The 56,229-nt window shown below is 72.0% G+C and carries 50 protein-coding genes, 1 tRNA gene and 1 riboswitch (2 of these 52 only partly in view); of the genes, 19 read left to right on the plus strand and 32 right to left on the minus strand.

What is annotated here, in order from left to right; translation table 11 throughout:
• The 6 genes from IE267_RS14500 to IE267_RS14525 all read right to left on the minus strand — a co-directional run.
• On the minus strand, positions 1-123 hold the 5' portion of the coding sequence (locus tag IE267_RS14500) for a hypothetical protein (protein WP_189763746.1). The gene continues 1,278 nt to the left of window position 1, outside the view; the window shows 123 of its 1,401 coding nt (coding positions 1-123); it begins with the start codon at positions 121-123; its stop codon lies beyond the left edge, outside the window.
• A 41-nt stretch (positions 124-164) separates the two neighbouring features.
• On the minus strand, positions 165-1,265 hold the full coding sequence (locus tag IE267_RS14505; protein ID WP_189763523.1) for a hypothetical protein: 1,101 nt from the start codon (positions 1,263-1,265) through the stop codon (positions 165-167).
• Positions 1,262-2,200, minus strand: coding sequence for a COG1470 family protein (locus IE267_RS14510; protein ID WP_189763524.1), 939 nt, complete (start codon positions 2,198-2,200; stop codon positions 1,262-1,264). The genes IE267_RS14505 and IE267_RS14510 overlap by 4 nt, the downstream gene beginning before the upstream one ends.
• 86 nt (positions 2,201-2,286) lie before the next feature.
• Positions 2,287-2,988, minus strand: coding sequence for a peptidase (locus IE267_RS14515; protein WP_189763525.1), 702 nt, complete (start codon positions 2,986-2,988; stop codon positions 2,287-2,289).
• A gap of 449 nt (positions 2,989-3,437) precedes the next feature.
• Positions 3,438-3,947, minus strand: coding sequence for an ATP-binding protein (locus IE267_RS14520; RefSeq protein ID WP_189763526.1), 510 nt, complete (start codon positions 3,945-3,947; stop codon positions 3,438-3,440).
• Positions 3,948-4,011: 64 nt separating this feature from the next.
• Positions 4,012-4,380, minus strand: coding sequence for an STAS domain-containing protein (locus IE267_RS14525; RefSeq protein ID WP_167156135.1), 369 nt, complete (start codon positions 4,378-4,380; stop codon positions 4,012-4,014).
• Between the two features lie 245 nt (positions 4,381-4,625).
• Between IE267_RS14525 and IE267_RS14530 the strand changes: the two genes are divergently transcribed.
• The 3 genes from IE267_RS14530 to IE267_RS14540 all read left to right on the plus strand — a co-directional run bounded on the left by IE267_RS14530 (position 4,626) and on the right by IE267_RS14540 (position 8,981).
• The gene (locus IE267_RS14530; RefSeq protein ID WP_229861174.1) at positions 4,626-5,528 is read left to right on the plus strand and encodes an RNA polymerase sigma factor SigF; all 903 of its coding nucleotides are present in this window, start codon (positions 4,626-4,628) and stop codon (positions 5,526-5,528) included.
• 143 nt (positions 5,529-5,671) lie between these two features.
• Positions 5,672-6,817: a DegT/DnrJ/EryC1/StrS family aminotransferase gene (locus tag IE267_RS14535; protein WP_189763747.1), complete on the plus strand. Its 1,146-nt coding sequence runs from the start codon at positions 5,672-5,674 to the stop codon at positions 6,815-6,817.
• Positions 6,810-8,981, plus strand: a complete 2,172-nt coding sequence (locus tag IE267_RS14540) for a lipopolysaccharide biosynthesis protein (protein ID WP_189763527.1) — start codon at positions 6,810-6,812, stop codon at positions 8,979-8,981. The genes IE267_RS14535 and IE267_RS14540 overlap by 8 nt, the downstream gene beginning before the upstream one ends.
• On the opposite strand, the gene IE267_RS14545 is transcribed toward IE267_RS14540, so the two are convergent.
• From IE267_RS14545 to IE267_RS14565, 5 genes are all read right to left on the minus strand, one after another.
• Complete coding sequence (locus IE267_RS14545) at positions 8,962-9,360, minus strand: hypothetical protein (protein WP_167152901.1); 399 nt, start codon at positions 9,358-9,360, stop codon at positions 8,962-8,964. The two genes, IE267_RS14540 and IE267_RS14545, sit on opposite strands and share 20 nt — an antisense overlap.
• Positions 9,361-9,524: 164 nt before the next feature.
• Positions 9,525-11,438, minus strand: coding sequence for a hypothetical protein (locus tag IE267_RS14550; RefSeq protein ID WP_229861176.1), 1,914 nt, complete (start codon positions 11,436-11,438; stop codon positions 9,525-9,527).
• 174 nt (positions 11,439-11,612) lie between these two features.
• Entirely contained in the window at positions 11,613-12,389 is a 777-nt protein-coding gene (locus IE267_RS14555) for a polysaccharide deacetylase family protein (protein ID WP_229861243.1), read from the minus strand.
• A gap of 23 nt (positions 12,390-12,412) precedes the next feature.
• The gene (locus IE267_RS14560; protein ID WP_229861245.1) at positions 12,413-13,666 is read right to left on the minus strand and encodes a glycosyltransferase family 2 protein; all 1,254 of its coding nucleotides are present in this window, start codon (positions 13,664-13,666) and stop codon (positions 12,413-12,415) included.
• Positions 13,667-13,805: 139 nt separating this feature from the next.
• Positions 13,806-14,927 (minus strand): GNAT family N-acetyltransferase, encoded by a 1,122-nt coding sequence (locus tag IE267_RS14565; RefSeq protein WP_229861177.1) that lies wholly within the window; start codon positions 14,925-14,927, stop codon positions 13,806-13,808.
• A gap of 209 nt (positions 14,928-15,136) precedes the next feature.
• On the opposite strand from IE267_RS14565, the gene IE267_RS14570 reads away from it, so the two are divergent.
• The gene (locus IE267_RS14570; protein ID WP_190027078.1) at positions 15,137-15,448 is read left to right on the plus strand and encodes a hypothetical protein; all 312 of its coding nucleotides are present in this window, start codon (positions 15,137-15,139) and stop codon (positions 15,446-15,448) included.
• Positions 15,449-15,910: 462 nt separating this feature from the next.
• Here the strand turns inward: IE267_RS14570 and hutI are convergent, their stop codons facing one another.
• The 4 genes from hutI to hutU all read right to left on the minus strand — a co-directional run bounded on the left by hutI (position 15,911) and on the right by hutU (position 21,786).
• Positions 15,911-17,077 carry an imidazolonepropionase gene (gene hutI / locus IE267_RS14575; RefSeq protein WP_167152900.1) on the minus strand — a complete coding sequence of 389 codons (1,167 nt, stop codon included), beginning with the start codon at positions 17,075-17,077 and terminating at the stop codon, positions 15,911-15,913.
• Positions 17,078-17,306: 229 nt separating this feature from the next.
• Entirely contained in the window at positions 17,307-18,647 is a 1,341-nt protein-coding gene (locus tag IE267_RS14580) for a formimidoylglutamate deiminase (protein WP_189763528.1), read from the minus strand.
• Positions 18,638-19,828: an allantoate amidohydrolase gene (locus tag IE267_RS14585; protein ID WP_189763751.1), complete on the minus strand. Its 1,191-nt coding sequence runs from the start codon at positions 19,826-19,828 to the stop codon at positions 18,638-18,640. The genes IE267_RS14580 and IE267_RS14585 overlap by 10 nt, the downstream gene beginning before the upstream one ends.
• A gap of 293 nt (positions 19,829-20,121) precedes the next feature.
• The gene (gene hutU / locus IE267_RS14590) at positions 20,122-21,786 is read right to left on the minus strand and encodes a urocanate hydratase (RefSeq protein WP_189763529.1); all 1,665 of its coding nucleotides are present in this window, start codon (positions 21,784-21,786) and stop codon (positions 20,122-20,124) included.
• Between the two features lie 115 nt (positions 21,787-21,901).
• On the opposite strand from hutU, the gene IE267_RS14595 reads away from it, so the two are divergent.
• The 5 genes from IE267_RS14595 (at position 21,902) to IE267_RS14615 (ending at position 25,543) form a co-directional block, all read left to right on the plus strand.
• Positions 21,902-23,248, plus strand: coding sequence for a type III PLP-dependent enzyme domain-containing protein (locus IE267_RS14595; protein ID WP_189763530.1), 1,347 nt, complete (start codon positions 21,902-21,904; stop codon positions 23,246-23,248).
• Positions 23,249-23,470: 222 nt separating this feature from the next.
• Positions 23,471-23,872 (plus strand): hypothetical protein, encoded by a 402-nt coding sequence (locus tag IE267_RS14600; protein WP_167159467.1) that lies wholly within the window; start codon positions 23,471-23,473, stop codon positions 23,870-23,872.
• Complete coding sequence (locus IE267_RS14605) at positions 23,872-24,672, plus strand: transcriptional regulator (protein WP_189763531.1); 801 nt, start codon at positions 23,872-23,874, stop codon at positions 24,670-24,672. The genes IE267_RS14600 and IE267_RS14605 overlap by 1 nt, the downstream gene beginning before the upstream one ends.
• A gap of 38 nt (positions 24,673-24,710) precedes the next feature.
• Positions 24,711-25,112, plus strand: coding sequence for a roadblock/LC7 domain-containing protein (locus IE267_RS14610; protein WP_189763532.1), 402 nt, complete (start codon positions 24,711-24,713; stop codon positions 25,110-25,112).
• A gap of 56 nt (positions 25,113-25,168) precedes the next feature.
• Positions 25,169-25,543, plus strand: coding sequence for a hypothetical protein (locus IE267_RS14615; RefSeq protein ID WP_167159464.1), 375 nt, complete (start codon positions 25,169-25,171; stop codon positions 25,541-25,543).
• A 55-nt stretch (positions 25,544-25,598) separates the two neighbouring features.
• Here IE267_RS14615 and IE267_RS14620 read toward each other — a convergent pair whose 3' ends face one another.
• The 3 genes from IE267_RS14620 to IE267_RS14630 all read right to left on the minus strand — a co-directional run bounded on the left by IE267_RS14620 (position 25,599) and on the right by IE267_RS14630 (position 28,849).
• Positions 25,599-26,165, minus strand: a complete 567-nt coding sequence (locus IE267_RS14620; RefSeq protein ID WP_189763533.1) for a hypothetical protein — start codon at positions 26,163-26,165, stop codon at positions 25,599-25,601.
• Positions 26,166-26,481: 316 nt separating this feature from the next.
• The gene (locus tag IE267_RS14625) at positions 26,482-27,321 is read right to left on the minus strand and encodes a MurR/RpiR family transcriptional regulator (RefSeq protein ID WP_161248381.1); all 840 of its coding nucleotides are present in this window, start codon (positions 27,319-27,321) and stop codon (positions 26,482-26,484) included.
• Positions 27,322-27,349: 28 nt separating this feature from the next.
• Positions 27,350-28,849 (minus strand): aromatic amino acid ammonia-lyase, encoded by a 1,500-nt coding sequence (locus IE267_RS14630; RefSeq protein ID WP_189763534.1) that lies wholly within the window; start codon positions 28,847-28,849, stop codon positions 27,350-27,352.
• A gap of 146 nt (positions 28,850-28,995) precedes the next feature.
• On the opposite strand from IE267_RS14630, the gene IE267_RS14635 reads away from it, so the two are divergent.
• Positions 28,996-30,441, plus strand: coding sequence for a purine-cytosine permease family protein (locus IE267_RS14635; RefSeq protein ID WP_189763535.1), 1,446 nt, complete (start codon positions 28,996-28,998; stop codon positions 30,439-30,441).
• The gene (locus IE267_RS14640) at positions 30,428-30,871 is read left to right on the plus strand and encodes a hypothetical protein (protein WP_167159454.1); all 444 of its coding nucleotides are present in this window, start codon (positions 30,428-30,430) and stop codon (positions 30,869-30,871) included. The genes IE267_RS14635 and IE267_RS14640 overlap by 14 nt, the downstream gene beginning before the upstream one ends.
• Positions 30,872-31,323: 452 nt before the next feature.
• Here IE267_RS14640 and IE267_RS14645 read toward each other — a convergent pair whose 3' ends face one another.
• On the minus strand, positions 31,324-32,721 hold the full coding sequence (locus IE267_RS14645) for a cystathionine beta-synthase (RefSeq protein ID WP_167159452.1): 1,398 nt from the start codon (positions 32,719-32,721) through the stop codon (positions 31,324-31,326).
• Between the two features lie 164 nt (positions 32,722-32,885).
• Here IE267_RS14645 and IE267_RS14650 point away from each other — a divergent pair, with 164 nt between their 5' ends.
• From IE267_RS14650 to IE267_RS14660, 3 genes are all read left to right on the plus strand, one after another.
• Positions 32,886-33,872, plus strand: coding sequence for an SGNH/GDSL hydrolase family protein (locus IE267_RS14650; protein WP_167159450.1), 987 nt, complete (start codon positions 32,886-32,888; stop codon positions 33,870-33,872).
• 153 nt (positions 33,873-34,025) lie between these two features.
• Complete coding sequence (locus tag IE267_RS14655; protein WP_189763536.1) at positions 34,026-35,246, plus strand: acetyl-CoA C-acetyltransferase; 1,221 nt, start codon at positions 34,026-34,028, stop codon at positions 35,244-35,246.
• Between the two features lie 362 nt (positions 35,247-35,608).
• Positions 35,609-36,427: a hypothetical protein gene (locus IE267_RS14660; protein WP_189763752.1), complete on the plus strand. Its 819-nt coding sequence runs from the start codon at positions 35,609-35,611 to the stop codon at positions 36,425-36,427.
• Between the two features lie 79 nt (positions 36,428-36,506).
• Here IE267_RS14660 and IE267_RS14665 read toward each other — a convergent pair whose 3' ends face one another.
• A complete protein-coding gene (locus IE267_RS14665; RefSeq protein ID WP_167159446.1) occupies positions 36,507-36,833 on the minus strand; it encodes a hypothetical protein in 327 nt (108 codons plus the stop codon).
• Positions 36,834-36,933: 100 nt separating this feature from the next.
• Between IE267_RS14665 and IE267_RS14670 the strand changes: the two genes are divergently transcribed.
• The 3 genes from IE267_RS14670 to IE267_RS14680 all read left to right on the plus strand — a co-directional run bounded on the left by IE267_RS14670 (position 36,934) and on the right by IE267_RS14680 (position 40,141).
• Entirely contained in the window at positions 36,934-37,164 is a 231-nt protein-coding gene (locus IE267_RS14670) for a DUF4287 domain-containing protein (RefSeq protein ID WP_053725101.1), read from the plus strand.
• A gap of 347 nt (positions 37,165-37,511) precedes the next feature.
• The gene (locus IE267_RS14675; protein ID WP_189763537.1) at positions 37,512-38,912 is read left to right on the plus strand and encodes a glycoside hydrolase family 16 protein; all 1,401 of its coding nucleotides are present in this window, start codon (positions 37,512-37,514) and stop codon (positions 38,910-38,912) included.
• Positions 38,913-38,926: 14 nt separating this feature from the next.
• Positions 38,927-40,141, plus strand: coding sequence for a glycoside hydrolase family 64 protein (locus tag IE267_RS14680; protein WP_189763538.1), 1,215 nt, complete (start codon positions 38,927-38,929; stop codon positions 40,139-40,141).
• A 76-nt stretch (positions 40,142-40,217) separates the two neighbouring features.
• Here the strand turns inward: IE267_RS14680 and IE267_RS14685 are convergent, their stop codons facing one another.
• Together IE267_RS14685 and IE267_RS14690 are read right to left on the minus strand one after the other, a co-directional pair.
• A complete protein-coding gene (locus IE267_RS14685; RefSeq protein WP_161244691.1) occupies positions 40,218-41,093 on the minus strand; it encodes a Bax inhibitor-1/YccA family protein in 876 nt (291 codons plus the stop codon).
• Positions 41,094-41,244: 151 nt separating this feature from the next.
• Positions 41,245-41,329, minus strand: a tRNA-Leu gene (locus IE267_RS14690).
• 444 nt (positions 41,330-41,773) lie between these two features.
• On the opposite strand from IE267_RS14690, the gene IE267_RS14695 reads away from it, so the two are divergent.
• Positions 41,774-42,544, plus strand: a complete 771-nt coding sequence (locus IE267_RS14695) for an ABC transporter ATP-binding protein (protein ID WP_167159440.1) — start codon at positions 41,774-41,776, stop codon at positions 42,542-42,544.
• A 154-nt stretch (positions 42,545-42,698) separates the two neighbouring features.
• The gene (locus IE267_RS14700) at positions 42,699-45,230 is read left to right on the plus strand and encodes an ABC transporter permease (RefSeq protein ID WP_167159438.1); all 2,532 of its coding nucleotides are present in this window, start codon (positions 42,699-42,701) and stop codon (positions 45,228-45,230) included.
• Between the two features lie 92 nt (positions 45,231-45,322).
• Here IE267_RS14700 and IE267_RS14705 read toward each other — a convergent pair whose 3' ends face one another.
• From IE267_RS14705 to IE267_RS14750, 10 genes are all read right to left on the minus strand, one after another.
• Entirely contained in the window at positions 45,323-46,615 is a 1,293-nt protein-coding gene (locus IE267_RS14705; protein WP_189763539.1) for a class I SAM-dependent methyltransferase, read from the minus strand.
• Between the two features lie 295 nt (positions 46,616-46,910).
• Positions 46,911-48,302, minus strand: a complete 1,392-nt coding sequence (locus IE267_RS14710; RefSeq protein WP_189763540.1) for an NAD(P)/FAD-dependent oxidoreductase — start codon at positions 48,300-48,302, stop codon at positions 46,911-46,913.
• A 391-nt stretch (positions 48,303-48,693) separates the two neighbouring features.
• Positions 48,694-49,608, minus strand: a complete 915-nt coding sequence (locus IE267_RS14715) for a Ppx/GppA phosphatase family protein (protein ID WP_189763541.1) — start codon at positions 49,606-49,608, stop codon at positions 48,694-48,696.
• Complete coding sequence (locus tag IE267_RS14720) at positions 49,605-50,138, minus strand: DUF501 domain-containing protein (protein ID WP_167159430.1); 534 nt, start codon at positions 50,136-50,138, stop codon at positions 49,605-49,607. Before IE267_RS14720 ends, IE267_RS14715 begins: the two co-directional genes overlap by 4 nt.
• 30 nt (positions 50,139-50,168) lie before the next feature.
• Positions 50,169-50,657 carry an FtsB family cell division protein gene (locus IE267_RS14725; protein ID WP_167159428.1) on the minus strand — a complete coding sequence of 163 codons (489 nt, stop codon included), beginning with the start codon at positions 50,655-50,657 and terminating at the stop codon, positions 50,169-50,171.
• A 120-nt stretch (positions 50,658-50,777) separates the two neighbouring features.
• On the minus strand, positions 50,778-52,073 hold the full coding sequence (gene eno, locus IE267_RS14730) for a phosphopyruvate hydratase (RefSeq protein WP_167159426.1): 1,296 nt from the start codon (positions 52,071-52,073) through the stop codon (positions 50,778-50,780).
• Positions 52,074-52,350: 277 nt separating this feature from the next.
• A complete protein-coding gene (locus IE267_RS14735) occupies positions 52,351-53,055 on the minus strand; it encodes a LysM peptidoglycan-binding domain-containing protein (protein WP_161245556.1) in 705 nt (234 codons plus the stop codon).
• A 3-nt stretch (positions 53,056-53,058) separates the two neighbouring features.
• Positions 53,059-53,228, minus strand: a riboswitch (cyclic di-AMP (ydaO/yuaA leader).
• A 257-nt stretch (positions 53,229-53,485) separates the two neighbouring features.
• Positions 53,486-54,511: a LysM peptidoglycan-binding domain-containing protein gene (locus IE267_RS14740; RefSeq protein ID WP_189763542.1), complete on the minus strand. Its 1,026-nt coding sequence runs from the start codon at positions 54,509-54,511 to the stop codon at positions 53,486-53,488.
• Positions 54,512-54,654: 143 nt separating this feature from the next.
• On the minus strand, positions 54,655-55,950 hold the full coding sequence (locus tag IE267_RS14745; protein WP_189763543.1) for a cytochrome P450 family protein: 1,296 nt from the start codon (positions 55,948-55,950) through the stop codon (positions 54,655-54,657).
• Positions 55,951-56,028: 78 nt separating this feature from the next.
• Positions 56,029-56,229 carry the 3' portion of a hypothetical protein gene (locus tag IE267_RS14750; protein ID WP_189763544.1) on the minus strand. 84 nt of this gene lie beyond the right edge of the window, so 201 of the gene's 285 nt are visible here — the last part of the coding sequence; its start codon lies off the right edge, out of view; it ends in the stop codon at positions 56,029-56,031.

Here is a 56,229-nt window from a genome sequence, read left to right on the forward strand (position 1 = left end):
CAGACCGGAGATGGACGGCGGTATGCACTCGGTGGCGTACGAGACTTCGGCTGCTTGTGCGGGACCTGCGGTCAGCATGATCCCCGCGCCGCCGAGCATCAGCGCGAGACCGGCCGCGCTCATCCTCCGTTGCGTGGTCACGGATTTCCCTTCGTCGTGGAACGTTACGGACGGTTGGGGTGGTTCTCGGACGGTGCGGAGTCGGGGGTGAACCACGGCAGCGCGGCCGTGGTTCCGTGCGGGGCGGTGCCCGGACCGGGCTCCGGCGCGGCGGGCGGCGGCCCTTCGGCGGGCGCCCGGCGCACCTTCGGCAGCCGTACGGTCACGTCGGGCAGCCGTACGCCCCGGTGCCGGGCCTGGTCGGACCGTCGGGGGGCGCGCGGGCGGAGCCGGTCGACGACGACCATGCCGATGCGGAAGACCGCGGCGGGCACCACCAGGCAGAGCAGAATCCAGAAGAGGGTGACGCCCCAGGGCCGGTCCACCCCCCACGGCTCGGTCGCGAGCAGCTTCTTCGCGTACTGGAGCGAGACCTGGTAGTCGCCGTGGGCGCCGGGCGACAGCTCGAAGTCGAGCTTGATCTCGGCCTTCTGGCCGGGCCCGATGGTGCCCTTCCACTGCCGGTCCTCCCACTGCGGGGCGAACACGCCGTGGGCGGTGCCGAGTTGGAATACGGGGTCCTTGACGGGGCCGGAGCCCAGGTTGCCCACGGTGAAGACCAGGGTGCGGGCGGGCGGCGCGCCGAACCACGTGAGCAGGGAGCCGCTGCCGTCCAGGCGCGGCTCGGTGAGCACCGCGAGCCTGCCGTCCCCGCTCTCGGTGGGCAGCGGCGCCACTGGATGCCCAGTGATCGTCAACTCGGTGTCCACGACGGCCTGTTCACCCTGCACCGTCGCCACGTGGACGACGCACGGACACGGTTTGGGCGGCGGCGCGGCCGGCAGGACCTTGCTGAAGGAGCCCTCGCCATCGGTGGTGACGGCCTGACCGTCGGCGTTGGAGCAGGAGTTGGTGCCGCCGATGACGCCGAGTTCGGGGGTGGACTGCCCGCACACGAGCAGCATCAGCAGCGCCCCGGGCCGCCACCCCTTGCCGGTGACGGTGACGTCCGCCCCCTTGGCCGCCTCGCTCCGGGAGAGCGCGACGCTGCGCGCCGGCTTCTCCGGGGCCGCGTACGAGGGGCCGGCCGTCAGCACGACGAGCAGACCGGACAGCAGGCCGGACAGCAGCGGGGCGAGGGCCGCGCCCCCGGGACGTGACTTCACTGGAGGGCTCCTGTCTGTGCCAACTCGCGTTCCGCAAATGGCACTTCGACCGGCTCGGCGGAGCGCCGCCGACGGCGCCGGACCAGCCGGAGGGCGGCAGCAGCGCCACCGAGGACCACCAGGGCCGCCCCCGCCACCGCTGCCCACGGCACGAAGGTGGCGCTCGCCCCGGCGGTGGCGTGGGCGCCGCCGTCCGCGGTCACGTCGAGGTGGACGGTGACCCGGTCGAGGGCGGGCGGGTGCGCCCAGGGTTCGCTCAGCTCGACGCGCCGGCCGGGCAGCAGCTCGACGGGCAGCGCCTTGGCCGGGCGGTCGAGGGCGCGCCCGAAGACCCCGTCAGCGCGCAGCGCCAGACGCGGGGTCAGGGCGGTGTTGCCGCGATTGACCAGGGCGTAACGAATCAGCCCGTGGGCCTTGTCGACGCGTACGGACTCCACGGTGAGGGCGCTCAACGTCGGTCCCGACACGCGGAGTTGGAGGCGTACGCCCACTTCGCGCCCGCCCGCGTCCGCCACGAGGGCGGCGGGGTGGTCACCGGGCTGCGCACCGGAGGGGACGGTGACGGCGAAGGGCACGTCGGCGCGGGTGCGCGGCGGAATCCTGACCTCGGGTGCCGCGAGGGCGATCCACGGGTCGGGGGTGCGCCGCACGGCGAAGTCCCCGTTGGTGGCGTTGTAGGCGGCGGCGCCGCGCAGTTTCACGGTGAGCGGGGCGTCGGAGGGGTTGCTCAGGGAGAGGGTGTCCTGAAGGACCGTGCCGGGCGGTCCCTCCAGGTAGAAGTAGGGCCGCCCGTCGGAGGTGGGGCGGGTACCGCCGCCGGATGCGGGCGCGGCGGTCCAGTCCCCGCTCGCTGTCGGCGCGGCCCCGGCGGCGGGCACCGCGAGGGCGCACAGCAGCAGGGCCATGGCCGGCAGGGCCAGGCGGATCGGACGCATCGGCGGCTCCTCGGACGCGAGGCGGTTCCTTGCGGGGTGCTTCCTTGCGGGGTTGTCGTGCGGGCCGTGCCGGCGTACGAGCGGGCTCAGGCGCGCTGGTTGCGGCGGGTCAGCCAGAGCACCCCGGCCGCGCCGACCAGGACGACCGTGCCGCCGAGCGTGCCGAGCGCCACGGCCGAGTCGAGCGGGCCGGTCTTGGGCAGGGCCGCCGGGGCGCCGCCGCCGGTGCTGCCACCGCTGCTTCCGCTACCACTGCTGCCACCACTGCCGCCCGAACCGGCCGCCCCGGTGACGTCCAGCTCCAGGGAGGGTCCAGGGCTGTTGCTGGCGGTGCAGGTCGTGACGGTGCCGAGCGCCTTGATGGTGAGCACGCCGGCGGTGAGGGTGACCTTGCCGTTCGCCTTCGGTACGTAGGTTCCCGACAAGTCACTGATCTTGATCGGGGAGTTGGCGGGTATCTCCGCGGTGTTGGCGGGCCCCTTGACCGCGATGGTGCCCTTGTCGGCGCCGCCCAGGTTGATCAGCGCGCTCGGGTTCATCGCGCCCGCGCCGAGCGCGACCGGGCTGGAGGAGACGCCCTTCTGGAAGGACATGGTCACGTTGTAGGAACTGCCGCTCTTGACCGCCTTGATGTCGATCGGCGACACGGCGCTCTTCGCCCCGATGGGGGTCTTGCAGTTGTAGTTCACGTCCACGACGGACGCCTGGGCCGCCGGGGCGGTGATCAGCACCACCGAGCCCGCCACCGCCGTCGCCAGCGCGAGAGCTGTCCTCTTCCGGTACGACACCTCTGGTTCCCCTTATGCCGGTTGAGCCGGAGGCCGCCAAGTTACTGACGGCACATCAGATTGGGCGCTCAAGGTACGCCGGGGAGGTTGTCGAGGGAAGACAAAGAACAGGGTCGGATCGACGCCCGGCCGACGTCCGGACATGCCCGTGGCCCGACGGTACGAACCGCCGGTAACCATGAACAGGAGTTACGCGGGTGCCGAGGGTTGCGCCCGGCCGGGGACGGCACGGACGCCGAAGTCCGAGTACGGCCGAGGTGCGCGCGCCGGGGGCCGAGCCAAGCCGCGAGTTGCGCGCCGAAGGCCGAGCCCAGCCGGCCGCGGCCGGGCGATCGCCGGGGATCGGCCCCGCCCGGAGGTGCGCGGTCGCCGAGGACCGGCCCGGCCGGAGCCGTGCGGGCGCCGCGCGTTCCACCCGGCGGGGTGTGCGCGCGTCCGCCCGACCGCGGTTACGCCGGGGCCGCGAGTTCCGCCCAGACCGTCTTGCCGGGCACCCCCGGTGTGCGCACCACGCCCCAGTCGAGGCACAGCCGCTGCACGATGAACATGCCGTGTCCGCCGGGCCGCCCCGCGCGGTGCGGGGTGCGCGGCGCGGGCTGGCCCGAGCCGAGGTCGCTGACCTCCAGGCGCAACACCTTCGCGGTGTGCGAGACGCGCAGCCCCTCGGGCCCCTCGGCGTGCAGGCACGCGTTGGTGACCAGCTCGGAGACGACGAGCAGCACGTCCTCACAGGCGGCGCGGCCCTCGGCCGTAGCCGCCGGGAGCCAGTCCCAGTCGTAGAGGGCCTGCCTGGTGAAGTCACGGGCCATCGGAACGATGCCGCTCGCCCCCGACAGTGCCAGGACGCGTTCGGATACTACGGGGGCCGGGCTGTCGTTTTCCGACAGCCCGGCGTCGGGCCCGGCACCTTGGGATTCGGGCCCACGGTCGCCCGGAGCCTGCTCCCGGGTGGTGCTCATCAGCGCTTCACCTCACCGATTCGCCAATGTCTTCAGTCTGGTCTCCTGCCCGGACGAATCCGGGTCAGTCACTCAGAGCGGTATCGAGCGAATCATGCACGGTGAAGACTGCCTCCGCCCCCGTGATCTCGAATACCCGAGCCACCACGGGCTGCATGGCCACCAGGTGCACCGCGCCGCCCAGCTCCTCCGCCTTGAGGCGGGCGCCGAGCAGTACGTTCAACCCGGTGGAGTCGCAGAACTCCAGCTGCGAACAGTCCACGACGAGCCGGATGCGCCCCTGTTCGAGGGCTTCCTCCAGCGGCTCCCTGAGCAGATCCGCGGTGTGGTGATCGAGCTCACCCGCGGGTGTCAGAACCTCGCTGTGACCTACGGTGCGGACTCCGACCCGGAGCCGGCCCCGATTCGTGCTGCCGACCGTGCCGCGGTCCATGCCGTCCCTCTTCGCCGATTCGTCGTAACTTCCCAGGAACACTACGCCTTCCCTACGCCATCTGGAACCCGAACATCCCACCAAAACGGACATATACCAACAAAGAAGCCTTGCAAGAGCCTACTTAAAGCGGGTAGGGGTAGTAGAGACAGCTATTCAACACGACCGGCCACGGAGGCGCCGCACACCGCGGACAACACGTATGGGCATCGGCAGCCATATGCCGAGAACGATGGAGGAGACCCATGTCACCCCGGCTCGACGAATCGATTGCGGATACGTCGATCAAGCAGGAACCGCAGGACATCCGCCCCCCACATGCACGATCGCACGAAACCGAGGGACTTGAGGGACTTCCCGATATCCCGCCCTACGCCGAGGTCGGCCCCGTCGACGCGCGGGCACTGTCGAAGACGCTCTTCGCCCGCCTGCACGCACTCGAAGAGGGCACCCCCGAGCACGCCTACGTGCGCAACACCCTGGTCGAACTGAACCTCGCCCTGGTGAAGTTCGCCGCATCGCGCTTCCGCACCCGCAGCGAGCCGATGGAAGACATCGTCCAGGTCGGCACGATCGGCCTGATCAAGGCGATCGACCGGTTCGAGTTCGACCGCGGAGTGGAGTTCCCCACCTTCGCGATGCCGACCATCGTCGGCGAGATCAAGCGCTTCTTCCGCGACACCTCCTGGTCGGTGCGGGTCCCGCGCAGGCTCCAGGAGCTCCGTCTGGACCTCGCCAAGGCGGGCGACGAACTCGCCCAGCAGCTTGACCGCTCGGCCACGGTGGGCGAGCTCGCCGAACGCCTCGGCATCACCAAGGAAGAAGTCGTCGAAGGCATGGCGGCGAGCAACGCGTACACCGCGAGCTCGCTGGACGCCCAGCCCGAGGAGGACGACGCCGAGGGCGCGCTGAGCGACCGCATCGGCTACGAGGACCACGACCTCGAAGGCGTCGAGTACATCGAGTCGCTGAAGCCGTTGATCGCCGAACTGCCCGCGCGGGACCGGAAGATCCTGTCGCTGCGCTTCGTCGCCAACATGACGCAGTCCGAGATCGGCGAGGAGCTCGGCATCTCCCAGATGCACGTCTCCCGGCTGCTCTCGCGCACCCTGCGCAAGCTCCGCAAGGGGCTGACCGTCGAGGAGTGAGCACAGCTGTCCGAAGGGCCCGCACCGTCAAGGTGCGGGCCCTTCCGCGTTGTTGACGAAGCGGTGCGCACTGGGTCACATTGAGCGCTGGGCCTGCGGGGGTCTGGGGGGACTTCATGGCGTACGAAGAGGTCGAGGCGCCGATGCGCGAACGGCTGGGGCGCGAGTGCCTCTACGTGCCGTCCTGCCGGCTCGGGCTCTATCTGGCACTCAGGCACTGGTGCCCGCCGGGCGGCCGGGTGCTGATGTCCCCGGTCAACGACGACGTCATCTTCTTCGTGGTCCTCGCGGCCGGGCTGCGGCCCGTACAGGCGCCGCTCGACCCCCTGGACGGCTCCCTCGACCTGGCGGCCGTGCCGGACGCACTCTGGTCCGGGCTGTCCGCCGTCCTGACCACCAACCTGTACGGCAACCCCGACCCCGCGCCCGAACTGGCCGCCCGCTGCGCCCGGTCGGGCATCCCGCTCATCGAAGACGCGGCCCACGCCATCGGCAGCGAGCGAGACGGCCGCAAGGTCGGCACCTTCGGGCAGGCCGCCGTCTTCAGCCTCTCCAAGCACACCGCGGCCAAGGCGGGCGGCTTCCTCGCGCTCGCCGACCCCGGCCTGCGCGAAACACTCGCCAAGTCGCGCGACGCGCTCCTCACCCCCCGCCGCTCACGCGCCGAACTCGCCTACTGGGCAAGGCCGTACGCCGAGTCGGCCGTACGCGGGCTCCGCCTGGCGCCCGCCGCCCGGTCGGTGCTCAGGATGCTCGGGCAGCAGGAGCGCGAGGACATCCGGATGGAGCTGCGCCCCGAGGAGCTGGCCCGCGCCCTCGCCGCCGCGCCCGGTCTCGGCGCCTTCCACTCCTGGGCCCGGGTCGACATGCACGACTACCGGGCGACCCCGGGAAGGGGCCGGCTCGCCAGGATCGGGCGGAAGCTGGCGAGGCTCGACGGCGTGCTCGACGCCCACCGCCGGGGTGCCGAGCTACTGCTCGCCACCGAGTGGGCGCGGCCCAAGCCGGGGCCCGTCCAGCCGCTGTTCCGCGTTCCGCTGCTCGTCGAGGACCGCGACGCGGCCCGCGCGGCGCTCGCCGGGCAGCGGATCACGGTGGGCTATCTGTACGACCCGCCGCTCGACGACTACGCGGGCGAGGCCTTCACCGATCCGTCGCCCGCGCCCGAGGCCGGCCGCTGGTTCGCCCAACACGCCCTGCCCGTCGACCCGTTGAAGGCCGACCGCACCATCGAGGTGCTGCGCGCGGCGGGCGTCCGGCCCGCGAGGGGCGGCCCCGCCGGTGTCTGACACGGCAAGAACCGGGATCGAGGACGGCATCGCCGGGCCGGCCGACCAGGCCGTCCCGGACGGCGGCGAGCCCACCGGCGGCGACTCGATGTTCCGCAACGCCTACGCCCTCATGCTGTCCACCGCCGTCTCGGCGGCGCTCGGCCTCGGTTTCTGGCTGGTCGCGGCCCGCTACTACAGCGAGGAGGCGGTCGGGCAGGGCTCGGCGGCCATCGCCGCGATGAAGCTCCTCGCCTCGATCACCGCCACCACCATGATCGGCGCGGTGGTCCGCTACGTGCCGCGCGCCGGGCGCTCCACCTCGATGCTGGTGCGCCGCGCCTACCTCGCCAGCACGGTCGTGGTCACGGTGGCCTGCGTCGCCTTCCTCTTCTCGCTGCCCCTGTGGGGCCCCTCGTACGAGCCGCTCGCCGGGCTCACCGCCGGGGCGGTCTTCACGGTGTCGTCGGTGGCCTGGGCGATCCTGACCCTCCAGGACGGCGTGCTCACCGGGCTGCGCAAGGCGATCTGGGTGCCGGTCGGCAACGCGGTGTTCTCGCTCGGCAAGCTGCTCCTGCTCGCCGTGTTCTCGGCGCTCGCCCTCGGCGTCTTCGTGTCGTGGGCCGCGTCGACGGCGCTGTCGATCCTGCCGCTCGGCTGGCTGATCTTCCGTCGGCTGATCCCGGCGCAGGCCGCCGCCGACCGCGACCGCCCGGTCCCCGAACTCCGCGAGATCGGCCGCTTCCTGGCCGGCGACTCGGTCGGGGCGCTGTTCTCGCTCGCCATGATCAACCTGCTGCCGGTGATGGTCGCGGTGCGTTTTCCCGCAGCCCAGAACGGCTTCTTCTTCATCGCCTACACGGTCGGCGGGACCATGGAGTTCATGGCCATCAACATGGCCTCCTCGCTGACCGCGCACTCCTCGCACAGCCCCGACAAGCTCGCCGACGGAGTGCGCGGCGCCCTGCGCCGCATGGCGCTGCTGCTCATCCCGGTGGTCCTCTTCCTGGTCCTGTTCGCCCGCCGCATCCTCGGCCCCTTCGGCGACGACTACGCCCAACACGGCACGCTGGTCCTCCAGTTGCTCGCCGCCGCCGCGATCCCCCGGGTCGCCGTCGAGCTGTACATCGGGGTGCTGCGCGTCCAGGGCCGCACCGGGATGCTGGCGATCCTCCAGGGCGCGATGTGCACCCTGGTCCTCGGCAGCGCCGCGGTGCTGCTCGGCGTGTTCGGCATCTCCGGCGCGGGCTGGGCCCAGCTGTGCGCGATGACCGTGATGGCCCTGTGCTGCGTGCCCGGGCTGCGCGGCGCCCTCGCGGGCCGCGCCGCCATCCGCACCCCGAACGCCGCCAAGTCACCAGAATTCGGAACGAGTTGGGCACTGAAGGCGCAGGCGGCCAGGACCGAGGAGGCCCAGGCGTACGGCACGCGCTGGGCCACCCAGACCGCGTATCTGCGCGGCGGCATGGACACGGCGACGCCCGCGCTCGGCATCCCCGTGTACGTTCCCGGGGCGCACCCGGAGCAGGGCTCGGCGACGACCCTGCATCTGCGCCTGCCGCCCGACCCGGCGGCCCGCGAGAGCGACGAATCGCGTCTCACCACCGCCCTGTGGCTGCTGCTCGGCCTGGCCGCGGGCCTGTTCTGGGTCCCGCTCTCGCGCGCCGCGGACACGGCGGGACCGCGGCTCAACGGCACCGGCCTGCTGCACGCGCTGCCGCCGGTGAGCCTGACCGCGGGGGTGCTGCTCATCGTGGTGTGCAGCGCGGCGGTGTCCCTCTACCGGCCGCGCCCCGGGCTCCTCGTGGCCGGGCTGTGGGTGACGGTGGCGGCCCTGCACACCGCCCCGGTCATCCTCGGCGTACCGCCCGAGCGCCTGTCGGGCCCCTGGCACACCCCGCTCGCCCGCTTCCTGTCCGAGACGGCGGGCCTGAGCGGCCCGTCCGGCGTGGAGCGCTGGGCCCCGATGGTCCTGCAACTGCTCTGCCTGGCCCTGGCGACGGTGGCGCTGCGCGCCCTGCGGGTGCACTGGCGGATCACGGCGGTCGTGGTGTGGGTGCTCGCGGTCGCGGGCTGGGCGGCACAGCGGACGTTCGCCGGGGTGGCGCTGCCGGTGTTCGCCGGCCTGTGCGCGGTGACGGCGGCGGCGCTGGTACACCGCCACTTCAGCCCCCCTCGTGCTTGACCCGCTTCGTACGCTCCACGGCGCCCCGGGTCGCGGCCGGCAGCGGCAGCCCCGGGAAGGCGCAGGCCACGGTGGTGAAGGCGGCGAGGGAAACGAGGAAGGCGGTGGCCGAGAAGCCGTGCACGAGGAAGAGGCAGGTGGACACGAGCGCGCCGAACGAGAGGCTGAGCGGGGCGGCGAGGGCGAGCGCCTCCAGTCTCGCCCCGGGGCGCAGCTCCCGCGGCTGCGGGTAGAGCAGGGCCAGGCCGGGGCCGAGGCTCACGTACAGCAGGACGGGCAGCCAGCGGGCCGGGGTCGCGGCGGGCAGCGCGGTCGCGGCGAGTGCGGCCCAGCCGGACAGGGCGAGGATGGCTCTGAGCTGGTTCTGCCTGACCGTCATGGCGACCTCCGAATCGTGGATGGGTGGACCCTCAAGTCCCGCGTCCTGCGCGGCGGGACCCTCCCGGGGAGGGTGCGCCGGCTGCGGACCGCGGGTGGCCGGTCGCACGGTTCCCCCGCACCCCTGGCCGTGCTGGGTGCTGGGCACCTTCCGCCCGGCAGGGGCTAGGTGGGGCGTGGGGGGACGTATTGGAGGACCACTCCGTAGGCGCTCCGCTCGATCACCCGGAACCTCGGCGAAGCCTCCAGCTTGGAGCGCAGCTCCGCGAAGCCGCCGGGGGGGAGCAAACCCTCCCCCGCCGTGTAGACGTCCTGCGTCCGCGTGAGGATGAAGTACACCGGCCGCCCGTCCCGCGGGAGTTGCGGCTCCAGATACCCCACCGGGTCCCGCAGCATGATCGCGTTCTGCGGCTCCTCCTGCTCGGCCACGTACCAGTGCTCCAACTGGTCGTAGCGGTGCAGCGCCTGGGGGAAGGAGCCGGTGACCGCGAGGATCATCGAGCCCTTGGGCGCGCTGTCGAGGACCCGGGTCACCATCGCCGTCTCGGCGGGCGGCGTGTAGTACATCCGCTCCTTGCCGTAGTACGCGGGAACGAACCCGGCCACGAGCAGCACGAGCACCACCGGCAGTGCGACGGCCGCGACCCGTCGGCGCACCAGGGGGCTGATCCGCCCGTCCCCCTGCCCGGCCGCCGCCGGCACGAGGGCCGCCGCCGCGAAGAACGCCGCGCCGGGCAGCCCGAACAGATAGACCCGGAACAGCATTTCGCCGCCGTAGTCGTTGACGGCGAACAGCGGCACCGGCGCCACCGACACCAGGAGCAGCGGCAGCGCGCTCTTCACCAGCTTGCGCCGCAGGACGACCGCGATCGCCGCGAGGACCGCCACCACCAGAACCATCACGATGTCGGCCCGGCCCTGCAACACCGGCCCGGAACCGGTGAGTTCACCCGCGTATCCGGCCCGTGAGTTGTTGAGGAGGTTGCCTACGGACTCCTTGAGGGAGGACAGGGTCTCCACGAACAGCGGGCGCCCCATCGTGACGTCCCAGATCAGCATGATCACGGCGGTGACGGCGAGCAGCCCGGGGTTGCGGTAGCGCCGGGTCAGGTTGAGCGCGAACAGGGCGACGCACAGCATCACCGGGGTGAGCTGGTGGGTGAAGTTGATGGCGGCGATCAGCGGGGCCAGGATCGCGACGCAGACCGCGCGCTGGCGCCCGGTGGTGGGCGGCGGGACGCTCGCCGCCGCCGGGTCGAGATGGGCCCGTGAGCGCAGTTCGCCCGCGGCGCCGGGCCGTACGAAGTGGCGGAAGACCACGGCCAGTACCGCCAGGTCCAGGATCAGCGCCATGCCCTGGGGCGAGAAGTAGTCCTGGCCGACCCAGTTGGCCACCTCGAAGATCCACACCCCGGTCCACACCAGACGCCAGTCCTCGGCGAAGGTGCGGTAGATCAGGACGAGCACCGGGATGAGGACGACGCCGTAGAACAGCGGGGCCCAGTTGAGGTACGACGCCGCGGTGTCCACGCCGAAGGCGCGCACCAGGCCCGCGTTGAGCGTGAAGAAGCCCGGCCACTGGTCGTACGCGGCCATGTTCCCGGACAGCGGCACGCCCGGCCGCAGTTCCTGGTTGGCCAGGAGGTGGTTGACCACCGCGTCGTGCTTGGACGCCCACGGGTAGCGCACCGAGTCGTACAGGATCGAGGTGGGCGCCTTGAGGGCGAAGAGCAGGGCGACGCTGTAGAGACCGGGCCACCAGGGCGCGGTGCCGGCCCGCCGCAGGCTGACCACGAAGCCGCCGGTCAGGACGGCGAGCGAGAGGTAGAACGCGGCGGGCAGCCGATCGATCAGGCCCCAGTCGTCCATGTGCCGGAAGTCGATGCCCGCGAGCGAGTACGCCCACAGGGCGGTCGCGAGCACCAACGGCAGCCAGGTGAACAGGATCTGAGGATGTATCAGGTCCGGCAGGGAACGGCGCTGGGCGCCCTTCGCCGGACCGTCCGCCCGTTCGCCGACCGCGTCACCGGGGGGTGGCTGCGCGCTCCCCTGCACCAGCGCGGGCACACGATGCTGCACAGTGCGACTCCCCCCACGAATGTGGTCACGGCCGTCACGCCGCGGTCCCCTGACTGTCACCTTCGAGCGGAGCACTCCGGGAAGTACTCCGGGCGAAGCGCTGCGAGCGAAGTAGAAGTATAGGAACACTCTTCGCTTCGGTGTGGCTACACCGCGGACGCCTTCCGGACCCGCTCACCCGGCGAAGACCGGGCCCTTCACGAGGGCTCTGGTCCGGCGGTAGCACCGCCAGCCCACCGTCATCGGCGAGTCGTTGTACGGGGCGGCCCGCGCCCCCTCCCCGCGCATCCACGCCGTCACGTCGGCGGGCGTGTGGCTCCGCCGCACGATGAGCCGGGCGATGCGGTACGCCTCGTCGCGCTCCGAGCTGAGCGCGTGCCGCACCGCGACGGCCGTCGTGTAGCCCGCGGCGCGCGCGGCCCGGCGCACGGCACGGCTGTTGTAGCCGTGCGGGTAGGCCAGGTGGTCGATGCGGTGCCCGAGCGCGTCCTCCAACTCGGCCTTGCAGTCGCCGAGTTCCCTGCGCAGCGCCCGCGGCCCGAGGGTGTCGAGCTGCGGGTGCGAGACGGTGTGGGCGCCGACTTCCATCCCGTACTCCTCCAGGAGCCCGGCCCGGTCGAGGGTCATCATCGGCGCGGGCGGCAGCAGACAGCGCCGCCCGGGCGTGAGCGCGCCGGTGGTGAGGTAGGCGGTGGCGGGCATGCCCCGAACGGCGAGCGCCTCGGCGGTGCGGCCCGGCAGGTCGGCGAAGCCGTCGTCGAAGGTGAGCACGACCGGCCGGGGCGGCAGCGGGGCCCGCCCGGCGAAGTGGGCGGCCAGCGTCCCGATGGTCACCGGTGTGCGTCCGCTGTCGCGGATCGCGTCGAGGTGGGCCGCGAACTGCCGTGGCACGACGGTGAATTCGGCGATCCACGCGGGCGGGTCGTCCATCACCGCGTGATACAGGAGCACCGGGATGCGCGGTGCTGCCGCGCTCACCGCGCCACCTCCCACGGCAGCCGGTGGCCGCGCACCCGGCGCCGGGCCCGGAGGTAGCCGAGCGGCCCGTACAGCATGCCCCGGCGCTCCAGGCGGGACAGCGAGCGCGGCCAGGGGTGACTGTGCGAGCCGTGCTCGCCGGGGACGGCCTGTTCCCCCGCGTCGCGATGGGCGCTGATGGCGAGCGCGTGCGCGAGGCCGCGCGGCACCCGGGCGAGCAGTGCGGGCAGCAGCGCCGGGCGGCGGGCGATGATCGCGGTGAGGTAGGCGGTGAGCCCGGCACCGTAGCCGTACGCCTGGTTCTCCAGGTCCTGCCAGGTCTCGCGGTGGTGGTGCCAGACCAGGGCCTCGGGCGTGTAGCTGAGCCGGTGGCCCGCGACGACGACCCGGGCGAAGGCGTAGAGGTCGTCGCCGCCCCTGGCCGGGGTGCCGGTGCCGGTGGCCGGGTCGAAGCCGCCGACCGCGCGGATGACGTCCGCGCGGAAGGCCATGTTGGCGCCGGAGCCGAACCGGCCCGCCGTGAAGGGGAACAGCGGCTCGTCGGGCGGGGGTGTGCGCGGGTCGAAGTGGCGGGGTGCGAAGCCCTTGGTGAAGCCGCCGTGGCTCTCCAGGAGGATCTGCGCGGGCGTGGTGAGGCGGGCGGGCAGGATCAGACCGGTCGCGCAGCCGAGCCGGGGGTCCGCCGCGAAGGGCGCGGCGAGCGAGGAGAGCCAGCGCCGGTCGGCGATCACGTCGTCGTCGGTGAACGCGAGGATCTCGCCGCGGGCGGCGGCGACGCCCCGGTTGTGGGCGGCGGCGAGACCCGGCACGGGCTCGACCTCGTAGCGGACGCCGAGCCGGGCGTAGCGCCGCTCGATCAGCTCGCGCGTCCGGTCGGTCGCCGGGTTGTTGTCGACGACGACGATCTCGTGGTCGGGGTGGTCCTGGGCGAGCAACGAGTCCAGGGCGCGGGCGAGTTGACCGGAGCGCTCCCGGGTCGCGACGATCACGCTGGCACGGGCCGGCGTCGGCGCGGGCGCGGCCCGCTCCTCGGGCACGAACCCGGTGAGCTGCTTACGGGCCGCCGCCGCCAGCACCCCGGCCGCGTCCTCCCCGTGGTGCACCCGCCCGAGGACCGTCCCGACCGGCCGCCCCCGCAGCCGGACCAGGACGTAGACCTCGCCGGAGCCGATGGGCGGCCCGCCCGGCGCGGGTGTCAGGGACAGCACGTCCCCGTCGAGCCCGTCGAGGTCCAGTTCACCGACGCCGATCCCCTGTCCGGCGCCGCGCTGTCTCTCCAGGTCCTGGGCCCGTGGCCGCTGCGATGCCTGCGACGGTCTGTCCGACACTGTGCTTTCCCCCCGTGCTCCGGGTCTTCCGATGGCCTCGACGGCCGCGCCCCGACTTGGGCTAGCTTCCGGCGCCGCGCAACCGTGCGGCCCGCTTGAGGCTGCGCTGCGCGAACTCGGCGAGCCTCGGCCGTTCCCGTACGAACCCGTGGGCCCGGCGGGAGGGCTCCCGGCCGATCCAGTGCAGCAGCGCGCCCGTGCCGGGCCGGGTGGCGGCCCCCTCGTACACCGGTATCTCGCCGGTCTTCAGGGCCTCCTTGTACTCGGCGGCCCCCCGCCCGAGGTCCAGCATCCCGATGCCCTCGGCGGCGGCGGCCTGCGCCATCCGCAGATGGAGCACGAGGCCGGGCGAGTACTTGGCGTACTCCGGGTCGTACGCCGGGAACCAGCAGGCGAGGACGGTGCGCGAGCGCAGCCCGAAGTGGGCGGCGACCGGCGCGTCCCCGGCGTACAGCACCGAGAGCACCCCCGAGCAGCCGGGCGCACGGGTGTGGGCGAGCTGGTGCACCAGGGTGCTGATCCACTCCTGGGCGAACCGGTCGCGCCGCCCGGTGCGGCGGTACTGCGCGGACTTCCACTCCATGAGCCGGGCCAGCGCCGCCGGGTCCCGCTCGTCGAAGACGAACCGGACCTCGCCCGCCTGCCGCCCGAGCCTGCGTTCCTTGGCCGTGGTGGTCCTGAAGAACTTCGGCGACCGCTCCCGGAGGACCGTTTCGTACGCCGCGTATCCGGCTCCCACGTCGATCACGAAGGAGGCGTACTCGGCGGCGGCCTCCGCCACGAACAGGGACTGGCCGTCCTCCAGATTGTCGAACTCCCAGGAGGAGAGCCCACAGGAGCGCAGCAACTCGCCGACACTGAGAGCCAGTTGGGGTCGCGCGACGATCCCCTGACAGTCCGAGACACCCGACCCGATGGCGCGCCCCTGCCCCAACCTGCCCCGCATGTAGGGGAAGAAGGCCGCCGGCTCCCCACCCTCGTACACCACGGCCACCCGCGCCGAGGAGCGCACCCGGCCGACCGCCAGGGTGAACTCCGGTTCCATGAAAGGATTCTGCGGCGCCTGCGACTTGGCCCGCAGTTCACGCCAGATCTCCAGCTCCGCGGCGCTCAGATCGCCGGGCCTGGCCACTCTCGTGCTCCCGGCCCCCTCGGCGGCGCCGCTCCCGCGCAGACTGCTCACTTCGACCCCCCGGTCTCCCCCGAGCCACGCTGACCCAGGACGGTACCGGTCGATTTCACCCGACGGTAGGTACCCTCCCGCAGTTTGTGACCATACGGAGACGCTTGGTACGCCGTCGTCGTTTTGGCCGCTTCATGACCGGCGCGAGGGGACGGTACGGGCGGGGGCCGCCCTACGGATGGGGCGCCCGGCGTGAGCTAATGCACCGTATGAGCTACTTCATGACCGACCTGTCGGGCACCTCCGTCGAAGAGCCCGACGAGGCGACGATGCGCACGATCCTCGACGGCCTGGCCGACGCCGACGACGAGCACCCCGATGTCTCCCTGACCCATGAGAACGGCTGGTCCCTGAGCGCCTTCCCGAGCGGCGAGCTGCTCTGGCTCCTCTGGGAGAACCTCGACGAGCCGGACGCGCAGCCGCGGCAGATCTCGGGGGTGGCCAAGGACGAGGTGCTGCGGCTCTTCGGGCTGCTCGCGAAGGGTGAGACGACGGAGATCGAACGCCTGGCCGCGTCCTGAGCCCATGGGCCCGGTCCTGAGCGCCCGAGGCGGGTGTCCTGAGCCCCACAGGCGGGTCCTGAGCTCCACAGGTCGTCCGCGCTCCGGAGGCCGAGGGGCGTGCGGCGCATATTCACTGGGCAATCGCGCTCCCGTGCGCCCTCTCGGCCGGGGAACCGGCACCCCGGGTTCCGGGCGTCTTCCCGTACGTAACCGGAGGCGCAGCGGTCCGGGGAGGGCCGCGCGGGCGAAGGAGGCACAGCCGGTGGAGGAAAGGCTGTGGCAGCGGAGTTCAGTGCGGGGCGGCGGGTACGGCGGCAGTGCTGCCGTACCCGCCGCCCGGGAGCCGGATCCGGCGGTTCCCGAACGCAGGACGACCGGGCCGGCGACGGCCGCCCCGGTCGGCTCCGCCCCTCCCTCGTCCACGCCGGGGCCCGGCCCTTCCACGCCACCGGCCGGGCCCCATCAAGCCGAAGACCGTGCTCAGACCCGGTGGCCCGCCCGCCAGACCTCGCCGACCAGCGGCACGCCCGGGCGGTAGGCGAGGTGGACGTGCGAGGGCGCGTCCAGGAACGCCAGGTCCGCGCGGGCGCCGGGAGTCAGGCGTCCGATGTCGGTGCGGCGCAGTGCGGCGGCGCCGCCCGCGGTCGCCGACCAGAGCGCCTCGTCCGGCGTCATCCCCATGTCGCGTACGGCGAGCGCGATGCAGAACGGCATCGAGGACGTGAAGGACGAGCCCGGGTTGCAGTCGGTGGACAGCGCGACGGTCGCACCCGCGTCCAACAGCCGCCGCGCGTCCGGCCATTGCGCCCGGGTGGAGAACTCGGCGCCGGGCAGCAGGGTCGCGACCGTCGTGCTGTTGGCGAGCGCGTCGACGTCCGCGTCCGTGAGGTGGGTGCAGTGGTCGGCGGAGGCGGCGTCCAGCTCCACGGCGAGCTGTACGCCGGGCCCGTGGGTGAGCTGGTTGGCGTGGACGCGCGCCAGCAGCCCCTTGGCCCGGCCCGCGGTGAGGACGGCCCGCGCCTGGTCTCCGTCGAAGGCGCCCTTCTCGCAGAACACGTCGATCCAACGGGCGTACGGGGCGCAGGCGTCGAGCATCTCGCCGGTGACCAGGGCGACATAGGCCGCCGGGTCGTCGGCGTACTCGGGGGCCACGATGTGGGCGCCGAGATAGGTGACCTCGTCGGTGTGCTCGGCCGCGATGCGCAGTGCGCGGGCCTCGTCCTCGACGGTCAGCCCGTACCCGGACTTGGTCTCCTGGGTGGTCGTGCCCTGCCGCAGTGCCTCCGCGAGGTAGCGGGCGACGTTGGCGCCCAGCGCTTCGTCGCTCGCGCCGCGGGTGGCGGTGACGGTGGTGCGGATGCCGCCTGCCTGGTAGGGCCGGCCGCTCATGCGGGCGTTGAACTCCTGGGTCCGGTCGCCCGCGAAGACGAGGTGGGAGTGGGAGTCGACGAAGCCGGGGATGACGGCCCGGCCCCGCGCGTCGACGACGTCGTCGGCGTCGGGGGCCTCGGCCGTGCGGCCGGCCCAGGCGATCCGCTCGCCCTCGATGACGAGGGCGGCGTCCTCGACCAGGCCGAGGGGCCCGTCCCCCCTCTCGGGGTCGTTGGTGACGAGGCTGGCGATGTTCCGCACGAGGGTGGTGCGCATGGGTTCCTTTTCTCGTTCGTCTCCGGGTCGGCCGCTGGGGCTCCGCCCCGAACGCCGGACGGGCAGAGGTTGCCTGTGCGGGCCGGCATCGAGGCTTTTGGGGGCGCGGGGAACTGCGCGAACGGCCCCCACGGTCCGCACCCGACGAACTCTCCCCCGGAGGGTTGCGGGAAGGGGCGGGGTGGGGGATCCATCGGGGTCCGGGGCGGAGCCCCGGGGCGGTCGGGGGCTACTGCGTTCTCAGGGCGGCTACGGCCGTGGACAGGGCCGAGGCCGCATCCGGTATCAGGGCGTGGACCCCGTCCCGCACCACGACCCGGCCGCCGACCACCACGTGCCGCACGTCGGACGCCGTCGCCGCGAACACCGCGGTCTCCGCGGCGAGCCGCGGCACCGCCCCCGCCGTCCGGACGGAGTCCAGCGCGATCGTGGCGAGGTCGGCCGGGGCGCCGGGCTCGATGCGGCCGGCCTCCGGCCAGCCGAGCGCGGCGTGACCGTCGGCCGTCGCCGCCCGCAGCAGCGCGGCCGCCGTCCAGTGCCCCCGCCGCCGCGTACGGAGGCGCTCGTCGAGCTCCATCGCGCGCGCCTCTTCGAGGAGGTCGATGACGGCGTGGCTGTCGCTGCCGAGCGAGAGCGGGGAGCCCGCGCGCTGGAGGGCGACCGCGGGGCCGATGCCGTCGGCGAGGTCGCGCTCGGTCGTGGGGCACATGCAGGTGCCCGTCGCGGTGGACCCGATGAGCGCGATGTCCCCGTCCGTGAGGTGGGTGTTGTGCACGCCCGTGGTCCGGTCGCCGAGCACCCCGTGCTCGGCGAGCAGCTGCGTGGGGGTCATCCCGTGCGCGTCGAGGCAGCCCTCGTTCTCCGCGGTCTGCTCGGAGAGGTGGACGTGGAGCGGGGCCCGCCGGGCCTCGGCCCATGCGGCGACGGTGCCCAACTCCCTTGCGGGGACGGCCCGTACGGAGTGCACGGCCGCGCCGATCCGCGCGTGCCCCCGCTCCTTGAGCGCCGAGCAGCGCTCGGCCCACGCCTCGGCGGTGCCGTCCGAGAAGCGCAGCTGGTGGCGGTCGGGGGCGGCCCCGAAGCCGGAGGAGAGGTAGGCGGTGTCGAGCAGGGTGATGCGGATGCCCGCCTCGGCGGCCGCGGCGATCAGGGCCTCGCCCATCGCGTTGGGGTCGTCGTAGGGGGTGCCGTCCGGAGCGTGGTGCAGATAGTGGAACTCGCCGACGGCGGTGATCCCGGCGAGCGCCATCTCCGCGTACACCGCGCGGGCGAGCGCGTGGTAGGAGTCCGGGGTGAGCCGGGACGCAACCTGGTACATGATCTCGCGCCAGGTCCAGAACGTTCCCGAGCCGACCTGCACGGTGGAGCGCAGGGCCCGGTGGAAGGCGTGCGAGTGGGCGTTGGCGAGCCCGGGCACGGTGAACCCGCGCAGCACCACCGCGCCGGGCGGCGGTGCCTCGACTCCCGTGCGCACGGCGGAGATCCGGCCGTCGTCGGCGACCTCCACGGCCACGCCCGGCTCGACCACGGGGTCGAGCCAGGCGTGTTCGAGCCAGTACGTCACCTGCACGCCAGACCCTCCAGTACATCGGCGAGCGCGAGCACCCCGGCGACGCAGTCGTCCTCGCCGGCGAACTCGGCCGGGGAGTGCGAGACGCCGGTGGGATTGCGTACGAACAGCATGGCGGTCGGGATCGAGCCGGACAGGATTCCGGCGTCGTGTCCCGCGCCGGTGCCGAGCACCGGGGTGTGACCGCCGAGGATCTTGGCGATCTCGTCCCGCAGGGCGTGCTCGAACTCCACGACGGGCGTGAACGACTCCCGTACGACGTCGAGATCCACGCCGTCGCGCTCGGCGCGCTCCTTGGCGGCCCGCTCGATCGCGGCGACGACCGTGTCCAGGGTGGACTGGTCGGCGGCCCGCGAGTCGAGCCAGCCGCGCACCATCGAGGGGATGGCGTTGACGCCGTTGGGCTCGCAGGAGATCTTGCCGAACGTGGCGACCGCGCCCGCGAGTTCGGCCTCGCGGCGGGCGGCCAGGACCGTCTCGGCGTACGTCAGCATCGGGTCGCGGCGGTCGACCAGGCGGGTGGTGCCCGCGTGGTTGGCCTCGCCCGCGAAGTCGAACCGCCAGCGGCCGTGCGGCCAGATGGCGGAGGCGATGCCCACGGCGTCGCCGCTCAGGTCGAGCGCGCGGCCCTGTTCGACGTGCAGTTCCACGAACGCGCCGATGCGGGCGAGGCGTTCGGGGTCGGCGCCGATGGCGTCCGGGTCGTATCCGGCCCGCTCCATGGCCTGCGCGAGGCTGATCCCGTCCTGGTCGCGCAGGCGGTGCGCAGCCTCGGCGGTGAGCTGTCCCGCAGCGAGCCGGGAGCCGACGCAGGCGAGTCCGAAGCGGGCGCCCTCCTCGTCGCCGAAGTTGGTGATGGCGAGGGGTCGGGTCAACTCCGTTCCCCTGCGCCGCAGTTCATCGAGTGCGGCGAAGGAGGACACCACACCGAGGGGGCCGTCGAAGGCGCCGCCGTCCGGGACGGAGTCCAGGTGCGAGCCGGTGACGACGGCGTCGCCCGCCGCCGGGTCACCGGCCCAGGCCCACTGGTTGCCGTTCCGGTCCAGTTCGTAGGTGAGCCCACGGGACTCGGCCTGCGCCCGGAACCAGTCCCGGCAGTCGGCGTCGGCCCCGGTCCAGGCGTGCCGGCGGTAGCCGCGGGTTTGGCTGTCGCGGCCGATGGGTTGGAGCTCGCGCCACATCTCCTGAAAGGAGGCCCCCGTCGCGGGCTGCGATCCGGCCGCGGACCGTACGCGGCCGGTCGCGCCGTTCCCCGCGCCCCTGGCGGCATTGGAAGCAGACGCCCCCGCGGCCCCGGCCGGGTCGAGGGCGTTGCCTTCGGCTGCGGACCGTACGTCGCCGGTCGCGCCGTTCCCCGCGCCCCCAAGGGGCATTTCAGCCTGTCCGGCGTTTGAGGACGAGCGCCCTTCAGGCGCGAACGGGGTCCGGGGCGGAGCCCCGGGGCGCCGTCCGGCCGGGGTCGGAGAGGGAGAGGTCACTCGCTCTCACCCTCCCGCATGGGAACGCGCACGCCCTTCTCCGCCGACACCCGCTCCGCGATGTCGTACCCGGCATCGACATGCCGGATGACACCCATCGCGGGGTCGTTCGTGAGGACGCGCCGGATCTTCTCGCCCGCCAGCTTCGTGCCGTCCGCCACCGAGACCTGGCCCGCGTGGATGGAGCGGCCCATGCCCACACCGCCACCGTGGTGGATGGACACCCAGGACGCGCCGGAGGCCACGTTGACCATGGCGTTCAGGAGCGGCCAGTCGGCGATCGCGTCGGAGCCGTCGAGCATCGCCTCGGTCTCACGGTACGGGGAGGCCACCGAACCGCAGTCGAGGTGGTCGCGGCCGATCGCGAGCGGGGCCGCGAGCGTGCCGTTGCCGACCATGTCGTTGAACATGTCGCCCGCCTTGTCGCGCTCGCCCTGGCCGAGCCAGCAGATCCGCGCGGGCAGACCCTGGAAGTGGACCCGCTCACCCGCCATCTTGATCCAGCGGTGCAGCGACTCGTTCTCCGGGAACAGGTCCAGGAGCGCCTTGTCCGTCTTGTGGATGTCGGACGCCTCGCCCGACAGGGCCGCCCAGCGGAAGGGGCCCTTGCCCTCGCAGAACAGCGGGCGGATGTAGGCCGGCACGAAGCCGGGGAAGTCGAACGCCCGCGCGTAGCCCGCCAGTTGGGCCTCGCCCCGGATCGAGTTGCCGTAGTCGAAGACCTCGGCGCCGGCGTCCATGAAGCCGACCATCGCCTCGACGTGCTGCGCCATGGACTCGCGCGCGCGAGTGGTGAAGCCCGCCGGGTCCTTCGCCGCGTACGAGGCCATGTCGTCGAAGTCGACGCCGACGGGGAGGTACGCGAGCGGGTCGTGGGCCGAGGTCTGGTCGGTCACGATGTCGATCGGGGCGCCCTCGGCGAGCATCCGCGGGAGGAGTTCCGCCGCGTTGCCGAGCAGGCCGATGGAGAGCGGGCGGCGGGCGTTGCGAGCCTCGACGGCGAGCTGGAGGGCGTGTTCGAGGGAGTCGGCCTTCACATCCAGGTAGCGGTGCTCGATGCGGCGCTCGATGGCGCGCGGGTCGACGTCGATACAGATCGCGACGCCGTCGTTCATCGTCACGGCGAGCGGCTGGGCGCCGCCCATGCCGCCGAGCCCGGCGGTCAGGGTGATCGTCCCCGCCAGCGTGCCGTGGAACTTCTTCGCGGCGACCGCGGCGAACGTCTCGTAGGTGCCCTGGAGGATGCCCTGGGTGCCGATGTAGATCCAGGAGCCGGCCGTCATCTGGCCGTACATCGTCAGGCCGAGGGCCTCCAGACGGCGGAACTCCTCCCAGTTGGCCCAGTCGCCGACGAGGTTGGAGTTGGCGATCAGGACGCGGGGCGCCCACTCGTGCGTCTGCATGACGCCGACGGGCCGGCCCGACTGGACCAGCATCGTCTCGTCCTGCTTGAGGGTGCGCAGCGTACGCACCATCGCGTCGAAGGAGCGCCAGTCGCGGGCGGCCTTGCCGGTGCCGCCGTAGACGACGAGCTTGTCGGGGTGTTCGGCCACCTCGGGGTCGAGGTTGTTCTGGAGCATGCGCAGCGCGGCTTCCTGCTGCCATCCCAGGGCGCTCAGTTCCGTACCGCGCGGTGCCCGTACGGGGCGGGGTCCTGACATGGCGATGCCTCCTCGTGACCTGATCCAGTTATTCACATCCTGGGATACTGAATAGAACTAGTCAATAGCGGCGTAGGCTCTGCGGGCGGCCCGCCCCGGTGATTGGCTTGATCGCATGACTTCCCAGGCAACGCCCTCCGCGGCCAAGGGCGCCGCGGCCGAGCGCCGCGATCAGGCCGTGCGGGCCGCGGTGGAGCAGGGTCTGGCCGGGCCGGACGCCCCCATCGTCGCCCTCCTCGACGCCACCGGCATCCGCACCGGCGCCGCAGCCCTGCGGGACGCCTTCGCCGCCGTCACCGACGCCCCCGTGCTGCACGCGTTCGCCGTGAAGGCGTGCCCCCTCGTGCCGGTACTCCGGCTGCTGCGCGCGGAAGGCCTCGGCGCCGAGGTCGCCAGCCCCGGCGAGCTCGCGCTGGCCCGGGCCGCGGGAATGACCGCCGCCGACACCGTGCTCGACTCCCCCGCCAAGACCCCCGCCGAGCTGCGCGAGGCGCTCGCCCTCGGCATCGCCGTGAACGCGGACAACCCGCAGGAGCTGGCCCGCATCGACGCGTTCATGACGTCGGCGCCCAGCGCCTCGCCCGTGGGCCTGCGGGTCAACCCCCAGCTCGGCGCCGGGTCCATCGACGCACTGTCCACGGCGACGGCCACGTCCAAGTTCGGCGTCGCGCTGCTCGACGACGGCGCGCGTGACCGGGTGGTCCGGGCCTACCGCGAGCGCCCCTGGCTGACCCGGCTGCACACGCACTCGGGCTCGCAGGGCGTGGCGCTCCCCCTCATGGCGCAGGGCGTCAAGGTCGCGTACGAGCTCGCCGAGGAGATCAACGCGGCGGTGGGACGCCGACAGGTCGACACCATCGACATCGGCGGAGGACTTCCGGTCAACTTCGGCTCCGACGAGGAGACACCGACGTACGCCTCCTACGCCCGTCTCCTCAAGGAGGAGGTGCCGGGTCTGTTCGACGGCCGGTACGGCCTGGTGACCGAATTCGGCCGCTCGCTGCTCGCCAAACACGGCACGGTGCTCGCCCGGGTCGAGTACGCGAAGAGCTCGGGCGGCCGCCCCATCGCGGTCACCCACGCCGGGGTGCAGATCGCCGCCCGCACCGTGTACGCGCCGGCCTCCTGGCCGCTGCGGATCGCGGCGTACGACGCGAAGGGCCGGCCCAAGACGGGCCCGTCCGTCGCCCAGGACATCGCGGGCCCCGCCTGCTTCGCGGGCGATCTGCTCGCCGAGAACCGCCCGCTGCCGCTGCTCGAACAGGGCGACTACACAGGGGTTTTGGACACGGGCGCCTACTATTTCGCCCATCATTACTCCTACAACTCCCTGGCCAGGCCCGGCGTTTACGGCTTCACGGCCACCGCCGAGGGTGTCCGGTTCGCGACCGTGCGCGATCCCCAGCCCATCGAGGACCTGGTCGCGGAGGCGGGCGGCGCCCACACCGACGGGCTCCTGTGACCACCCGGGCGTAGCGCTCCTCGCCCCGAACTGCCGCTCCCGCACCAGGAGTTCGGTTTCCGCTCAAAGGGCCGCACCCTAGCCAAGCGGGGCATGCGCCGCTGGAAAATGCCAGAACTCCCACCAGCGGTTGCAACGGTGCGTAACGTCTTGGTCGCTGCCGCACGCTCGTTCCGGCGGCCCTTTGTGACATCCATGCGCCGCGCCGGGAGGGGGTTCCGCGTGCCCGGAATCGACGAGTGCCTGCTTGAGGCGATGCTGCTCCCCGGGGCGCTCGGGGCGGGCGTGGCCGACTGGACGAGCGGGCTCGCGCTCGGCGCCATCGGCCAGGCGCCCGGCGGGGACCACGAGGCGACGGCCGCCGAGACCGCCGAACTGGCGCGTACGGCCGCCGAACACCCCGGGTTCGGCACGCACGCGGAAGGCGCCGCGGGCCCGGCGGCCACCGGGCCGCCCGTCGAGGACCTGATCATCACCACCCGTACCGCCTATCACGTGCTCTGCTTCGTCGAGACGGCCTTCGACAGCAGCGTGTTCCTGCATCTGTGGCTGGACCGCGAGGAGGGCAATCTCGCGCTCGCCCGGCTGCGGCTTCGCGATCTGGCCGAACGGCTGGTGCTGTGATGAGCACCGCGATACAGAAGCCGCCCCGGGAGGCGCGGCACGGCGTCTCCCCCATGCTGGTCCGCCTGGTCACCGAGCGGGCCACCGGTGCCCTGCTCCGGGACCGGGGCACCCTGTACCTCTGCGACGGCCAGGTGGTCCACGCGGAGAGCCCCGCGGCGCCCGGCATCGACGTGCTGCTCACCGCCGCGGGGCGGCTGCGCCCCGAGGGCTGGCAGGAGGCGGTGGACCGGGCGGGGCCGCGCGGCCGGGTCGGCCGGTTCCTGGTGGAGAGCGGCCAGGTCGGCGACGGCGAGCTGGAGATGTGCCATCTCGCCGCGCTGCACGACGCGGCGTTCTTCGCACTCGCCCCCACCAGCGGCCCCACCCGCTTCCGGTACGGCGTCGCCCACTGGATGGGCCCGGTCAGACCGGTGCCCGCCGAGGCGGTGGAGCGGGAGGCCGCTCGCCGCCGGGAACTCCTGGAGGCGATCTGGCGCTGCCCCGACCTGGACACCGCCCCCGTCGTGCGCAGCACGCGCCCGCCGGACGCGCCGCTCACCCCGCGCCAGCGGGCGGTGCTCGCCCTGGCCGACGGGGTGCGCACCCCGCTGGACATCGCGCGGCTGCTCGGCCGGCCCGCCTTCCACACCCTGGTCGACATGCGCAGGCTGGCGGCCTTCGGGGCCGTCGAGTCCCCGCGCGCCCCCGCGCCGCCACCGGACACCCACGCCTGGGCCGCCCGGATGGCCGCCGAGACGACCACCCCCGATGTGGCGCTGCTGCGGCGGCTGCGCGACGCACTGGAGGCCACGCTGTGATCCGCGCACTGCGGCAGCGTGCCGAGAGGAGACAGCTCATGGCGGCCGAGACGGAAGTCGCCGAAGTCCTCGAAGAACTGCGGCGGTTGAGGGCCCGACTGCCCCAGCTCACCGGCGCGCTGGCGGCGAGCGCCGACGGTTTCGTGCTCGCCCAGGACGGCGCGGCCGATGCCGTCGAAGGGGTCGCGGCGCTCACCGCGGCGGCCCTCGGCGTCGCACAGCGGCTGACCGAGACCACCGGACAGGGCGGCTTTCGCGAGCTCCTCGTACGCGGCGAGACGGGTTACGTCGCGACGTACGCGGCGGGCTGCAACGCCGTGCTCACCCTCCTCGCGGAGCCCCGCGTCAACGTCGGCCGGCTGCACCTCGAAGCCCGCCGCTCCAGCACGCGCGTCGGCGAGCTGATCGACGGCGCCCTCGACCGGCAGGAGAACCCATGAACGGCACCGGCACACCGAGCCGGAACAGCCCCCGAAGGAAAGGAACGACGACACCCATGAGCAACACCGAAACCACGCTCAAGGAAGCGATGACCTCGATCGAGGGCGCCCTCGGCGCGGCCCTCGTCGACTACAGCAGCGGCATGGCGCTCGGCACGCTGGGCGGCGGCAAGGAGCTCGACCTGTCGGTCGCCGCGGCGGGCAACACCGATGTGGTGCGCGCCAAACTGCGGACCATGGAGATGCTCGGCCTCAAGGACGAGATCGAGGACATCCTGATCACGCTCGGCACCCAGTACCACCTCATCCGGCTCCTCAAGGGCCGCGGCAACAGCGGTCTGTTCCTCTACCTCGCCCTGGACAACAAGCGGGCCAACCTGGCGATGGCCCGCCACCAGCTGAAGAAGATCGAGGACGCGCTGGAGGTGTGAACTCCCGCCCCCCTAAGGGGCTGGAGGTGTGAACTCCCGCCCCCTCACGGGCCGTTCAGCGACGCCGCGCCCCGCCGGGCGCGGCGTCGCCCGCACCGGGGCCCGTCGTCCGAAAACCCCGTACCGCCTTGCCCACCGGCGCTCCGCGCGGCACCCAGTCGGTACGGACCCACAGCAGCGCGTCGGCGGCGTGCTCGGTCCGGCCGAGCCAGGCCGCCTTGAGCCGGAGCCCGACGCCCGCGCCCGCCATCAGCAGGCCGCCCGCGCCCGGCAGTGCGAAGGACGACCCGGCCGCCGCCACGAAGGCGAGCAGCAGCCACCAGCGCCGCGCCCGCCGCCAGGTGCGCACGGTCACGGCCCGGTCCTGGAGGAAGTCCGCCTTGGCCGCGCGGGACGCGGCCCCGGCGAAGTGCGTATAGCGCCGCCGCCGGGCCCCGAACACGACGGCCGCGGCCACGATGAACAGGGCCGCGCCCGCGAGCAGCCCGATCCGGCGGCCCGCCAGGCTCACCGGGAGCGCCGCCCCGAGTGCCGCGGCCAGCAGGCCGAGCCACCACAGCGGGGCCGCCCCGGCCCGTACGACCACCGCCACGCGCGCGAGCGCGACGCCTCCGCGACCCATGTCTCCGCTCCTCCGTGCCTCGAACCGATTGGCGCGGAGGTTAGCCGGGCAATCTGAGCGGTTTGTGAGAGGGGTGCGTTCGGCTGCGGACGGTGCGTGGCCGGTCGCGTGGTTGTCCCCCACCCCGCCCCTTCCCTAGACCCTCCGGGGGAGAGTTCTTCGGCTGCGGACCGTGGGGGCCGTTCGCGCAGTTCCCCGCGCCCCTAGCAGCGCCGGGTGCGGGGCATTTCAGCCCGTCCGGCGTTTGAGGACGAGCGCCCTTAAGGCGCGAACGGGGGTCTGGGGGCGGAGCCCCAGGACGCGGGGCTCGGGGGCGCTACTCCACGAACAGCCCCCGCGCGGCGGCCCGCGCGTCGAACTCCTCCAGGCGGGCCTGCGCGTCCGGCAGGTCGTCGCACATGGCCTCCAGAAGGACCCGGCCGAGCAGCATCGGCGCGCACGCCGTGTCGAAGGCGAGCCCGGTGCCGACCGCCGCCGGGATCAGCAGGTCGCTGTACTTGGCGACCGGCGCGAACGCCGAGTCGGCGACGGTCACCACGGTGAGCCCCGCGGACTGCGCGTACGCGAGCGCCTCCACGACCTCCTTGGGATGGCGCGGCAGCGCGAAGCACAGCAGCGCCGACGCGCCCGCCCGCAGGGCCGCGTCGATCCGGTCGGCCAGCATGGTGCCGCCCTCGTCGAGCAGCCGGACGTCCGGGTGGACCTTGGCGGCGAAGTAGGCGAAGCCGCGGGCCTGCGAGGAGGCCGCGCGCAGGCCGAGCACGGGCAGCGGCCGCGATGCCGCGAGGAGCCGGCCCGCGTTCTCGACCGGGCCCGGGTCGGCGAGCAGTCCGGCCAGGTGCTGGAGGTTCTCGATCTCGGCCCGCACCGCCTGCTGGTACTCGTTGTACGAGGTCTCCACGGCCGCCTCGGCCGCGGCGGGAGCGACCTCGCGCAGATGGCGGCGCAGCGCCGGATAGCCGTCGAAGCCGAGGGCGACCGCGAAGCGGGTCACCGACGGCTGGCTGACCCCGGCGAGTTCGGCGAGCTCGACACTGGACAGGAACGGCACGTCGGCGGCGCGGCGCACCATGCAGTGCGCGATGCGCCGCTGGGTCGGGGTGAGCCGGTGCCCCTCGAAGAGCTGTTGCAGCCGTGCGGCAGGGCCCTCGCTCATGCCGTCCCCCTTCATGCGTGCCTGTCCTTCATGCGTGACTGTCCTTGAACCGGTCGAGCAGTACGGCCGCCCGGTCGACGTCGTCGGTCAGCGGCCGGTCGGTGACATCCTCGTCGAGCACCGCGTCCGCGAGCGCGTACGCCCGCCCGACCGGGAGCTCCGGGTCGGGGCGCAGCCCGCGCTGGCGCAACGCCCGTACCGCGGCGACGAGTTCGCACCCCACCACGAGCCGGAGCGCCCCGCCGAGCCGCAGTGTCTGGCGGGCCGCGAGCGAGGCGAAGCTGGCCTGCTCCTCGACGCCCCGAGAGAGTACAGCGTGGCCGAGCGAGGCCGGGGCGGCGAAGGCCCGCAGATCACCGAGGGCGGCGCCGGCCGCGTACTCCAGGATCATCACGCCCGACGAGGCGGCCTCGCCGTCCGAGAGGAAGGGCTTGAGCCGGGTGTAGGCGGGCTCGTTGAGCGCGGACAGGCGCGAGGTGGACAGTCGCGCGACCTGGGTGACCGAGAGCCTGAAGTGGTCGAGTGCCAGGGCGAGTTGGGCCAGGTAGAAGCCGCCGTGGTGGTAGGCGGCGAGGTCGTCGGACGAGATCAGCGGGTTCTCGGCGGCGGCGTTGATCTCGACCGCCAGCACCCGCTCCAGGGCGTCGGCCGCGTCGTGCGCGGGCCCGTGGATCTGCGGCAGACAGCGGAAGCCGTACGGGTCCTGGATGCGGCCGAGCGGCGGGGTGGGCCGTTCGGGGGCGCCGAGCAGTTCGCGCATGCGGGCGGCGGTGGCGTAGGAGCCGGGGTGCGGGCGGGCCGCGTGCACCGGCTCCGCGTACGCCTCGTACGAGCCGTCGACCGCGAGCAGCGAGAAGGCGCCGACGATCTCGGTGGCCGCGATCAGGCGGCGCAGTTCGTCGAGGGCGAGCGCGGCTTGGCCGAGGGTGAGCGCGTTGGAGCTGATCAGGGCGAGGGCGTCGTTGTTGTCGAGGGGCTGCGCCTCGGGCTCGGGGCCGCCCTGCCAGGGGTGTTCACCGGCGAGCGCGAGGCCCACCTGGGAGAGGGCGGCGATGTCCCCGGTGCCGACCGAGCCGAACTCGTTGACCACCGGATGCGCCCCGGCCTCCAGGGCCTCGCACAGCGCGCCGACGACGGTGGGGCGCAGGCCCGCGCCGCCGGCCAGCAGCTGGTTGGCCCGCACCGCGAGCATCGCGCGGACCTCCCGGGCGGGCAGCGGGGCGCCGATCGCCCCGGCGTGGCTGCGCAGCAGGCGAAGCCCGTGCCCGGCGGCGGCTTCGGTCGGCACGGCCTCGCTGCGGTTGGCGCCGACGCCGGTCGAGCGGCCGTACACCCGCCCGGAGGCGGCGAGTTCACGGGCGGTGTGCCAGGCGTGCTCGGCGCGGCGCATCGCCTCGGCTCCGGGCACCGGGCGGGCGGCGCCGTCGGCCAGCCGGACGACGTCGGCGACCGGCAGGGTCTCGCCGTCGAGGACGACGATCCCGGCCGCCGAATCCTTCGAGGCGTCCACGACGTGGGACGACAACATGCGCGAACACCACCATTTCCGGACGCGGCGACAACGGCCCGGGTGCGAGCCATTGACAAGTTATTCAGACACCCAGAACTCTGCATGAGGATATACAGCCGGGCAAGCCTTCACGCCTCCTCGTCCCGAAGGAGCACACCCTTCCCATGGCCGAACCTGTCGACTCCCCAGGCCGGACCGCCTCCCTCGTCGAGCGCCGGTCCATCGACGTCGTCCCCGACGCCGAGCGCCACGGCACCGCCTTCAGCCAGTTCACCCTGTGGCTCGGCGCCAACCTCCAGATCACCGCCGTCGTGACCGGCGCCCTCGCCGTGGTGTTCGGCGGTGGCGCGTTCTGGTCCCTCGTCGGCCTGGTCGTCGGCAACCTCCTCGGCGGCACCGTCATGGCCCTGCACTCGGCGCAGGGCCCGCGCCTCGGGCTACCGCAGATGATCTCCTCACGGGCCCAGTTCGGGGTGCGCGGGGCGGTGGTGCCGCTGCTCCTGGTGATCGTGATGTACGTCGGCTTCTTCGCCAGCGGCAGCGTGCTCGCGGGCCAGGCGGTCGGCGAACTCACCCATCTCGGCGAGACCCCGGGCATCGTGATCTTCGCCCTGGTCACCGCGGTGACGGCGACGATCGGCTACCGGATCATCCACGCGCTCGGCCGGGTGGCGAGCGTGATCTGCGCCCTGGCCTTCGTCTACCTCGGCGTCCGCCTCCTGGACCGCGTGGATCTCACGGCGGTCCTGCACGACCGCGCGTTCCACCTGCCGATGTTCCTGCTCGCCATATCGCTCTCGGCGTCCTGGCAGCTCGCGTTCGGCCCGTACGTCGCCGACTATTCCCGCTATCTGCCCCGCACGACCAGCGCCCGTGCCACCTTCTGGTGGACGCTGACCGGGTCCGCGCTCGGCTCGCAGTGGTCGATGGCCTTCGGCGTCCTGGTGGCCGCGACCGCGGGCGACGCCTTCCTCGACAACCAGGTCGGCTACGTCGTCGGCCTCGGCGGCACCGGTCTGATCGCCTCGTTCCTGTACTTCACGATCGCGCTCGGCAAGCTCACCATCAACGTCCTGAACACCTACGGCGGCTTCATGTCGATGGTGACCAGCGTCAGCGGGTTCCGCGCCCAGAAGACCATCGGGCCGCGCACCCGGGCCCTCTACATCGGCGGCATCATGGTGGCCGGCACGGCGGTCGCCCTCGCGGGCAAGGACTCGTTCCTGACCTCGTTCAAGGACTTCCTGCTGTTCCTGCTGACCTTCTTCACGCCGTGGTCGGCGATCAACCTCGTCGACTACTACCTGATCTCCCGCGAGCGCTACGACATCCCGGCCCTGTTCGACCCCCGGGGCCGCTACGGCGCCTGGCGCTGGGACGCGCTGGCGGTCTACGTCCTCGGCGTACTCGCCCAACTCCCGTTCCTGGCCACGAGCTTCTACACCGGCCCGCTCGTCGCCCCCCTCGGCGGCGCCGACATCTCCTGGCTCGTGGGGCTCGCGGTCCCGGCGGTGGTGTTCTTCGTGGTGGCACGAGCGAGGAATACGGGGGGTAGCCCCACTGTGGAATCGGGCGCCGCTGCGTACCTTGAAAACCATGGACGCCCGTGACACCGAGCCCCGGACCAGCCTCGTGAAGGACGCCGAGCTCAAGAAGGAGCTCGACGCCACCCTGCACGCCCGCAGAGAGCTGGGCCCCGACTACGAGCCCGCCCTCGTCGAGTCCTTCCTGGAGAAGGTCGAGCAGCGCGTCGACGCCTCGGTGGACCGCCGGGTGCGGCGGCAGCTGGCGGAGCAGCAGATAGTCGTGGCCCGCGGCGGCCGCCCGGCCCGGAGCGGGTCGGACAGCCACTTCGGCGAGCGCTTCGGCTTCGCCTTGATCTCGCTGGTCCTCGCGGTGCCGCTGTCCGCGATCGGCGGGGTCAACGGCGGTTTCGACGGCCTCGTCGTGACCTGGCTCGGCATCGTCGGCGTCAACGCGGTGCACGCGGCACATCGTTGGCCCTGGCTCAAGCACCGCCGGTCCGGCGCGGAGGACTGACCTCCAACTCCCTTGTGGGCAAGCCCTGTTGGCAGCCCGTGAAGGGGATCATCCGGCGGAACGGGAGCGGGATCGCGAGAGCGGCGGGAGAACTGCCGAAGGCCCCTGAAGGGTGGTCGCGGGGACCGCCGCACCCCCGGTTGCCCGAGGGGCGGGACGACGGCGGTCCCCGCGAGGGACACGGGTCCGGGTCAGAACCGGTCCGCGTCCTGGGCGTCCTGGGAGTTCCGGGAGCCGCTCCGGAGGTTCCTGACGCCGCTGGTGTGCCGACCGGGGCCCCCTGCCCGGGTTCCCCCGCCGACATCCACCACTGTGCACGAGCCGTGTTAAGCCGGTGCTGCGCGCACATGTCGCGCTCGTACCGTTCGCACGACATCAGCGGGGCGCCGGTCCCGCACGGACCGGCCCCGTCCCCCGCGAGGGCGTCGCGGAGGACGGGGGCGGGCCGGGTGTTACGCCAGCTGCTGCGGGGTGCGGGCGAGGAACGCCAGCAGGTCCTGGCGGCTGACCACACCGGTCGGCTTGCCCTCGACCAGCACGATCGCCGCGTCCGCCTTGCCGAGCACGGACATCAGGTCGCCGACCGGCTCGCCCGAGCCGACCTGCGGCAGCGGCGCGCTCATGTGCTTCTCCAGCGGGTCGTCGAGCAGGGCCCGCTGGGTGAACAGGGCGTCGAGCAGCTCGCGCTCGACGACCGAGCCGATGACCTCGGCGGCCATCACGTCGGGGTGCCCCGCGCCCGGCTTCACGATGGGCATCTGCGAGACGCCGTACTCGCGCAGCACCTCGATGGCCTGGCCGACCGTCTCCTCGGGGTGCATGTGCACCAGCGAGGGCAGGTGGCCGGCCTCCTTGAAGCCGAGCACGTCGGAGACGCGCGCCGAGGGACCGGCCTCCTCCAGGAAGCCGTAGTCCGCCATCCACTCGTCGTTGAAGATCTTCGAGAGGTAGCCGCGGCCGGAGTCCGGGAGCAGCACGACGACCACGTCGTCGGGACCGAGGCCCTCGGCGACCTTCAGCGCCGCCACCACGGCCATGCCGCAGGAGCCGCCGACCAGGAGGCCCTCCTCCTTGGCCAGGCGGCGGGTCATCTGGAAGGAGTCCTTGTCGGACACGGCGACGATCTCGTCGGTGACGGTCCGGTCGTAGGCGGTCGGCCAGAAGTCCTCGCCGACGCCCTCCACCAGGTAGGGCCGGCCGGAGCCGCCGCTGTAGACCGAGCCCTCCGGGTCCGCGCCGACGACGCGCACCTTCCCGTCGCTGGCCTCCTTGAGGTAGCGGCCGGTGCCGGAGATGGTGCCGCCGGTGCCGACGCCCGCGACGAAATGGGTGATCTTCCCCTCGGTCTGCTCCCACAGCTCGGGACCGGTGGTCTCGTAGTGCGAACGGGGGTTGTTCGGGTTGCTGTACTGGTCCGGCTTCCAGGCCCCGGGCGTCTCGCGCACCAGGCGGTCGGAGACGTTGTAGTACGAGTCCGGGTGCTCGGGGTCGACGGCGGTCGGGCAGACCACGACCTCGGCGCCGTACGCGCGCAGGACGTTGATCTTGTCCGTGGAGACCTTGTCAGGGCAGACGAAGATGCACTTGTAGCCCTTCTGCTGGGCCACGATGGCCAGGCCCACACCCGTGTTGCCGCTGGTCGGCTCGACGATGGTGCCACCGGGCTTGAGGGCGCCCGACTGCTCGGCGGCCTCGATCATGCGGACGGCGATCCGGTCCTTGACCGAGCCGCCCGGGTTGAAGTACTCGACCTTGGCCAGGACGGTCGCCTGAATGCCCTGGGTCACACTGTTGAGCCTCACCAGCGGGGTGTTGCCTACGAGGCTGATCATCGAGTCGTGGAATCGCACCGTTGTCTCCGGGTCTCCGATTAGGTCCCGCCAGCGTATGCGGACCAGGACGGGGCGTTCACCTTCGCACGGGATTGAGCGACACCCGCTACCGGGCAGTTAGCTGTTGTACGACTGCAAGCTCCATGGAGGTGGCGGTGGCGGGGACCGGTTCGAGGGCGAGGGTGGCACGGCGGATCGCGACGGGCGCGGCGTTCGGCGGCGGCGGCATCGGGCTGATCGCGGGCGCCGCGGTGGGCGTCGTGCTCGCCGAGGTGGCCCTCGCGAAACGTTCGGTGGGCGGCGGCTCGCCCCAGGCCCCGAACGCCGACGGGCTGTACGGGACCGCCTACGCGGACGGTACGCAGCCGCTCAGGCTCGGCATGCTGGGCGACTCCACGGCGGCCGGGCAGGGGGTGCGCCGGGCGGGCCAGACCCCGGCCGCGCTGCTCGCCTCCGGGCTCGCGGCGGTCGCCGAGCGCATGGTGACGCTGCGGAACGTGGCGCTGCCCGGGGCCCGCTCGGACGACCTGGAACGCCAGGTGTCGCTGCTGCTCGCCGACCCGAACCGCATCCCGGACGTCTGCGTGATCATGATCGGCGCGAACGACGTCACCACCCGGATGGCACCCACCGCCTCGGTGCGCTACCTGTCCACCGCGGTGCGCCGGCTGCGCACCGCCGGGGCCGAGGTGGTGGTGGGCACCTGCCCCGACCTCGGCACCATCGAGCCCGTCTACCAGCCGCTGCGCTGGCTGGCCCGGAGGGTCTCGCGGCAGCTCGCGGCGGCGCAGACGATCGTCGTGGTGGAGCAGGGCGGGCGCACCGTGTCGCTGGGCCATCTGCTGGGCCCGGAGTTCGAGCAGAACCCCCGGGAGCTGTTCGGGCCCGACAACTACCACCCCTCCGCCGAGGGGTACGCGACCGCGGCGATGGCGGTGCTGCCCACGCTGTGCGCCTCGCTCGGCCTGTGGCCCGAGTCCGACCACCCGGACGCCTCGCGCAACGAGGACATCCTGCCGGTCGCGAAGGCGGCCTCGGCCGCGGCCGCCCAGGCCGGTACCGAGGTCACCGGCGCGCGGGCGCCCTGGGCGCTGCTCAAGTACCGCCGCCGCAGGCGCCTGCCGGCCCCGGTGGAGCCGGCCCCCAACGGCTCGCACACGGGGCGGTGAGGGGGCGGCGCGGCGGCCGCCGCGAGGACGTGGAGGCCGCCCTGAGCGAGCGCTTAGAAAAGAGTCCGGCATCACACGCCACCGCGGATGACCAATCCACTACGTGCGGGTAACTTCCCAGGGAGTCCTGCCTTCCCATCCCTTGGAGCCGTGATGCCCGAAGCCGTGATCGTCTCGACCGCCCGCTCCCCCATCGGCCGCGCCTTCAAGGGGTCGCTCAAGGACCTCCGCCCCGACGACCTCACGGCCACGATCATCGAGGCCGCCCTCACCAAGGTCCCGGGCCTCGACCCGCGCGACATCGACGACCTGATGCTCGGCTGCGGCCTGCCCGGCGGGGAGCAGGGCCACAACCTGGGCCGCATCGTGGCCGTGCAGATGGGCATGGACCACCTGCCGGGCTGCACGATCACCCGGTACTGCTCGTCCTCGCTGCAGACCTCCCGCATGGCCCTGCACGCCATCAAGGCGGGCGAGGGCGACGTGTTCATCTCGGCCGGTGTCGAGATGGTCTCCCGCTCGGTCAAGGGCAGCAGCGACGGCCTGCCCGACACCCACAACCCGCTCTTCGCCGACGCCGAGGCGCGCACCGCCGCCGTCGCGCAGTCCGAGGGCGCCTCCTGGCACGACCCGCGCGAGGACGGCCTGATCCCGGACGCGTACATCGCGATGGGCCAGACCGCCGAGAACCTGGCCCGCCTCAAGGGCATCTCGCGCCAGGAGATGGACGAGTTCGGCGTGCGCTCGCAGAACCTCGCCGAGGAAGCCATCAAGAACGGCTTCTGGGAGCGGGAGATCACCCCCGTCACGACCCCGGACGGCACCGTGGTCAGCAAGGACGACGGCCCCCGCGCGGGCGTCACGGTCGAGGGCGTTTCGGGCCTCAAGCCCGTCTTCCGCCCCGACGGGCTCGTCACGGCCGGCAACTGCTGTCCGCTGAACGACGGCGCCGCCGCCCTGGTGATCATGAGTGACACCAAGGCGCGCGAGCTGGGTCTGACCCCGCTGGCCCGCATCGTCTCCACCGGCGTCACGGGCCTCTCGCCCGAGATCATGGGACTCGGCCCGGTCGAGGCGTCCCGCCAGGCGCTGAAGCGCGCCGGGCTCACCGTGGACGACATCGACCTCTTCGAGATCAACGAGGCCTTCGCCGCCCAGGTGATCCCGTCCTACCAGGACCTCGGCATCCCGCTGGACAAGCTGAACGTGAACGGCGGCGCCATCGCGGTCGGCCACCCCTTCGGCATGACCGGCGCGCGCATCACAGGAACGCTGATCAACAGCCTCCAGTTCCACGACAAGCAGTTCGGTCTCGAGACCATGTGCGTCGGCGGCGGCCAGGGCATGGCGATGGTCGTCGAGCGCCTGAGCTGACGGCCGAACCGGGCGGCCGGAGCGCTGTGTTGACCGCTGGTCGACGCAGTGTTGACGCCCCGGCCGCCACAGGTCGAACGCGGAGCGCGACGCCGAGGCCCCTGACCAGGGCTCTCCTCTCCCACAGGGTGCTCACAGCCAATCGTTCCGCGTCCTAACCGTGACCGAATCTCCCCCAGGATGTGACGTATCTCCTGCGGCAGGAGCATCAGCGCAGGTCAGCGAGGGTATGGACGTAAACCCCAGGCCCAAAGACCTGTCCATTTCGTGACGTAATGCACTGACACCAGGAGCGGGCTCACGACAAGCTGATGTAGGAAGTCGGGGAATCGTTTGAATCCGGGAGTAAGTCAGTGAGCGCCATGCCTCTTGCCCTGCTGCTGACCACGGCCGCTGCCACGGCCGTGGGCGCCGCTGCCCTGCACGCCGCCCACGGGCTGCGCAAGCAGGTGGCGGCTCTGCGCGAAGACCTGGCAGCCGCCCGTGCCGAACACCGCACCGACCACGGCGTGACGCTGCCCCACCAGGCCCGCGCCGCCGCGACCCCGGCCGCCGAGATACGGGCCGCCGTCGCCGAGGCGCTCGCCGAGGAGCGCGAGCGCGAGCTGGCCGAGGCGCGCGCCTTCTGGGCCGCGCAGGAGGCCAGGGACGCCGCCGACGCGCCCTCCCCGATGCTGGGCGGGCTCGCGGGCCTCGGTGAGGACGCCGCGTTCTTCCTGCCCCGCCAGGCGGACTTCACGGGCCTTGAGGCCGAGGCGCTGGAGATGGCCGAGGCGCTGGAGACCGCGGAAGAGTTCCCCGAGGACTCCCCCGAGCTCGCCGCGGCCCGCCGCCGCCACCCCTCGCACCCCGACTTCGTGCCGGTCCAGACGCCCGTCGTCGCCGACCACGAGGCCACGGTCTCCCGCCTGGAGGAGCTCGCCGAGGCCCGTACCGCGCTCGCGGACGTACGCCCGGGACCGCTCGGCACGCTCGACGTGTACGTCTTCGCCGACGGCACCACGCTCTGCATGACCCCGGGCCACCGCGAGACCGCGGAGCGCCTCTCGGAGGCCCTGCGCGACGGCGAGGCGCCGGTGCTGCTCGGCGGCTCCGGAGTGTCCGGGGCGTACGCGCTGACCTTCGCCTGCGGCGAGGAGAGCGTCTACATCCTCGCCGACCGGGTCATCGCCTCGCTCTGACGGCGAGGCGGGCCGGCCGGAGACCGGCTCGGCCGCGGACCGGCTCGACCGCGTCCGGCGAAGGCCGCTCCCCCCGCGTCTAGCCGAAGGCCCGCTCCTGCGCGGCTTCCACCAGCTTCACGGCCCCGTCCGGCTCCCCGCCGGGCGGGGTCTTCGCCGTCTGGAGGGCCCCGGCCAAATCCCGTCCGGCGACCACGACTTGGTCGGCGACCGCGAACAGACCGGCGTCCGGCATGACCAGGGGTTCGCGCCCGGGGAACTCGACGCGCTGCGCCAGGACCGCCAACTCCCGTGCGAGCGCGAGTCCTTCGGCGGCGGCACCGCGGCGCAGGCGGCTCTCGGGAGCGGCGCGCAGCCGGTCGGCGAAGCGGTCCACGGCCAAGATCAGGGGGTTCACATCGAGCACGCCGTGACCCTACGCGCCTCTCCCGCACTGTTGCCAATACGCGAACACTCAGGCACGGTGCAGTGAAGGACCAGTAAGCGCAATGCCTCCGGAGGCGCCGATGTCCCAAGTCTTCTCCGAAGAGACCCATCGCAACCTGCTCTCCCGCATCCCCCATTGCACCGGTCGTGAAGTGTCCGACTGGCTCCGCACCGTCGAGGAAGGCCCCTCCCTCTTCCGTTTCGAGGAGAAGGTCAGCTGGCTCCGGAGCGAGCACGATCTCGCCTATGGGCACGCCAAGGCGATCATCCACGAGTACGACCTGAGGCGAGCCGCGCGCCGGCTGCTCTAGTTCCGGGAGGAATCACTTCGCTTTCCGCGCTCCCCGCGGGAAGCACACCGCAAGCACCTCACGACACCGCAAGCACCTCACGTACGAAGGCAAGGCGAGCACCCCCGCACCACCACCACTTCGCCCCGTCGACGATCCGTCGGCGGGGCGAAGTCCTGCCCCGCGCCGCGCAGAGGACGGACCGGACGGACCGGACCGGACCGCCTTCAGTAGGTGAACTCCCTTTCCGTGCAAGGGCTTTCACCGTTTTACCTCTTGACGCTCTCGACGACGGAGAGCACAGTGACCGCGCAGCCCGTCGTTGAGAGCGCTCTCAGAGCGCTCTCTTTCCGAGAGAGGCCCCCCACATGCGCCCCACACCCCCCAGACGCGGCCCGGCCCGGCGAGCCATGATCGCCCTGGTCTCCACGCTCGGCCTCGCGGCCGCCTCCGCCGCCCTCGTCGCCCTGCCCGCCTCCGCGTCCGCCCCGCCGCCCCCGGCGGGCTGGACCACCGTGTTCAGCGACGACTTCAACGGCCCGGCAGGGGCCGGCGTGGACACCTCCAACTGGCAGTACACGACCGGCACCAGCTACCCCGGCGGCCCCGCCAACTTCGGCACCGGCGAGGTCGAGACGATGACCTCCTCCACCAACAACGTCGCCCTCGACGGCGCCGGGAACCTGCGCATCACCCCGCAGCGCGACGCCGCCGGCAACTGGACGTCGGGCCGGGTCGAGACCAAGCGCTCCGACTTCCAGCCCCCGGCCGGCGGCAAGCTCCGCATCGAGGCGCGGCTCCAGATGCCCGATGTGACGGGCGCCGCCGCCAAGGGCTACTGGCCGGCGTTCTGGGCGCTCGGCGCGCCCTTCCGCGGCAACTGGTGGAACTGGCCCGGCATCGGCGAGCTCGACATCATGGAGAACGTCCAGGGCCTCAACAACAACTGGTCCACCATGCACTGCGGCACCAGCCCCGGCGGCCCCTGCAACGAGACGACGGGCATCGGCGGCCAGAAGGCCTGCGACGGCGCCACCTGCCAGGGCGGCTTCCACACCTACGCCGTCGAGTGGGACCGCTCGGGCCCGACCGAGCAGATGCGCTTCTCCCTGGACGGCGTCACCTTCCACACCGTCAGCCAGAACCAGGTCGACGCCACGACCTGGACGAACGCCACCAACCACGGCTACTTCGTCATCCTGAACGTCGCCATGGGCGGCGGCTTCCCCGGCGCGTACGGCGGCGGCCCCGACGCGGGCACCCAGCCAGGACATCCGCTGGTCGTCGACTACGTCACCGTGCAGCAGGCAGCCGGCTCCGGCACCACCACCCCGCCCACTACTCCGCCCTCGGGCAACCGTGACGCGTACGGCACCATCCAGGCCGAGTCGTACGACCAGCAGTCCGGTGTGGTGAAGGAGACCACCACCGACAGCGGCGGCGGCCAGGACCTCGGCTCCCTCGCCAACGGTGACTGGGCGCTCTACCGGGGCGTGAACTTCGGTACGACGGCGGCCAGGCAGTTCTCCGCCCGGGTGGCGAGCGGCGCGGCCGGCGGGGTCAGCGGTCTGGTGGAGGTGCGCCTGGACAGCCGGAGCAGCGCGCCCATCGGCAGTTTCGCCGTGGCCAACACCGGCGGCTGGCAGAGCTGGCGCACCGTGCCGGCGAACATCAGCGGCGTCACCGGGACCCACGACGTGTATCTGACCTTCACCAGCGGCCAAGGGGCGGACTTCGTGAACGTCAACTGGCTCGGGTTCGGCCACTGATGAGGGGCGCGCGCATGAAGACCGTACGGCTCCTCCTGGCGGCCGCGACCACGAGCGCCCTGCTGTTCCTCGGCGCCGGCGGCGGCACGGCGACGGCCGCCTCCCCCGGCGCCGCCGACACCCCGCGGGCCGCCGACGCGGCCGGCTTCCCGATCGTGTTCCAGAACAACACCCGTGGCGCGTACGCCGACGCGCAGATCTACGTCACCGTGCTCGGCCAGATCACCCCCGGCCAGTGGTCCTACCTCAGGCCCGACGGCAGCACGGCCCACATCAACCACCTGGACGCGAACGCGCCGGGCCACCTCTCCAAGCACGGCGTGAACTACCCGAACATGTCGTTCACGCTGGCCCGGGCGGGCGCCCGGGTGCCCTCCCCGTCCTCGATCCGCGGCGGCCGCATCTACCTCTCGCTCGGCTCGCCGCTCTACATCCCGGTCTCGCCCGACGACCAGGGCTGGGGCGGCCCCGACCCGAACAACCCCTCCGACCCCAACAACGACGTCTACTACGACTGGTACGAGTACACCTTCGTCAACGGGCAGGCTGCGTACGGCGGGAACACCACCCAGGTCGACCAGTTCGGCTTCCCGATGACCTCCCGGCTGCGCCAGACCTCCAGCGGCTACGACACCACCCGCGGCATCTCCAGGACCCGCGCGCAGGTGATGTCGGCGTACGCGGCGGGTGTCGGGGCGGCCTTCAAGCCGCTGCAGTCCAGCTACCGGATCATCGCCCCGCGCTCGGCCGCCGGTTTCCCGGCGGACTACCTGACCTCGACCGTCGACCAGACCTGGAGCTACTACGCCTCCCACCCCTTCACGCTGAGCTCGCCGGGCGAGACGTTCTCCGGGCGGGTCGCGGGCGACACCCTGACCTTCACCAGGAACGGCGCGGGCCCCTTCACCCTGCACAAGCCGACCTCGCGCGAGGTCATGGCCTGCTCGGGGGCGCTCGCCTCGGGGAGCGACGAGGAGAAACGGTTGGGCGCGGAGTTCTGCGCCGCCTTCAACCGGGGCGTGGCCCAGGACACCTCGCTCTGGCACACCCCGTCCGCGTACTACCGGGGCACCGCCCCCCGGAACGACTACGCGGCCTTCTTCCACACCGTCGGCCTGGACGGCCGCGCCTACGGCTTCCCGTACGACGACATCAACGACCAGTCCTCGGTGCAGATCCTGGGCAACGCGAACCCGCCGACGGATCTGACGCTGTCGATCGGCTGGTGAACGCCCCGCACAGGGCGAGGGGCCCCGCCCGGCATCAGCCGGGCGGGGCCCCTCGTGACGTTCACCGTCCGCGGTGTCAGTCGTTGCCCTGCAGGATGGAGATCAGCCGCAGCGCCTCCAGGTAGATCCAGACCAGGGTCATGGTGAGGCCGAAGGCGGCCAGCCAGGACTCCTCGCGCGGGGCGCCGTAGGTGACCCCGTCCTCGACCTGCTTGAAGTCCATGGCCAGGAAGCAGGCACCGAGCACGATGCCGATGATTCCGAAGAGGATGCCGAGACCACCGCTGCGGAAGCCGAGGCCGTCACCGCCGCCGATCGCCGCGAACAGCAGGTTGACCAGCATGAGGATCATGAAGCCGATGGCCGCCGCCATGACGAATCCGACGAAGCGGCGGTTGACCCGGATCAGCCGGGTCTTGTAGGCGATGAGCACCCCGGCGAAGACCGCCATCGTGCCGAGCACCGCCTGCGGCACCGCGCCCGCCGACACGTACGTCGTGACGGCCGAGCTGATCACACCGAGGAAGACGCCCTCGAAGGCGGCGTACCCGAGGATCAGCGCCGGCACCGGCTTGCGCTTGAAGGACTGCACCATGGCGAGGACGAACGCGATCAGCGCGGCGCCGATGGCGATGCCGTACGACTTGCCGATGTTCGCCGAGTCGACCGGCAGGGCCAGCCAGGCCACGACCGCACCGGCGACGACCGTGCCGAGCGTGATCGCGGTCCGCGACACCACGTCGTCGATCGTCATCACGCCGGAACGGGCGGGGGCCTGCGGGGCGCCCTGCTGCGTGTCCTGCTGGGCGTACGGGTTCGTGGCGTACGGGTTCGTGGGCGCCTGCGCGTACGGGTTGCCCCCGGCCTGCGGCTGCTGCGCGGTGTTGAAACCGGCGTAGCCGTTGTCGCGGCTGAACCCCCGTCGCGAGAAGACCGGGTTGCTGCTCCTCATCTCACTCCTCCATGGCCACCGTGCGCGGCCTTGTCCTCAAGGGTAATGGGCACGCAAAGAAACCGACGTACTGCCTAAGGAGGATCTTCACCTGGGAAGGAGGGGGGTGCAAGGGTCCGACACCCCGACGCGCGGGACGCCGGAGCCTGCGTGGTGCCCGGAGCCGGACTCGAACCGGCACGGCCCGAAGGCCAGCGAGGTTTAAGCTCGCCGTGTCTGCGTTCCACCATCCGGGCAAGGGCGCGCGGCTCCGCGTTTCGCGGGACGAGCCTAGCCCGGCGCATCCCCCGAACAGCGGAACAACCACCCGATGTTGTCTTATTTTATTGACGCCTGAGGGTGCGTCAGCACAGTTCAAAGCGGTGTTGGCACATGCCGGAGGCGGTTGGCAGGGCGTCCGGGGTATCCCGATATACGAACGCGGAATGACGGAAAGTCGACGCCTCGTACCGCTTCCACCCTGACGCTGGCACGGCTCGCGGGAGCCCGACCGGAGCGCTGGTGGAGTACTCCTCGGGCCGGGCCGCGTCTCAGGGGTGCCGTCATACCTCAGGAGGAGTGCGGGGGCCCTTTCGTCCGACTCAAGGGGGCCGACGAACGGGTACAGGGACTGACGATCGGGCGCCGGGCGGCAGGAAGGATGGAGAAGTCCCCGAAGCCGCACCGACAGGAGTTTCTCCGTGACCACCACCCCCACCGCACACCGCGCCACCGCGGTGGCCGCCCGCGCCGTCGAGCTGTCGAAGGTCTACGGCACGGGCGAGACCCAGGTGGTCGCGCTCGACCAGGTCACGGTCGACTTCCGGCAGGGCGAGTTCACCGCGATCATGGGCCCCTCGGGCTCCGGCAAGTCCACCTTGATGCACTGCGTCGCGGGTCTGGACTCCTTCAGCTCCGGCTCGGTCCGCATCGGCGAGACCGAGCTCGGCTCGCTCAAGGACAAGCAGCTCACACAGCTGCGCCGGGACAAGATCGGCTTCATCTTCCAGGCGTTCAACCTGCTGCCCACACTGACCGCCCTGGAGAACATCACGCTCCCCATGGACATCGCGGGCCGCAAGCCGAACAAGGAGTGGCTCGACCAGGTGATCTCCATGGTGGGGCTGGCCGACCGGCTCGGCCACCGGCCCACCCAGCTCTCCGGCGGCCAGCAGCAGCGCGTCGCCGTGGCGCGCGCGCTGGCCTCCCAGCCGGAGATCATCTTCGGCGACGAGCCCACCGGAAACCTCGACTCGCGCTCCGGCGCCGAGGTCCTCGGCTTCCTGCGCAACTCGGTGCGCGAGCTCGGGCAGACCGTGGTGATGGTCACCCACGACCCGGTCGCCGCGTCGTACGCGGACCGGGTCATATTCCTGGCCGACGGGCGGATCGTCGACGAGATGCTGCAGCCCAGCGCGGACGGGGTGCTCGACCGGATGAAGGCGTTCGAGGCGAAGGGCCGCACCAGCTGACCCCGAGCCGCCGGGGGCCCCGCCCCCGAACCCCCGCTCGGGGCTCCGCCCCGGACCCCGTTCGCGCCTGAACGGCGCTCGTCCTCAAACGCCGGACAGGCTGTAGGTGCCCCAGCACCGGCACGGCTCACACTCCCCAGGACTGAGAAACCCCATGTTCAAGACCGCCCTGCGCAACGTGCTCGCGCACAAGGCCCGGCTGTTGATGACGGTGCTCGCCGTCATGCTCGGCGTCGCCTTCGTCTCCGGCACGCTCGTGTTCACCGACACCCTCGGCAGCGCCTTCCGCAACCAGTCGTCCAAGAGCTACGACAAGGTGGCCGTCGCCGTCACCACGTACGCCAGCCGGGACGACACCGAGCGGGAGGCCGGTGTCAGCAAGCAGACCCTGCAGAAGATGGAGCGGCTCGACGGGGTCGCCTCGGCCACCGGCCGGGTGGACGGCTTCGCCGGTGTGGCCGGCACCGACGGCAAGCTGATCGGGCAGGGCTGGGCCAACAAGGGCGGCAACTTCGCCCCCGGCAAGGACGGCAAGGACCCGGCGTACACCTTCGCCCAGGGCTCGGGCCCGGTGAAGGACGACCAGATCGCCCTCGACAAGGACACCGCCTCCAAGGGCGAGTACCACGTGGGCGACAGCGTGCGGGTCGCCACCAACGGGCCGGTCAAGACCTACCAGCTCGCCGGCGTCTTCACCACCGAGGACGGCGCGGTCAACGCGGGCGGCAGCCTCGTCCTGTTCGACACCGCCGTCGCCCAGAAGCTCTACCTCAAGCCGGGCTACTTCCAGAACGTGAGCGTGGCCGCCGCCCCCGGCGCCGACGCCCAGAAGATCCTCGACGAGGTCAAGCCGCTGCTCCCCAAGGACGCCGACGCCAAGACCGGCAAGGCGCTCGCCGACCAGGAGGCCAAGGACATCGAGAAGGGGCTGAGCGGCCTCAACCAGATGCTGCTCGTCTTCGCCGCCATCGCGCTCTTCGTCGGCATCTTCCTGATCTCCAACACCTTCACCATGCTGGTCGCCCAGCGCACCCGTGAGCTCGCCCTGATGCGCGCCGTCGGCGCCTCGCGCGGCCAGGTCCGCCGTTCGGTGCTGGCCGAGGCGCTGGTGGTCGGCATCGTCGCCTCCGTCATCGGGTTCGCGCTCGGCGTGGGCCTGGCGAGCGGACTGCAGTCCGCCATCGGCATGTTCGGTGCCAAGATGCCCGCGGGCCCCCTGATCATCTCGGCCACGCCGGTGATCGCCGCGCTCGCCGTGGGCATCTTCGTCACCGTGGTCGCGGCGCTGCTGCCCGCCTGGCGCGCCGCGAAGATCCCGCCGGTCGCCGCGATGAACAGCGTGCACGGCGTGGCCACCACCAAGTCCCTGGTCGTACGGAACTCCATCGGCGGCGTCATCACCCTCGCCGGTGCGGCCGCCGTGGTGGCCGGTGCCGCCGCGGGCAAGGACGGCAAGGTGATCATCGGCTTCGGCGCCTTCCTCGCCCTGGTCGGCATCATCATCCTGATCCCGCTCCTGTCCCGCCCGATCATCGCCCTGGTGCGCCCCGCCCTGAGCAAGGTGTTCGGCGTCTCCGGCAAGCTCGCCAGTCAGAACGCGGTGCGCAACCCGCGCCGCACCGGCGCCACCGCCTCCGCGCTGGCCATCGGCCTCACCCTGGTCACCGGTCTCTCGGTGCTCGGCGTCACGCTGGGCACGGCCATCGACAAGATGACGACCGACAACATCAAGGCCGACTACATGGTCCAGATGGCGGCCGGCGGCTCCGGGCTCGACAAGGACGTCCTGTCCGCGCTGCGCAAGGCGCCCGGCGTCTCGGCGGTCTCGCCCAAGCAGTCCTCGTACGTCAAGCTCGGCGGCATCGACGAGTCGGTGGCCGGTGTGACGCCGGGCGACATCGAGAAGGTCATCAGCGTCGAGACGGTGTCCGGCTCGCTCGCCACCCTCGGCCAGGGCCGGATAGCCGTCGACGACAAGACCGCGGCCAAGCACGGCTGGAAGCCCGGCTCCCAGCTCCCGGTCGAGTTCAGTGACAAGAAGAAGGGGCAGCTGACGATCGGCGCGACCTTCAAGGAGAACGAGTTCCTGGACACCGTTCTCGTGCCGACCACGCTGCTCGCCCCGCACGACCCCCAGCCCTACATCCCGCAGGTCTTCGTCAAGACGGACGGCGGCGCCACGAGCGCCAACGAGAAGGCCCTGGTCAGCGCGCTCGGTGACAACCCGGCGATCAGCATCATGGACCAGCAGGACATCCGCAACGAGTTCGGCGGCATGATCAACACGCTGCTCAACATCATGTACGGCCTGCTCGCGATGGCCCTGCTCATCGCGGTGCTCGGTGTCGTCAACACCCTCGCGATGTCGGTGTTCGAGCGCCAGCAGGAGATCGGCATGCTGCGGGCGATCGGCCTGGACCGCGGCCGGGTCAAGACCATGATCCGCCTGGAGGCCGTCGTCATCTCGCTGTTCGGCGCGGTGATCGGCGTCGGCCTCGGCTCCTTCCTCGCCTGGGCCATCGGCCAGACGATCAAGGGCTCCATCCCGAACTACGCGCTGGTCATGCCGTGGGACCGCATCGGCATCTTCCTGCTGCTCGCCGCCCTGGTGGGCGTGCTCGCCGCGATGTGGCCGGCCCGCAGCGCCGCGCGGCTCAACATGCTCACCGCGATCAAGACCGAGTGAATGACGCCGCCAACTCCGGTTGGCGTGAGGGAAGTTGAAGGGCCCCGGGAGATCTCCTCCCGGGGCCCTTCGGCGTCGCCGTACGGCCGGGCTCAGTTCCAGGTGCGGGCCCGCAGCGGCATGCCCGAGGCGCCGCCCTCCGGGGTCTTCACCGCCAGGATCTGATTCACCCCGATCCGGTTGCGCTCGAAGGAGAGCGCCGACGCGGCCATGTAGAGCCGCCAGATCCGGGCCCGTCCGGGGCTGGTCAGGCCCACGGCCCGCCGCCAGTCGGCCTCCAGGTTGACCACCCACTGACGCAGCGTCAGGGCGTAGTGCTCCCTGATCGGTTCGACGTCGCGAGCCTCGAAACCGGCCTCCTCCAGAGTGGCCAGGGTCCGGCCGACCGGAGCGAGTTCACCGTCGGGGAAGACGTACTTGTCGATGAACTCGTCGATCTCGTAAGCCGATTCGTCGCGTTCGGGACGCCGCGCGATCTGGTGGTTGAGCAGCCGCCCGCCGTCCTTCAGGAGGGCGTGGAGGATGTCCGCGTACTCCGCGTACCGCACCGAGCCGACGTGCTCGGCCATCCCGATGGAGGAGATCGCGTCGAACGGACCGTCCTTGACGTCCCGGTAGTCCTGCACCCGGATCTCTATCCGGTCGGTGAGGCCCTCCTCGGCGATGCGCTTGCGGGCGTACGCGGCCTGCTCGCGCGACAGCGTGATGCCGACGACCCGGGCGCCGTACTCGCGGGCGGCGTGGATGGCCATCGAGCCCCAGCCGCAGCCGACGTCCAGCAGCCGGTCGCCCTCCTTGAGGGCCAGCTTGCGGCACACCAGGTCGAGCTTGTCGCGCTGGGCGTCCTCCAGGGTGGCGTCGGGGCTCTCCCAGTAGGCGCACGAGTAGACCATCGAGGGGCCGAGCACCAGCTCGTAGAAGTCGTTGCCGACGTCGTAGTGGTGACTGATCGCCTCTTTGTCGCGGCGCCGGGTGTGCAGCCGCCCGGTGCGGCGGCGCATCTCCTCGGCGGGCGGGGCCGGCGGAGGCAGGGCACCGCCCAGTCTGAGCAGCGCCTTGGCGGCGGCGCGGAGTCTGGGGTCGCGCACCGGGTGCACGGAGTCCTTCGGGTCGCCGCCGCGCTCCCAGATCAGCCCGGACAGCCGGTCGAGGGCCGCGTAGAGATCGCCCTCGACGTCGATCTCGCCGGCCACCCAGGCGCGGGCCAGGCCCAGTTCGCCCGGCTTCCACAGCAGTCGGCGCAGGGCGCGCCGGTGGCGCACGACGAGAACCGGGGCGCCGGGCGGACCCGCCTCGCTGCCGTCCCAGGCCCGGATTCGCACCGGGAGGGCCTCCCCCAGCAATGCCTCGGCAAGAGCGGTCAGCCGCAGCGCCGCGTCGGCCATCGCGCACACCTCCGTACCTCGCAGAAATGTCTCAGCACCCTGGACAACAGTGCCCGGGCGCGCGGCAATCCCGCTACCGCGCAGGGGAGTGACAGGATGGCTGTATACACCATCTTCTTGGCCGGAAACCGCCCCTGTCCTGATTTCCACGGCCACGGACACCCCCGGCCCGGCCACCTCGGACCCCGGCCACCGCGGACCCGGGCCGCCGGGCTCCCCAATCGTCCCGGGCACGCCGAAGGGGCCGCCCGCACCACGGATGGCGGACGGCCCCTTCGGGGTAACGCTGGTGGAGCTAGGAGGCCTTGGCCTTCTGCTCGGCCTTGTCCTCGGTCTTGACCGCGGGAGCCGGGGCGGGCTTGGCCGCCTCGTAGAACTCCTCGCGCGGGGTCTCCATGGCGCCGAGGGAGACGACCTCACGCTTGAGGAACATCGCGAGCGTCCAGTCGGCGACGACACGGATCTTGCGGTTCCAGGTCGGCACGGCCAGACCGTGGTAGCCACGGTGCATGTACCAGGCGAGACGGCCCTTGAGCTTGATCTTCATCTTGCCCATGACGATCATCGCGACGCCCTTGTGGAGGCCGAGACCGGCCACCGCACCCTTGTTGGAGTGCGAGTACTCCTTCTGCGGGAAGCCCCGCATGCCGGAGACCACGTTGTCGCCGAGGACCTTGGCCTGACGCAGCGCGTGCTGGGCGTTCGGCGGGCACCAGGCGTTCTCCACGCCGGCCTTGCGCGAGGCGAGGTCGGGAACCTGGGCGTTGTCGCCGGCCGCCCAGATGTAGTCGGTGCCGGTGACCTGGAGGGTCGGCTGGGCGTCCACGTGGCCGCGCGGGCCGAGCGGGAGGCCGAAGCGGGAGAGCGCCGGGTTGGGCTTGACGCCGGCGGTCCACACGATGGTGTTGGAGTCGACCTCAAGGCCGTTCTTCAGCACCACGTGGCCGTCCACGCAGGAGTCCATGGAGGTCGAGAGGTAGATCTCGATGCCACGGCTCTCGAGGTGCTCCTTGCCCCAGCGGCCGAGCTCCGGGCCGACCTCGGGAAGGATCTTGTCCGCGGCGTCGACCAGAACGAAACGCATGTCCTCGCGCTTGACGTTGGTGTAGTACTTGGCCGCGTCGCGGGCCATGTCCTCCACCTCGCCGATGGTCTCCGCACCGGCGAAGCCGCCGCCCACGAAGACGAAGGTCAGCGCCTTGCGGCGGACGTCCTCGTCCGTGGTGGAGTCGGCCTTGTCGAGCTGCTCCAGAACGTGGTTGCGCAGGCCGATGGCCTCTTCCACGCCCTTCATGCCGATGCCCTGCTCGGCGAGGCCGGGGATCGGGAAGGTGCGGGAGACCGCACCCATCGCGATGACCAGGTAGTCGAAGGGCAGCTCGTAGGCCTCGCCGACGAGCGGCGCGACCGTGGCGACCTTGCGGTCCTGGTCGATGCTGGTGACCCGGCCGGTGAGCACCTCGGCTCCACGCACGACGCGTCGCAGCGGGACGACGACGTGACGCGGCGAGATGCTGCCTGCGGCGGCTTCGGGGAGGAAGGGCTGGTACGTCATGTACGAGCGCGGGTCGACGACCGTGACGGTCGCTTCCGCGTAACGCATCTTCTTGAGAATGCGTCGCGCTGCGTACAGGCCTACGTACCCGCCACCTACTACGAGGATCCTGGGACGCTCCGTGGTGCTCATGCCATCGAGTATCCACCCGCCGATGGCCCCCTGCTCGTGCGCCCCTTCACAAGGTTCGCAGGGGGCTCTGCTACACTGCGCGGCCCACGTGACCGAGGTCATGGCGCCGGGAGGGAACCACGGTGTAGGGGAGAACGTTGTTCACCCCTCCTGAACTGGCCTCCACGGCTTCGTGCCGGGTGGACCACTGCCGTGGGAAACGTAGGCGTAACACGGCCAGCACCGTCTGGATTGCCCACGCAAGAGGCCCTCGTGCCTCGGAAAGCGGTCCTGGGACCACTTTCTTCGGCCCGAGGGCCCCAATTCCTTGTGAAGAACTTCACGAACTTTCTCGCCGGGCCCGGCCGAAAGACCCGGTGTGGGCCGCGAACGACCCCGATGCGGACCGCGATCAGGCGATCGACCAGGCGATTCCGTCCAGAATGTCGTGCTCGCTGACCACGACCTCGCGGGCGCCGGTGCGCTCCATGACGGCCTGCAGAACGAGGGCTCCGGCCCCGATCACGTCGATCCGGCCGGGGTGCAGCACGGGGATGGCGGCGCGCTCCTCGTGCGTGGACGCGAGCAGGCGCCCGGTGACCGCCGCGACCTCCTCGTAGGAGATGCGCGCGTGGTGCAGGGCGGCCGAGTCGTAGGCGCTCAGGCCGAGCGCGATCGCTGCGACGGTGGTGACCGAGCCCGCGAGACCGACCAGGGTGCGCGGCTCGCGCAGCGGCACGGTCTGCTCGGCGAGGTCGAGGGCCGCCTCGATGTCGGCGCGGATCGCGGCGATCTGCTCGGGCGTCGCCGGGTCTCCGGGGTGGTGGCGCTCGGTCATCCGCACACAGCCGACGTCGACCGAGCGGGCCGCCTCGACGCCCGCGGAACCGACCACGAACTCGGTGGAGCCGCCGCCGATGTCGACGACCAAGTAGTCGTCGTCACCGTCGAGTTCCTTGGTGGCGCCCACGAACGAGAATTCGGCCTCCTGGTCGCCCGAGATCACCTCGGGCTCGACGCCCAGGATGCCGAGGACCCCGCGCACGAAGTCGTCCCGGTTCTCGGCGTCGCGCGAGGCGGAGGTCGCCACGAAGCGCAGCCGCTCGGCGCCCAGGTCCTTGATGACCGCGGCGTACTCGCGGCACGCCGCGAACGTCCGCTCCAGGGCCTCGGGGGCGAGCCGCCCGGTGCGGTCCACGCCCTGGCCGAGCCGGACGATGGTCATCCGCCGGTCCAGGTCGGTGATCTCCCCGGTGGCGGTGTCCGCGTCCGCGACGAGCAGGCGGATCGAGTTCGTACCGCAGTCGATGGCGGCGACGCGCGTCACTGGGCGTCCCCCTCGCCGCACGGCGTCACGCACGGGCCCTTCGCCCACCACTCGGGCAGCATCGCGATCGCCTCGTCGCCCAGCGGGTTCACACCCGGGCCCGCGGCGAGCGAGTGGCCGACCAGGACGTGCAGGCACTTGACCCGGTCCGGCATGCCGCCGGCGCTCGGGAAGCCCTCCAGGACCTCGATGGCGTCACGCCGCGCGATGTAGTCCTCGTGGGCCGCGCGGTAGGCGGCGGCCAGTTCGGGGTCGCTCGCCAGACGCTCCGTCATCTCCTTCATGACGCCGTTGGCCTCAAGCGTGCCGATCGCGGACGCGGCGCGCGGGCACGTCAGGTAGTACGTCGTCGGGAAGGGCGTGCCGTCCTCCAGGCGCGGGGCCGTCTCGACGACGTCCGGGTTGCCGCAAGGGCAGCGGTGCGCGATCGCGCGCAGACCGCGCGGCGGGCGGCCCAACTGCTGCTTGAAGGCGGCGATGTCCGCGTCGGTGGGCTCGGTGCGGTCGGTCTGGGGCGGGGGCGTTTCCATGACTGGGTCGGTCTCTATCGCTAGCGGTGGTCAGTTGGCGGAACGGTCGGCCTTGTCGACGCCGTCCCAGAGGTTGGAGTGCCAGGCGCGGCCGGTCGCGCCCTTGTCCTCGCGGCGCTTGTTCGCCGCGTCCGGGTCCACGACGGTGAAGCCGGTCTCGCCCGGGAACTGCATGTGCAGGTGCTCGCGGGCCAGTTTCTCGATGTACGCGTCGTCCTGGAGCCGCGCCTTCTCGTCCCGCAGCCGCTCGACGGCCTGCTGCGCGTCGGCGGCCTTGCGCTGCTGGTCGGAGATGTCGGCGCGCTGCGACACGTACTGCCGCATCGGGTAGGCGAGCGCCACGATCAGCGAGCACAGGACGAGCGCGAGCAGCGCCGCCCGGCCGGTGAGCCGGGAGCGGCGGGCCTGGCGCTTGTTCTGCGAGCGGTAGACGCGGGCCGCGGTCTGCTCGCCGAGCACCTTGAGCCGGGCCGCGGTGGAGAACCGGTCGCGGTCCCTGACCTTGGCGTCGTTGCCCATCGCTCTCGCGCCTCCCCGTTACACACGTACGTCCCCGGACACGGTACGGGACCGCGGCCGGGGACGTACGTACGACTGGCTAGGGCGTCAGCCCTTCAGCCTGCTCAGCCCTTGCTGTGCCTACTGGTTCGCAAAGCGAAACCGCGGGAAGGCGCTGCGGCCGGCGTACACCGCGGCGTCGTCGAGGATCTCCTCGATGCGCAGCAGCTGGTTGTACTTGGCGACGCGGTCCGAGCGGGCCGGGGCGCCGGTCTTGATCTGGCCGCAGTTCACCGCGACGGCGAGGTCGGCGATGGTGACGTCCTCGGTCTCGCCGGAGCGGTGGGACATCATGCACTTGAAGCCGTTGCGCTGGGCCATCTCGACGGCGTCCAGGGTCTCGGTCAGCGAACCGATCTGGTTGACCTTGACGAGCAGGGCGTTGGCGGAGCCCTCCTCGATGCCGCGGGCGAGGCGCTCGGGGTTGGTCACGAACAGGTCGTCACCGACGATCTGGACCTTGGAGCCCAGACGCGAGGTGATGGTGTTCCAGCCGGCCCAGTCGTCCTCGAACAGCGGGTCCTCGATGGAGACCAGCGGGTACGCGGAGACGAGCTCCTCGTAGTACTCGGTCATCTCGGCGGCCGAGCGGGACTTGCCCTCGAACTCGTACTTGCCGTCCTTGTAGAACTCGGACGCGGCGACGTCGAGCGCGAGCGCGATGTCCTTGCCCGGGGCGTAGCCGGCTTCCTTGATGGCCTCGACGATGAGGTCCAGGGCGGCGCGGTTGGACTCCAGGTTCGGCGCGAAGCCGCCCTCGTCGCCGAGGCCGGTCGAGAGGCCCTTGCGCTTCAGGACGCCCTTGAGCGTGTGGTAGACCTCGGCACCCCAGCGAAGGGCCTCGGAGAAGGACTCCGCGCCGATCGGGGCGATCATGAACTCCTGGATGTCGACGTTGGAGTCGGCGTGCGACCCACCGTTGAGGATGTTCATCATCGGGACGGGCAGCAGGTGCGCGTTGGGGCCGCCCAGGTAGCGGAACAGCGGCAGGTCGCTGGCCTCGGATGCGGCGTGCGCGACGGCGAGCGAGACGCCGAGGATGGCGTTGGCGCCGAGCGAGCCCTTGTTGTCCGTGGCGTCCAGGTCGAACATGGCCTGGTCGATCAGGCGCTGCTCGGTGGCGTCGTAGCCGACGAGCTCCGGGCCGATCTGCTCGATGACGGCGAGGACGGCCTTCTCGACACCCTTGCCGCCGTAGCGGTTGGGGTCACCGTCGCGAAGCTCGATGGCCTCGAAGGCACCGGTGGAGGCGCCGGACGGAACTGCAGCACGGCCGGTGCTGCCGTCGTCGAGGCCGACCTCGACCTCGACCGTGGGGTTGCCTCGGGAGTCCAGGATTTCCCGGGCTACGACGACGTCGATGGACGGCACGAGCATCTCCTTCTGGGATGTGACGCTAGATGTGACGCAAGGTGCAGGGCCACGCGGGTCGCTTCGCCTTGCGACAAGAGCCTAACCGGCTCTGGGGCTCCGGCCAGCCGAGTGCCCGCCCCATGGGACGAAAAAGGGCCCAAGGACCCGGATTCCCGGGCAAAGGACCACAACCCTACTGCTCGGTAGCGGCACCGGGTCATGGTGGCGACAGCGAAAACCCCGGCCCGGCGCGTACGGGGGAATGCGCGCCGGACCGGGGCGATCTGGGGGTGCTGCGGACTCAGCTCAGGTGCAGCTTCTGACCCGGGAAGATCAGGTTCGCGTCCTTGACGATGTCCTTGTTCAGGTCGAACACCTTCTCCCAGCCGCCCTTGACTCCATTGGCGGTGGCGATGTTGCCGAGGGTGTCGCCGGACTTGACGGTGTACTCGCCATTGCCCTGCTGGACCGGCTGGCTGCGCTGCTCGCCACGGCTGGCCGGCGCGGACTCGGTGCGCTCGGACTTCTGCGACCTCTGCTGCGGCTGGGCCTGCTGCTTCGGCTTCGAGGGCTTGGTGGCCTTCGAGGAGGAAGAGGAGGAGCCGGAGGTGTCGACGTCGGCCTTGGAGCCGCCGGACGTCAGGTTGCCGGCGCCGGCGCAGGACCAGGCACCCGGGCCCTGGATCGCGAGCAGCCGCTCGGCCGCGGCTATCTGCTGGCCCTTGGTGGCCAGGTCGGCACGCGAGGCGTACTGGGTACCGCCGGCGGCGGCCCAGGAGGAGTTCGAGAACTGAAGGCCACCGTAGTAACCGTTGCCGGTGTTGATGGACCAGTTGCCGCCGGACTCGCACTGGGCGACGGCGTCCCAGGTCGACACGGAGGCGGCGGAGGCGTTGCCGGCCGCCATCAGCGGGGCGGCGACGGCGGCACCGGTGACACCGGCCAGCGTGGCGACACGAACGGCCTTGGACGGGCGGCGGTGCTTGCCCTTGCCGGAAAGCAGCATGGAGGTTCTCCTCACCGACGCCTGCGAGGTGAGCTGTCGGGTTCGGGCGTGAGCTGCCCGGCCGAGCGTCGATGCGCCCGACTTCACCCCAAGCCGGTTCGGCAGTTCGCGTGAACTGCCGGGCCCGGCACTTACCTTGGGTCCCCCGCTCCTGCCTACGGCGCATAAGCGTCGACTGTTCCCATCGGCCGACGGCAGGATTCGGCGTGCTCGGTCGACGGGGCCCGCGGTGACGAGCGAGTCCGACGAAAACACACGCCCCGCCAATGTTCAAAGACGCACATCGGGGAGAAATCCCCCCTACTTGCCGTCACAGAAGGGATGTTTCCGCAGGTGAGGGGCGGGGCGGACGGACCGGGCAGACAGGACACGCCAGTTGGGGCGAAGAGACCCATGTCTCACTTGCACCAAACGGACATAGCCCCGCGAACTAACCCTGCTTCGGTGCCGAGTTCGGAGCCGCCGAAGCTCCTGCCACGTCCTTCAAGTCCAGGCTCTGGCCAGGCAGGATGAGGTTCGGGTCGGTGCCGATCAGCTGCTCGTTGGCGCGGTACAGGGCGGGCCAGCCGCCCTGGACCTTGTTCGCCTCGGCGATGACCGAGAGATTGTCGCCGGGACGGACGGTGTAGCCGCCGCTCGCCGCCGGGGTGTTGCCGGCCTCACGTGAGGCACCGTCACCCCGCGACGCGTGGCGCCCGGAATCCCGGGTATCGGACGAGTTGCCCGAATTGCTCGAACCACTCGTACCGGAAGGGCCCGTCGGGTCGGTCCGCCCGGCCGGGCCGTCCGTGCCGGTGCCCGCCGGGGTGTCCTTGCCGGTGGCGTCCGGCGTCGTGCCGGTGCTCCCCTCCGGCGCGGGCACCCCTCGGTGCTTGCCCGGGCTCGCCGGGGTGGACGCGGACGGCGCCGGGGACTTGGCGGTGCCGCCCGGCTGCGTGGCGCCCGGGGTGGGCGTGCCCGCGGCCGGGGTGCTCGGCGTCGCGTCGGCGTCGGGCGTCTTGGTCGCCGGAGCGCTCGGGACGGGGGCGGGGGTGTTGTCGGACGTGTCGGGCACACCCGGGTCCACGTCCGCCGAACCGCCGCCCTTGGTGAGCCCCGCGCCGCTGCCGCAGTTCGCGAAGGCCTGGGGCCCCTTGGCCGCGAGCACCTTCTCGGCCACGGCTATCTGCTGGGCGCGGCTGGCGAGGTCGGCGCGCTGGGCGTACTCGTTGCCGCCGTACGCCTCCCAGGTGGCCTGGGAGAACTGGAGCCCGCCGTACAGACCGTTGCCGAAGTCGGCGCTCCACATCCCGCCGGACTCGCAGGCGGCGACCTGGTTCCAGGTGTTCGCGTCCGCGGCGTTCGCACCGGTCGCGGCGAGCAGCGGAAGCGCGATGGCCGATCCGGTCACTCCTGCCGCGACGACGAGGGCGGGTGCCTGGCGGGGTCGACGATGCCGTCCATTCCCGGAGCGCATGCGAAAGACCTTCCGTGTGACTGCTGAGCCGAATGAACGGTGAACGTAGCCGTACTCGAACGTCCGTCACAAGTCGATGCACTGGAGATCACATAAAAGTCACAGTCCTGACGGTTCGTCAGCTCACGCCTGCGTACGCCCCTTTACCCCGGCGGCGTGAACTCGACCGGCAGGGTGCGCAGTCCACGCATGATGAGCCCGCCCCGCCAGCGCAAATCGTCAGGTTCCGCCGCGAGGCGCAGGTCAGGAAGGCGCCGCAGCAGGGTCGCGAGCGCGGTCTGCCCTTCGAGCCGGGCGAGCGGCGCACCGAGGCAGTAATGGATGCCGTGCCCGTACCCCAGGTGCTGGTTGTCACGACGGCCGAGGTCGAGCGTGTCCGGATCGCCGAAGCGCTCGGGGTCGCGGTCGGCGGCGGCGAGCACGACGAGCACGGGGTCGCCGGCGGCGATGCCCTGCCCGCCGAGCGTCAGCGGTTCGGTGGCGAACCGCCAGGTGGCCATCTCCACGGGCCCGTCGTACCGGAGGAGCTCCTCGACACCGGTTTCGAGCAGACCGGTCTCCCCCGCGTCGAGCGAACCCTGGAGCCGCTCGCGCTGCTCCGGATTGCGCAACAGGGCATAGACCCCGTTGCCGATCAGATTGACGGTCGTCTCGAACCCGGCGAAGAGCAGGATGAAGGCCATCGCGGCGGCCTCGTTCTCCGTCAGGTGCTCGCCGTGGTCGCTGGCCTCGATGAGCCGTGAGATGAGGTCGTCGCCCGGGCTCTCGCGCTTCTTGTGGATGAGCTCGGCGAGGTAGTTGCGCATCTTCTTCACCGAGCGCGCGACGCCCCCGCGGGGGCCGCCGCCGTGCCGGATCATCATGCCCGCCCAGTCCCGGAAGTCGTCCTGGTCCTCGCGCGGGACGCCGAGCAGATCGCAGATGGCGTAGATGGGCAGCGGGAAGGCGAAGTCGTGAATGAGGTCGGCCTCACCCTTGGCCGCGAACGCATCGATGAGCTGGTCGGTCAACTCCTGTACGCGGGGCGCGAATTGGGCGACCGTACGGGGAGTGAACGCCTTCGACACGAGGCGGCGCAGCCGGGTGTGGTCCGGCGGGTCGATGTTGAGCAGATGCGTCATCAGCTCGGCCTTGCGCTCACCCGGGATGCCCGTCTTGCCCTTGGCGTGGGCGGGCTCGTCGTGATGGGCCGGGTTTTTGGAGAGCCGCTGGTCGGCGAGCGCCTGCTTGGCATCCCCGTACCGGGTGACGAGCCACGCCTCGACCCCGCTGGGCAGCCGGGTCCGGTGCACGGGCGCGTGCTCGCGGAGCCAGGCGTATGCGGGGTACGGGTCGGTGGCGAACTCCCAGGTGAAGAGTTCCGGGGCGGCGGGCGTTCCGGCGGCGCCGGGGGCGTCGGAGGTGCCGGGGGCGTCGGGGGTGGGCGGCTGGTCGTGCATGGGTCCGACAGTATCCGGGCCCCTATATAGAGGGGGCGCGCGGCTGGTGGCCGTCCGGCCCCTCCCCCGGCGCCCGCTTCACGCGGGGCCCCGGCCGGCGGAACGCTCCGCCACCAGGCGCCGCTCCCGGACGCCGGCGACGTCCACGGCGTTGAGGGTGGCCACCACGGTGTGGAAGACGACGTGGCCGGTGTCGAGGGCGTGGTCCTCCAGAGCCCGGTGGACCGCGTTCCGGTCCGCGGTGATGCCGTGCGACCAGCCGCAGTCGAGGGCCACACA

This window comes from Streptomyces xanthochromogenes (assembly GCF_014650455.1).
Taxonomy (GTDB): Bacteria; Actinomycetota; Actinomycetes; order Streptomycetales; family Streptomycetaceae; genus Streptomyces; species Streptomyces xanthochromogenes.

What these genes read in the sequence shown, in the direction of transcription:
- IE267_RS14735 (WP_161245556.1), bottom strand. Translation starts at nt 53,055, where the DNA reads ATGCTGCTTTCCGGCAAGGGCAAGCACCGCCGCCCGTCCAAGGCCGTT.
- IE267_RS14510 (WP_189763524.1), bottom strand. Translation starts at nt 2,200, where the DNA reads ATGCGTCCGATCCGCCTGGCCCTGCCGGCCATGGCCCTGCTGCTGTGC.
- IE267_RS14710 (WP_189763540.1), bottom strand. Translation starts at nt 48,302, where the DNA reads ATGAGCACCACGGAGCGTCCCAGGATCCTCGTAGTAGGTGGCGGGTAC.
- IE267_RS14740 (WP_189763542.1), bottom strand. Translation starts at nt 54,511, where the DNA reads ATGCGCTCCGGGAATGGACGGCATCGTCGACCCCGCCAGGCACCCGCC.
- IE267_RS14620 (WP_189763533.1), bottom strand. Translation starts at nt 26,165, where the DNA reads ATGGGTCGCGGAGGCGTCGCGCTCGCGCGCGTGGCGGTGGTCGTACGG.
- IE267_RS14705 (WP_189763539.1), bottom strand. Translation starts at nt 46,615, where the DNA reads ATGGCCGACGCGGCGCTGCGGCTGACCGCTCTTGCCGAGGCATTGCTG.
- IE267_RS14685 (WP_161244691.1), bottom strand. Translation starts at nt 41,093, where the DNA reads ATGAGGAGCAGCAACCCGGTCTTCTCGCGACGGGGGTTCAGCCGCGAC.
- IE267_RS14630 (WP_189763534.1), bottom strand. Translation starts at nt 28,849, where the DNA reads ATGTTGTCGTCCCACGTCGTGGACGCCTCGAAGGATTCGGCGGCCGGG.
- IE267_RS14640 (WP_167159454.1), top strand. Translation starts at nt 30,428, where the DNA reads ATGGACGCCCGTGACACCGAGCCCCGGACCAGCCTCGTGAAGGACGCC.
- IE267_RS14635 (WP_189763535.1), top strand. Translation starts at nt 28,996, where the DNA reads ATGGCCGAACCTGTCGACTCCCCAGGCCGGACCGCCTCCCTCGTCGAG.
- IE267_RS14605 (WP_189763531.1), top strand. Translation starts at nt 23,872, where the DNA reads ATGAGCACCGCGATACAGAAGCCGCCCCGGGAGGCGCGGCACGGCGTC.
- IE267_RS14545 (WP_167152901.1), bottom strand. Translation starts at nt 9,360, where the DNA reads ATGACGGTCAGGCAGAACCAGCTCAGAGCCATCCTCGCCCTGTCCGGC.
- IE267_RS14595 (WP_189763530.1), top strand. Translation starts at nt 21,902, where the DNA reads ATGACTTCCCAGGCAACGCCCTCCGCGGCCAAGGGCGCCGCGGCCGAG.
- IE267_RS14520 (WP_189763526.1), bottom strand. Translation starts at nt 3,947, where the DNA reads ATGAGCACCACCCGGGAGCAGGCTCCGGGCGACCGTGGGCCCGAATCC.
- IE267_RS14570 (WP_190027078.1), top strand. Translation starts at nt 15,137, where the DNA reads ATGAGCTACTTCATGACCGACCTGTCGGGCACCTCCGTCGAAGAGCCC.
- IE267_RS14615 (WP_167159464.1), top strand. Translation starts at nt 25,169, where the DNA reads ATGAGCAACACCGAAACCACGCTCAAGGAAGCGATGACCTCGATCGAG.
- hutU (WP_189763529.1), bottom strand. Translation starts at nt 21,786, where the DNA reads ATGTCAGGACCCCGCCCCGTACGGGCACCGCGCGGTACGGAACTGAGC.
- IE267_RS14585 (WP_189763751.1), bottom strand. Translation starts at nt 19,828, where the DNA reads ATGTGGCGCGAGCTCCAACCCATCGGCCGCGACAGCCAAACCCGCGGC.
- IE267_RS14660 (WP_189763752.1), top strand. Translation starts at nt 35,609, where the DNA reads ATGCCTCTTGCCCTGCTGCTGACCACGGCCGCTGCCACGGCCGTGGGC.
- IE267_RS14700 (WP_167159438.1), top strand. Translation starts at nt 42,699, where the DNA reads ATGTTCAAGACCGCCCTGCGCAACGTGCTCGCGCACAAGGCCCGGCTG.
- IE267_RS14675 (WP_189763537.1), top strand. Translation starts at nt 37,512, where the DNA reads ATGCGCCCCACACCCCCCAGACGCGGCCCGGCCCGGCGAGCCATGATC.
- IE267_RS14535 (WP_189763747.1), top strand. Translation starts at nt 5,672, where the DNA reads ATGCGCGAACGGCTGGGGCGCGAGTGCCTCTACGTGCCGTCCTGCCGG.
- IE267_RS14670 (WP_053725101.1), top strand. Translation starts at nt 36,934, where the DNA reads ATGTCCCAAGTCTTCTCCGAAGAGACCCATCGCAACCTGCTCTCCCGC.
- IE267_RS14655 (WP_189763536.1), top strand. Translation starts at nt 34,026, where the DNA reads ATGCCCGAAGCCGTGATCGTCTCGACCGCCCGCTCCCCCATCGGCCGC.
- IE267_RS14725 (WP_167159428.1), bottom strand. Translation starts at nt 50,657, where the DNA reads ATGGGCAACGACGCCAAGGTCAGGGACCGCGACCGGTTCTCCACCGCG.
- hutI (WP_167152900.1), bottom strand. Translation starts at nt 17,077, where the DNA reads ATGCGCACCACCCTCGTGCGGAACATCGCCAGCCTCGTCACCAACGAC.
- IE267_RS14530 (WP_229861174.1), top strand. Translation starts at nt 4,626, where the DNA reads ATGTCACCCCGGCTCGACGAATCGATTGCGGATACGTCGATCAAGCAG.
- IE267_RS14525 (WP_167156135.1), bottom strand. Translation starts at nt 4,380, where the DNA reads ATGGACCGCGGCACGGTCGGCAGCACGAATCGGGGCCGGCTCCGGGTC.
- IE267_RS14720 (WP_167159430.1), bottom strand. Translation starts at nt 50,138, where the DNA reads ATGGAAACGCCCCCGCCCCAGACCGACCGCACCGAGCCCACCGACGCG.
- IE267_RS14610 (WP_189763532.1), top strand. Translation starts at nt 24,711, where the DNA reads ATGGCGGCCGAGACGGAAGTCGCCGAAGTCCTCGAAGAACTGCGGCGG.
- IE267_RS14625 (WP_161248381.1), bottom strand. Translation starts at nt 27,321, where the DNA reads ATGAGCGAGGGCCCTGCCGCACGGCTGCAACAGCTCTTCGAGGGGCAC.
- eno (WP_167159426.1), bottom strand. Translation starts at nt 52,073, where the DNA reads ATGCTCGTGCCGTCCATCGACGTCGTCGTAGCCCGGGAAATCCTGGAC.
- IE267_RS14745 (WP_189763543.1), bottom strand. Translation starts at nt 55,950, where the DNA reads ATGCACGACCAGCCGCCCACCCCCGACGCCCCCGGCACCTCCGACGCC.
- IE267_RS14680 (WP_189763538.1), top strand. Translation starts at nt 38,927, where the DNA reads ATGAAGACCGTACGGCTCCTCCTGGCGGCCGCGACCACGAGCGCCCTG.